The 57,671-nt window shown below is 36.6% G+C and carries 59 protein-coding genes, 1 tRNA gene, 1 pseudogene and 1 other annotated feature (1 of these 62 running past the window's edge); of the genes and pseudogenes, 53 read left to right on the forward strand and 8 right to left on the reverse strand.

Annotation, left to right across the window (positions count from 1 at the left end; all coding sequences use genetic code 11):
• From UGRO018_RS01890 to UGRO018_RS01915, 6 genes and pseudogenes are all read left to right on the forward strand, one after another.
• A pseudogene (locus tag UGRO018_RS01890) lies at positions 1 to 301 on the forward strand (UDP-N-acetylglucosamine 2-epimerase (non-hydrolyzing)); the annotation flags it as partial.
• Position 302: 1 nt separating this feature from the next.
• Positions 303 to 1,361 (forward strand): NAD-dependent epimerase/dehydratase family protein, encoded by a 1,059-nt coding sequence (locus UGRO018_RS01895; protein ID WP_416324756.1) that lies wholly within the window; start codon positions 303 to 305, stop codon positions 1,359 to 1,361.
• Positions 1,362 to 1,379: 18 nt separating this feature from the next.
• Positions 1,380 to 2,546: a nucleotide sugar dehydrogenase gene (locus UGRO018_RS01900; protein ID WP_416324757.1), complete on the forward strand. Its 1,167-nt coding sequence runs from the start codon at positions 1,380 to 1,382 to the stop codon at positions 2,544 to 2,546.
• Between the two features lies 1 nt (position 2,547).
• Positions 2,548 to 3,966, forward strand: a complete 1,419-nt coding sequence (locus UGRO018_RS01905) for an LCP family glycopolymer transferase (RefSeq protein WP_416324758.1) — start codon at positions 2,548 to 2,550, stop codon at positions 3,964 to 3,966.
• Between the two features lie 37 nt (positions 3,967 to 4,003).
• Positions 4,004 to 4,591 (forward strand): recombinase family protein, encoded by a 588-nt coding sequence (locus tag UGRO018_RS01910; RefSeq protein ID WP_416324759.1) that lies wholly within the window; start codon positions 4,004 to 4,006, stop codon positions 4,589 to 4,591.
• Between the two features lie 86 nt (positions 4,592 to 4,677).
• A complete protein-coding gene (locus tag UGRO018_RS01915; RefSeq protein WP_416324760.1) occupies positions 4,678 to 5,583 on the forward strand; it encodes a tocopherol cyclase family protein in 906 nt (301 codons plus the stop codon).
• A 177-nt stretch (positions 5,584 to 5,760) separates the two neighbouring features.
• Here the strand turns inward: UGRO018_RS01915 and UGRO018_RS01920 are convergent, their stop codons facing one another.
• From UGRO018_RS01920 to plsY, 3 genes are all read right to left on the reverse strand, one after another.
• Positions 5,761 to 7,407, reverse strand: coding sequence for an AAA family ATPase (locus UGRO018_RS01920; RefSeq protein ID WP_416324761.1), 1,647 nt, complete (start codon positions 7,405 to 7,407; stop codon positions 5,761 to 5,763).
• Positions 7,408 to 7,461: 54 nt separating this feature from the next.
• Complete coding sequence (locus tag UGRO018_RS01925) at positions 7,462 to 8,469, reverse strand: Ltp family lipoprotein (protein WP_416324762.1); 1,008 nt, start codon at positions 8,467 to 8,469, stop codon at positions 7,462 to 7,464.
• Between the two features lie 194 nt (positions 8,470 to 8,663).
• The gene (plsY, locus tag UGRO018_RS01930; RefSeq protein WP_416324763.1) at positions 8,664 to 9,275 is read right to left on the reverse strand and encodes a glycerol-3-phosphate 1-O-acyltransferase PlsY; all 612 of its coding nucleotides are present in this window, start codon (positions 9,273 to 9,275) and stop codon (positions 8,664 to 8,666) included.
• Positions 9,276 to 9,559: 284 nt separating this feature from the next.
• Between plsY and parE the strand changes: the two genes are divergently transcribed.
• From parE to UGRO018_RS01960, 6 genes are all read left to right on the forward strand, one after another.
• Positions 9,560 to 11,491 (forward strand): DNA topoisomerase IV subunit B, encoded by a 1,932-nt coding sequence (gene parE, locus UGRO018_RS01935; protein WP_416324764.1) that lies wholly within the window; start codon positions 9,560 to 9,562, stop codon positions 11,489 to 11,491.
• On the forward strand, positions 11,488 to 13,983 hold the full coding sequence (gene parC / locus UGRO018_RS01940) for a DNA topoisomerase IV subunit A (RefSeq protein ID WP_416324765.1): 2,496 nt from the start codon (positions 11,488 to 11,490) through the stop codon (positions 13,981 to 13,983). The genes parE and parC overlap by 4 nt, the downstream gene beginning before the upstream one ends.
• 65 nt (positions 13,984 to 14,048) lie before the next feature.
• Entirely contained in the window at positions 14,049 to 14,813 is a 765-nt protein-coding gene (locus UGRO018_RS01945) for an EcsC family protein (protein ID WP_416324766.1), read from the forward strand.
• Positions 14,814 to 14,864: 51 nt separating this feature from the next.
• A complete protein-coding gene (locus tag UGRO018_RS01950; RefSeq protein WP_416324767.1) occupies positions 14,865 to 16,643 on the forward strand; it encodes a MutS-related protein in 1,779 nt (592 codons plus the stop codon).
• Between the two features lie 10 nt (positions 16,644 to 16,653).
• Positions 16,654 to 18,834 (forward strand): DNA topoisomerase III, encoded by a 2,181-nt coding sequence (locus UGRO018_RS01955; RefSeq protein ID WP_416324768.1) that lies wholly within the window; start codon positions 16,654 to 16,656, stop codon positions 18,832 to 18,834.
• A gap of 13 nt (positions 18,835 to 18,847) precedes the next feature.
• The gene (locus tag UGRO018_RS01960; RefSeq protein ID WP_416324769.1) at positions 18,848 to 19,444 is read left to right on the forward strand and encodes a GNAT family N-acetyltransferase; all 597 of its coding nucleotides are present in this window, start codon (positions 18,848 to 18,850) and stop codon (positions 19,442 to 19,444) included.
• A gap of 11 nt (positions 19,445 to 19,455) precedes the next feature.
• Here the strand turns inward: UGRO018_RS01960 and UGRO018_RS01965 are convergent, their stop codons facing one another.
• Complete coding sequence (locus tag UGRO018_RS01965) at positions 19,456 to 19,992, reverse strand: NUDIX hydrolase (protein ID WP_416324770.1); 537 nt, start codon at positions 19,990 to 19,992, stop codon at positions 19,456 to 19,458.
• A gap of 25 nt (positions 19,993 to 20,017) precedes the next feature.
• Complete coding sequence (locus UGRO018_RS01970) at positions 20,018 to 20,716, reverse strand: N-acetylmuramoyl-L-alanine amidase family protein (protein WP_416324771.1); 699 nt, start codon at positions 20,714 to 20,716, stop codon at positions 20,018 to 20,020.
• A 125-nt stretch (positions 20,717 to 20,841) separates the two neighbouring features.
• Here UGRO018_RS01970 and UGRO018_RS01975 point away from each other — a divergent pair, with 125 nt between their 5' ends.
• The 26 genes from UGRO018_RS01975 (at position 20,842) to UGRO018_RS02100 (ending at position 41,615) form a co-directional block, all read left to right on the forward strand.
• The gene (locus UGRO018_RS01975) at positions 20,842 to 21,282 is read left to right on the forward strand and encodes a SpoVA/SpoVAEb family sporulation membrane protein (protein ID WP_416324772.1); all 441 of its coding nucleotides are present in this window, start codon (positions 20,842 to 20,844) and stop codon (positions 21,280 to 21,282) included.
• Complete coding sequence (gene spoVAD / locus UGRO018_RS01980) at positions 21,224 to 22,282, forward strand: stage V sporulation protein AD (RefSeq protein WP_463667544.1); 1,059 nt, start codon at positions 21,224 to 21,226, stop codon at positions 22,280 to 22,282. Before UGRO018_RS01975 ends, spoVAD begins: the two co-directional genes overlap by 59 nt.
• Complete coding sequence (gene spoVAE / locus UGRO018_RS01985) at positions 22,279 to 22,632, forward strand: stage V sporulation protein AE (protein ID WP_463667545.1); 354 nt, start codon at positions 22,279 to 22,281, stop codon at positions 22,630 to 22,632. The genes spoVAD and spoVAE overlap by 4 nt, the downstream gene beginning before the upstream one ends.
• Positions 22,629 to 23,981, forward strand: a complete 1,353-nt coding sequence (locus UGRO018_RS01990) for a spore germination protein (RefSeq protein WP_463667546.1) — start codon at positions 22,629 to 22,631, stop codon at positions 23,979 to 23,981. The genes spoVAE and UGRO018_RS01990 overlap by 4 nt, the downstream gene beginning before the upstream one ends.
• Before the next feature lie 78 nt (positions 23,982 to 24,059).
• Positions 24,060 to 24,335 (forward strand): AAA family ATPase, encoded by a 276-nt coding sequence (locus tag UGRO018_RS01995; RefSeq protein ID WP_416324773.1) that lies wholly within the window; start codon positions 24,060 to 24,062, stop codon positions 24,333 to 24,335.
• Positions 24,336 to 24,392: 57 nt separating this feature from the next.
• Positions 24,393 to 24,563 carry a hypothetical protein gene (locus UGRO018_RS02000; RefSeq protein WP_416324774.1) on the forward strand — a complete coding sequence of 57 codons (171 nt, stop codon included), beginning with the start codon at positions 24,393 to 24,395 and terminating at the stop codon, positions 24,561 to 24,563.
• A gap of 113 nt (positions 24,564 to 24,676) precedes the next feature.
• Complete coding sequence (locus UGRO018_RS02005; RefSeq protein ID WP_416324775.1) at positions 24,677 to 25,417, forward strand: segregation and condensation protein A; 741 nt, start codon at positions 24,677 to 24,679, stop codon at positions 25,415 to 25,417.
• Entirely contained in the window at positions 25,404 to 25,964 is a 561-nt protein-coding gene (scpB, locus tag UGRO018_RS02010) for an SMC-Scp complex subunit ScpB (RefSeq protein WP_416324776.1), read from the forward strand. Before UGRO018_RS02005 ends, scpB begins: the two co-directional genes overlap by 14 nt.
• Before the next feature lie 253 nt (positions 25,965 to 26,217).
• Positions 26,218 to 26,415: a hypothetical protein gene (locus UGRO018_RS02015; protein ID WP_416324777.1), complete on the forward strand. Its 198-nt coding sequence runs from the start codon at positions 26,218 to 26,220 to the stop codon at positions 26,413 to 26,415.
• A gap of 156 nt (positions 26,416 to 26,571) precedes the next feature.
• The gene (locus UGRO018_RS02020) at positions 26,572 to 27,138 is read left to right on the forward strand and encodes a GNAT family N-acetyltransferase (RefSeq protein ID WP_416324778.1); all 567 of its coding nucleotides are present in this window, start codon (positions 26,572 to 26,574) and stop codon (positions 27,136 to 27,138) included.
• 61 nt (positions 27,139 to 27,199) lie between these two features.
• Positions 27,200 to 28,177 carry a D-alanyl-D-alanine carboxypeptidase family protein gene (locus tag UGRO018_RS02025; protein WP_416324779.1) on the forward strand — a complete coding sequence of 326 codons (978 nt, stop codon included), beginning with the start codon at positions 27,200 to 27,202 and terminating at the stop codon, positions 28,175 to 28,177.
• Complete coding sequence (locus UGRO018_RS02030; protein WP_416324780.1) at positions 28,174 to 28,746, forward strand: spore maturation protein A; 573 nt, start codon at positions 28,174 to 28,176, stop codon at positions 28,744 to 28,746. Before UGRO018_RS02025 ends, UGRO018_RS02030 begins: the two co-directional genes overlap by 4 nt.
• Entirely contained in the window at positions 28,739 to 29,251 is a 513-nt protein-coding gene (locus UGRO018_RS02035) for a spore maturation protein (protein WP_416324781.1), read from the forward strand. Before UGRO018_RS02030 ends, UGRO018_RS02035 begins: the two co-directional genes overlap by 8 nt.
• A gap of 55 nt (positions 29,252 to 29,306) precedes the next feature.
• The gene (locus UGRO018_RS02040; RefSeq protein ID WP_416324782.1) at positions 29,307 to 30,044 is read left to right on the forward strand and encodes a pseudouridine synthase; all 738 of its coding nucleotides are present in this window, start codon (positions 29,307 to 29,309) and stop codon (positions 30,042 to 30,044) included.
• Between the two features lie 68 nt (positions 30,045 to 30,112).
• Positions 30,113 to 30,850: a 16S rRNA (uracil(1498)-N(3))-methyltransferase gene (locus tag UGRO018_RS02045; RefSeq protein WP_416324783.1), complete on the forward strand. Its 738-nt coding sequence runs from the start codon at positions 30,113 to 30,115 to the stop codon at positions 30,848 to 30,850.
• Position 30,851: 1 nt separating this feature from the next.
• Positions 30,852 to 31,631 (forward strand): RNA polymerase subunit sigma, encoded by a 780-nt coding sequence (locus UGRO018_RS02050; RefSeq protein WP_416324784.1) that lies wholly within the window; start codon positions 30,852 to 30,854, stop codon positions 31,629 to 31,631.
• 54 nt (positions 31,632 to 31,685) lie between these two features.
• Positions 31,686 to 32,975, forward strand: coding sequence for a tRNA (N(6)-L-threonylcarbamoyladenosine(37)-C(2))-methylthiotransferase MtaB (gene mtaB, locus UGRO018_RS02055; RefSeq protein WP_416324785.1), 1,290 nt, complete (start codon positions 31,686 to 31,688; stop codon positions 32,973 to 32,975).
• A gap of 12 nt (positions 32,976 to 32,987) precedes the next feature.
• Positions 32,988 to 34,448 (forward strand): UDP-N-acetylmuramoyl-L-alanyl-D-glutamate--2,6-diaminopimelate ligase, encoded by a 1,461-nt coding sequence (locus UGRO018_RS02060; protein ID WP_416324786.1) that lies wholly within the window; start codon positions 32,988 to 32,990, stop codon positions 34,446 to 34,448.
• Between the two features lie 134 nt (positions 34,449 to 34,582).
• A complete protein-coding gene (gene rpsU / locus UGRO018_RS02065; RefSeq protein WP_416324787.1) occupies positions 34,583 to 34,762 on the forward strand; it encodes a 30S ribosomal protein S21 in 180 nt (59 codons plus the stop codon).
• A 182-nt stretch (positions 34,763 to 34,944) separates the two neighbouring features.
• Positions 34,945 to 35,161: a binding site (T-box leader), on the forward strand.
• Positions 35,162 to 35,205: 44 nt separating this feature from the next.
• Positions 35,206 to 36,726 (forward strand): ABC transporter substrate-binding protein/permease, encoded by a 1,521-nt coding sequence (locus UGRO018_RS02070; RefSeq protein WP_416324788.1) that lies wholly within the window; start codon positions 35,206 to 35,208, stop codon positions 36,724 to 36,726.
• Positions 36,719 to 37,456 (forward strand): amino acid ABC transporter ATP-binding protein, encoded by a 738-nt coding sequence (locus UGRO018_RS02075; RefSeq protein ID WP_416324869.1) that lies wholly within the window; start codon positions 36,719 to 36,721, stop codon positions 37,454 to 37,456. Before UGRO018_RS02070 ends, UGRO018_RS02075 begins: the two co-directional genes overlap by 8 nt.
• Positions 37,457 to 37,631: 175 nt before the next feature.
• Positions 37,632 to 37,832 carry a YabP/YqfC family sporulation protein gene (locus tag UGRO018_RS02080; protein ID WP_416324789.1) on the forward strand — a complete coding sequence of 67 codons (201 nt, stop codon included), beginning with the start codon at positions 37,632 to 37,634 and terminating at the stop codon, positions 37,830 to 37,832.
• A complete protein-coding gene (locus UGRO018_RS02085; protein WP_416324790.1) occupies positions 37,822 to 38,748 on the forward strand; it encodes a sporulation protein YqfD in 927 nt (308 codons plus the stop codon). The genes UGRO018_RS02080 and UGRO018_RS02085 overlap by 11 nt, the downstream gene beginning before the upstream one ends.
• Positions 38,749 to 38,763: 15 nt before the next feature.
• The gene (locus tag UGRO018_RS02090) at positions 38,764 to 39,756 is read left to right on the forward strand and encodes a PhoH family protein (protein WP_416324791.1); all 993 of its coding nucleotides are present in this window, start codon (positions 38,764 to 38,766) and stop codon (positions 39,754 to 39,756) included.
• Entirely contained in the window at positions 39,728 to 40,408 is a 681-nt protein-coding gene (locus tag UGRO018_RS02095; RefSeq protein WP_416324792.1) for a response regulator transcription factor, read from the forward strand. The genes UGRO018_RS02090 and UGRO018_RS02095 overlap by 29 nt, the downstream gene beginning before the upstream one ends.
• The gene (locus UGRO018_RS02100) at positions 40,395 to 41,615 is read left to right on the forward strand and encodes a sensor histidine kinase (protein WP_416324793.1); all 1,221 of its coding nucleotides are present in this window, start codon (positions 40,395 to 40,397) and stop codon (positions 41,613 to 41,615) included. Before UGRO018_RS02095 ends, UGRO018_RS02100 begins: the two co-directional genes overlap by 14 nt.
• A gap of 258 nt (positions 41,616 to 41,873) precedes the next feature.
• Here the strand turns inward: UGRO018_RS02100 and UGRO018_RS02105 are convergent.
• Positions 41,874 to 41,948: transfer RNA gene (locus UGRO018_RS02105), tRNA-Glu, on the reverse strand.
• A 178-nt stretch (positions 41,949 to 42,126) separates the two neighbouring features.
• On the opposite strand from UGRO018_RS02105, the gene UGRO018_RS02110 reads away from it, so the two are divergent.
• From UGRO018_RS02110 to phoU, 6 genes are all read left to right on the forward strand, one after another.
• On the forward strand, positions 42,127 to 42,711 hold the full coding sequence (locus UGRO018_RS02110) for a DUF3267 domain-containing protein (RefSeq protein ID WP_416324794.1): 585 nt from the start codon (positions 42,127 to 42,129) through the stop codon (positions 42,709 to 42,711).
• A gap of 131 nt (positions 42,712 to 42,842) precedes the next feature.
• Entirely contained in the window at positions 42,843 to 43,769 is a 927-nt protein-coding gene (locus UGRO018_RS02115; RefSeq protein ID WP_416324795.1) for a substrate-binding domain-containing protein, read from the forward strand.
• 69 nt (positions 43,770 to 43,838) lie between these two features.
• Positions 43,839 to 44,780 (forward strand): phosphate ABC transporter permease subunit PstC, encoded by a 942-nt coding sequence (gene pstC / locus UGRO018_RS02120; protein WP_416324796.1) that lies wholly within the window; start codon positions 43,839 to 43,841, stop codon positions 44,778 to 44,780.
• A complete protein-coding gene (gene pstA / locus UGRO018_RS02125) occupies positions 44,777 to 46,024 on the forward strand; it encodes a phosphate ABC transporter permease PstA (protein ID WP_416324797.1) in 1,248 nt (415 codons plus the stop codon). Before pstC ends, pstA begins: the two co-directional genes overlap by 4 nt.
• A gap of 14 nt (positions 46,025 to 46,038) precedes the next feature.
• The gene (gene pstB, locus UGRO018_RS02130; RefSeq protein ID WP_416324798.1) at positions 46,039 to 46,800 is read left to right on the forward strand and encodes a phosphate ABC transporter ATP-binding protein PstB; all 762 of its coding nucleotides are present in this window, start codon (positions 46,039 to 46,041) and stop codon (positions 46,798 to 46,800) included.
• A gap of 12 nt (positions 46,801 to 46,812) precedes the next feature.
• Positions 46,813 to 47,451: a phosphate signaling complex protein PhoU gene (gene phoU / locus UGRO018_RS02135; RefSeq protein ID WP_416324799.1), complete on the forward strand. Its 639-nt coding sequence runs from the start codon at positions 46,813 to 46,815 to the stop codon at positions 47,449 to 47,451.
• A gap of 332 nt (positions 47,452 to 47,783) precedes the next feature.
• Here phoU and UGRO018_RS02140 read toward each other — a convergent pair whose 3' ends face one another.
• A complete protein-coding gene (locus tag UGRO018_RS02140; protein WP_416324800.1) occupies positions 47,784 to 49,466 on the reverse strand; it encodes a Na/Pi cotransporter family protein in 1,683 nt (560 codons plus the stop codon).
• Positions 49,467 to 49,633: 167 nt separating this feature from the next.
• Between UGRO018_RS02140 and ybeY the strand changes: the two genes are divergently transcribed.
• The 9 genes from ybeY (at position 49,634) to UGRO018_RS02185 (ending at position 57,649) form a co-directional block, all read left to right on the forward strand.
• Entirely contained in the window at positions 49,634 to 50,101 is a 468-nt protein-coding gene (ybeY, locus tag UGRO018_RS02145) for an rRNA maturation RNase YbeY (RefSeq protein WP_416324801.1), read from the forward strand.
• Entirely contained in the window at positions 50,070 to 50,429 is a 360-nt protein-coding gene (locus UGRO018_RS02150) for a diacylglycerol kinase (protein ID WP_416324802.1), read from the forward strand. Before ybeY ends, UGRO018_RS02150 begins: the two co-directional genes overlap by 32 nt.
• The gene (cdd, locus tag UGRO018_RS02155; RefSeq protein ID WP_416324803.1) at positions 50,426 to 50,830 is read left to right on the forward strand and encodes a cytidine deaminase; all 405 of its coding nucleotides are present in this window, start codon (positions 50,426 to 50,428) and stop codon (positions 50,828 to 50,830) included. The genes UGRO018_RS02150 and cdd overlap by 4 nt, the downstream gene beginning before the upstream one ends.
• On the forward strand, positions 50,827 to 51,729 hold the full coding sequence (era, locus tag UGRO018_RS02160; RefSeq protein ID WP_416324870.1) for a GTPase Era: 903 nt from the start codon (positions 50,827 to 50,829) through the stop codon (positions 51,727 to 51,729). Before cdd ends, era begins: the two co-directional genes overlap by 4 nt.
• Positions 51,722 to 52,453, forward strand: coding sequence for a DNA repair protein RecO (gene recO / locus UGRO018_RS02165; protein WP_416324804.1), 732 nt, complete (start codon positions 51,722 to 51,724; stop codon positions 52,451 to 52,453). Before era ends, recO begins: the two co-directional genes overlap by 8 nt.
• A 161-nt stretch (positions 52,454 to 52,614) precedes the next feature.
• On the forward strand, positions 52,615 to 53,997 hold the full coding sequence (locus UGRO018_RS02170; protein ID WP_416324805.1) for a glycine--tRNA ligase: 1,383 nt from the start codon (positions 52,615 to 52,617) through the stop codon (positions 53,995 to 53,997).
• Between the two features lie 15 nt (positions 53,998 to 54,012).
• A complete protein-coding gene (dnaG, locus tag UGRO018_RS02175; protein ID WP_416324806.1) occupies positions 54,013 to 55,779 on the forward strand; it encodes a DNA primase in 1,767 nt (588 codons plus the stop codon).
• Between the two features lie 5 nt (positions 55,780 to 55,784).
• Positions 55,785 to 56,981 carry an RNA polymerase sigma factor RpoD gene (gene rpoD, locus UGRO018_RS02180; RefSeq protein ID WP_416324807.1) on the forward strand — a complete coding sequence of 399 codons (1,197 nt, stop codon included), beginning with the start codon at positions 55,785 to 55,787 and terminating at the stop codon, positions 56,979 to 56,981.
• 2 nt (positions 56,982 to 56,983) lie between these two features.
• Positions 56,984 to 57,649: a tRNA (adenine(22)-N(1))-methyltransferase gene (locus tag UGRO018_RS02185; protein WP_416324808.1), complete on the forward strand. Its 666-nt coding sequence runs from the start codon at positions 56,984 to 56,986 to the stop codon at positions 57,647 to 57,649.
• A 15-nt stretch (positions 57,650 to 57,664) separates the two neighbouring features.
• Here the strand turns inward: UGRO018_RS02185 and ispH are convergent, their stop codons facing one another.
• A protein-coding gene (gene ispH / locus UGRO018_RS02190; RefSeq protein WP_416324809.1) for a 4-hydroxy-3-methylbut-2-enyl diphosphate reductase crosses the window boundary here: on the reverse strand, positions 57,665 to 57,671 show its 3' end. 902 nt of this gene lie beyond the right edge of the window; only the last 7 of its 909 coding nucleotides appear in the window; the start codon falls outside the window, past its right edge — the gene reads right to left on this strand; the stop codon is at positions 57,665 to 57,667.

Below are 57,671 nucleotides of genomic sequence, written 5' to 3' on the forward strand. Positions count from 1 at the left end.
TGATAGTGGAACACTACCTGAGGAATCTTCTTTCTTCACAAGTATAGGAAAATCATTTCCAGCAATCTGCATCAGAACAAGTACAGAGCGACCTGAAGCATTAGATAAGGGCTGCTTTGTATTAGCAGGAATCAGTGACAATGGAGTAGTGCAGGCAGTAGAGACTGCAGTCACAATGAATGAAAATAATGATTTAGGAATACCGGTACCAAATTATATTGAGGATGTTAGTAATAAAGTAGTAAAGCTGATTCAATCTTATACTGGTGTTGTTAATAAGATGGTATGGAGAAAATCTTAATATGGTATATTTCATTACAGGAGCAGCTGGTTTTATAGGATCAAATTTAGTATTAAAGCTGTTAAAAGAAGAAAGCAATATTCATATCATAGGTATAGATAACATGAATGATTATTATGATGTATCCTTAAAGGAATATCGATTAAATGAAATAAATGAATTAGCAAAGAAGACCAATAACCAATGGTCTTTTTATTATGGAGATATTGCTGATAAAAGTCTAATAGATAAGATTTTTAATAAGCATAAACCAGATGTTGTTATAAATCTAGCGGCACAAGCTGGAGTAAGATATTCTATCACAAATCCTGATGCATATATTAATTCTAATATTATTGGATTTTATAATATATTAGAAGCTTGTAGACATTCTTATGATAACGGAAATAATGGAGTACAACATTTAGTTTACGCATCAAGTTCTTCAGTATATGGATCAAATAAAAAGGTTCCATATTCTACAGATGATCGAGTAGATAATCCAGTATCACTCTATGCTGCAACGAAAAAATCTAATGAATTAATGGCTCATGCCTATAGTAAACTTTATGATATTCCATCTACCGGTCTTAGATTCTTTACGGTGTATGGTCCAGCAGGAAGACCTGATATGGCATATTTTGGGTTTACAGATAAGCTAAGAGCTGGAAAAGACATAGAAATATTTAACTACGGTAATTGTAAAAGAGATTTTACGTATATCGATGATATTGTAGAAGGTATTTATAGGGTGATGAAGAAGCCACCTGAAAGAAAGAATGGTGAAGATGGCTTACCAGTACCTCCATATAAAGTCTACAACATAGGGAACAATAATCCAGAAAACTTATTAGATTTTGTAGATATTTTACAACAAGAATTGATAAGAGCAGAAGTATTACCAGAGGATTATGATTTCGAGTCACATAAGAAGCTAGTGCCAATGCAGGCAGGAGATGTACCAGTTACCTATGCTGATACAACACCATTAGAAAGAGATTTTGGTTTTAAACCAAGTACATCATTAAGGAATGGATTGAGAGCATTTGTTGAATGGTATAAAAAGTTTTATAAAATATAAAAGCAGGGAGATGGAGAAATGAAGATTGCGGTGGCAGGAACAGGTTATGTAGGATTGAGTATCGCAACATTGTTGTCTCAGCATAATGAGGTAATTGCTTTAGATATCATCAAAGAAAAAGTGGATATGATCAATCGTCATATCTCACCGATCAAAGATGATAAGATTGAAGAGTATTTAAAAGATAAAGAATTGAATTTGAAAGCAACCTTGGATAAAGAGGTTGCTTTTCAGAATGCTGATTTTGTTGTTATTAGTACGCCAACAAATTATGATGAAAAGAAAAATTTCTTTGACACATCATCAGTGGAAAATATCATTGAATCAGTAATGACTATCAATCCAGATACTGTTATGGTGATCAAATCTACTGTACCGGTAGGGTATACTAAGAGAATCAAAGAGAAATATGGTATCGATAATATCATGTTTTCACCGGAATTCTTAAGAGAAGGAAAGGCTTTGTATGATAATCTTTATCCTTCTAGAATTGTTGTTGGGGAGAAAAGTGAAAGAGCAAAAGTATTTGCTTCCTTGCTACAAGAGGGAGCAATTAAAAAAAACATCCCAACACTTTTCACAGATAGTACGGAAGCAGAAGCTATTAAGCTATTCGCAAATACTTATTTAGCCTTACGTGTATCTTATTTTAATGAATTAGATACATATGCTGAAATGAAAGGTTTGAATACACAGGATATTATAGAGGGTGTCGGTTTAGATCCTAGAATAGGAAGTCACTATAATAATCCATCTTTTGGTTATGGAGGATATTGTCTTCCAAAAGATACAAAACAATTATTAGCAAATTATGATGAAGTACCACAGAATCTAATCGAAGCAATTGTAAATTCCAATACAACAAGAAAAGATCATATTGCACAAATGATCATAGATAGAGATCCTAAAGTTGTAGGTATTTATCGTTTGACCATGAAAACAGGTTCAGATAACTTCAGAGCAAGTGCGATACAGGGCATCATGAAAAGAATCAAAGCAAAAGGAATAGAAGTAGTGGTATATGAACCAACGCTTAAGGAAGAAGAGTTTTATAGAAGTAGAGTCATCAATGATTTAGATCATTTCAAACAGGAATGTGATGTTATTGTAGTAAACAGAGTTACTGATGAATTGAAAGATGTAGAAGAAAAAGTGTATACAAGAGATTTGTTTAGTAGGGATTGATATGAAGAATTATTTAAGTCAGTTAAAAGAGAAGACGATAATTAAAATCATTTTAGCTTTATCGTTATTATTGGTTTTTGTTGCGTTATACACCACATATTCTCTTTTACAATATAGACAATCTTTTGCCATTCTTTTCTTCATCATTATTCTAGTAATAACTATAGGATTGTTTCTTCTACAATTTAAAAAGCCAAAACTTACTTGTATATTACAAGTAATCTTATGTCTTTTACTTGTAGTATGTAGTCTAGCTTTACATAAGGTAAATACAGTCACAGATAAATTATCCAATACAACAGAATATCAAACCATTCAAATTATCGCAAAGGCAGATAGTAAGATAACATCTTCTTCTGATTTTACATCCTATCAGATGGTATATGATCAAAATGATATCAGTGGATATGATTACGCTAAAGAATTATTAGATGAGAATAAGGTTGTATTAAAGAATATGAAGCCTGTAGAAAGTACAAAGAAAAGCTATGATTTATTGATGAATAATAAAGTAGATCTTATGGTACTTACGAGTGTTGGAAGAAGTGAATTAGAAGAAGAGACAACAGATTTGGATAAAGAAATCAAAGTTATATTTGAAAAGAAAGTAGAAATGAAGCAGGCACAAGCAAAACATGTAGATATCACGAAAGATCCTTTTACTTTGTACATTTGTGGTACTGATTTATCAGGAATCAACGATGTTGGATCTACTGGTAGAGGAGATGTGAATATCCTTTTGACCATCAATCCAACAACAAAAAAGGTGAATCTACAAGTTGTACCTAGAGATTTGTTTGTTTATATTCCGGTTAAAGATGCTAGTAGTAAGCTATCCTATAGTGGATGGTGGGGTGGAGTGGAATCCTCTATAGCAAGTATTGAACAAGCATTAGATATCGAAATCAACTACTATGTGAAGATGAATTTCACAGGATTGATGGATCTTGTGGATGCTTTAGGTGGAGTGAATGTCTATAGTCATTATACATATCAAGCAGGTGGTTATTCATTCCAAGAAGGATACAATCAAGTAGATGGTAAACAAGCCTTGATGTTTGCGAGAGAACGAAAATCATTGCCACTGAATGAGCGAAGCAGAGGCTATCAACAGATGGAGCTAATCAAGGCAATCTTCACGAAGTTTGGCGAAGAGCCAAGCTATGATCATGCGATGAAAGTGATCGACAGTATATCAAATAATTTTACAACGAACCTACCAAAAAGTGATTTCTATGATGCGTGTATGTTGGTAATCGATTTATTGCCACAGTTACAAACGATGGAAGTACACAGTATGGAAGGGGAATACAAATGGCATATGGATGAGGTAAGAACAAAGGATTACCTGTATTACTTTTATCCGAATGAAGGAGAAATCCAAGAAGCAAAACAAAGAATAGAAGCAGTGTTGAAATAAAATGTGGGAAATGAATAGGAAAGGAAACAGGTGATGTATGGAATACTTTTACGCATTGACAGATCAAAATAATGACATCATAAGGATGTGCGAAGAAAAGTTAAAACTAGAAAAGCAACAGGTATACATCGATCATGAGGAAAGTGAAGAATGGAAAGAGTTGATGGCAACCATAAAAGAATTTGATAAGCTATATGTGCCATCGTTTTCGATGTTTTCACCTGATGAAGAAGAATTGAAGATCAGATTATCTGAGTTGAAGGAGCTGCGGGCAAAGCTTTATTTGATGGAAGAGAATCAGGATATTGATATTGATGTATTACTGGATATGTTAGATTATGTAGAAAACGCAAAGAAACGACGCTTAGCGGTGAAACAGCGAGAAGGAATACAGAAGGCGTTAGAGAAGAAACAACAGGGAGAAGGAGCTTATGGGCGACCTAAGCTAAATCTACCGGAAGATTTTGAAGAAGTACAAAAAATGATCATGAGGAAAGAAATGAATCATGAAAGTTATCGGGCGAAAATAGGAATGAAACGATCTACGTATTATAAGTATGTGAAAATGATACGAGATCAGTGGAAGGAAGAAGAAATAGATAAAGCAAACAAGGCAGGATCCTAGTAGGGTTCTGTCTTCTTTGTTTTATTCGATAGGTTTGTATAAAATCATATTTACATCCCATACTTATCATCATAGGAAGTGAATATATGATAAAAAAACTTGATGATGAATTTGCATACCACACACAGGAAAGTGCACCATATTTTGAAGGATGGTATATAAAGGTTGTAAATGATGAATTGTCGTTTGCTGTGATCATAGGAATCTCTATGACCAAGAAAGGAAAAAATGCGTTTATACAAACCAACAGTACCCTATGTCCATCTACCTATACATCTTATGAGGAAGAAGACATTCAGATACAACATGATCCTTTTAAGCTACAGATTGGAAGAACCATCCTGGAACAATATCAACTGAATATGAATTTAGAAAATGGCTTACATTGTCATTTATATTTTGATAAATTAACAAAACTAAAAGGAAATGATTATATGCCAACTATCATGGGGCCTTTTTCTTACTTGAAACATATGGAATGTGTTCATGCGATTATTAGCTTGCACCATTTTGTAAGAGGTAAGATCATGTTTGGTTCTCATGTCTATGAATTACCCAATGCGATAGGATATATGGAAAAGGATAGAGGGAAATCTTTTCCTTCCAGCTATCTTTGGTATCAATCGAATCATTGTGGACTTTCTGACACCAGCTTTTTCCTCTCTATAGCAAGGATTCCTTTGATGGTAGGAAGTTTTCAAGGGAATATTTGTGTATTGATGATAGAAGGAAAACAATATCGTTTTGCTAGTTATTTAGGATGTCGAGTTTCCAAACGCAAGGACGTGTATATCTTAAAACAATATCCTTATAAATTACTTGTGAAGATAACTTGTGTTCATGCTGAAAAATTGAAAGCTCCTAAGATGGGGGATATGAGTAATGAGGTTTTAGAATCATTAGATGGGGAAGCAATTGTGCATTTGTATCGTGGTAATCAAAAGTTGTATCAATTACATTTCATAAAAGGTGGATATGAATTGTTTGAATAGATAGCATTTGAACGTTGTTGAAAAAGGGTTGTAACAGTTAGTCTCACACATAAGACTACTCGTTACAACCTCTTTATGGTTATACGATAGAAGTTCCTCCATTAACAATAACATATTGTTCGGTTACATAAGAGGAAGCTTCATTAGATTACTAATTACAGCCTTCTTATCTTAATTTTAATTATCAATATCTTTTACAGCAGTAATCCAGCATGACTTCTTATAGAAGGCGATTCCATAACCTACAATATCATGATAACCTTTTCTTTGTAATCCTTCTATATATTTCTTTTCTAGAATTTGTTGACATGCTTTTTTTGACAGCTCTTGCGTTTTTTCTTCAGTTTTAGAGATTTTCAATTCAAACAATAAACCTCTTTTTTTCTTGCATGCTGGTAGAATTACAATATCATATCTTCCAACACCCGATTCTTGATTAGAACAAATTTGATGATCGCAAAACAAACCCACCAAGAAACCATGGTAAAATTGTTCATCATAGTCAAAGTAACTAACGGATTGAAATAGAATCTGATTTAAAATATCCTTAGCTTTATCTACATTTTCTTTCATTAATGCATCCACAAAAAATTCTCTTATGTATCCTAACTGTACATTTACCCATGCCTTAAATATGCTTTTATAAATTCTATGTATTTCTTTATTAGGTATTCTTAGACGATAGACATCTAAATATATTCGCTTTTCTACTTTTAGATAACCTGTAAATAATAAGAAACTATAAATGTTATCTATACTATCTATTCGTCGATAGGTTAAATCAGATTTGATAGTTTTATCAAGAGTTCCACCTAATGTTAGAATATCAAATTCTTCCCTTATCTGGGGAGTTATTTTAGAGAGATAATGTTTAATGATATCATTTCCATTCATGTTTGTCCAAAAAGATTCCGAAAGCAATGTTTCGTGCGTTTTATATTTTATAAAACTTAAAACACTACGTGGATTATAAACTTCGCTTTGACCAAACAAATAGCCAGCATACCACTCTTTAACAATTGTTTCATATGATTGCATTTGGTAGCTGTTTAACATCTTATTGACTTCTTGTGTGGTAAAACCAAAACAGGTACTAGATTGATTTTGGAAGATGGAATAGATATTAAACTTTCGCAAACCAGCAAAAAGAGTTCTTTTAGCTATTTGCAAACTTCCTGTCAGAATGCATTTTTCCAAATTTTTATTTGTTTTTAGTGCAGCACTGAATACATTTCTAAGGAAGTCGACCATTTTATCATAATAACCGTTTAAATATGCATATTGCAGAGGTATATCATAATCGTCAATCAATAAGATTACTTTTTTCTGATAATGCTGATGTAAACAGCTTATTATGAAATTTAAAGAAAGTCGTAAGTTTATCTCATCTTTATTCCTATTAAGGTACAATACTAACCACTTACGTGTAAGTAAACTCGTTGTTTCACTTCGCATTACCTCTTTATGATCTAATATAATATTGCTGATAATCGTACTAAAGGCAGAAAGTTGTTTTTTAAAAGTATTATTTTTCAAATCCTTTAATGTAATATGGATAACAGGATATTGATTTTGATATATCATGGTTTCTTCGTCTTCCATGATATTTAATCCATGAAATAAATAGTTGTTTTCTTTTTGATTTATAGAGAAAAAATAATACAACATACTCATATTTAATGTTTTTCCAAAGCCTTGTGGTCTAGTATATAATGCTACTTTTTCTTTACATACGTCTTTAATGAATGTCGTTTTATCAACATAATAGTAGTCATTATCAATCAATTTTTTAAAGTCTTCGATTCCTGTAGGTACTATTTTCATTGTCTTTATCCTCTTTATATCCTATTAAAAAACAAGGCTTATTCATCTGCTGCTTTAATAACCAACAGCTGTAACACCATATTCAGCCTGAGCTTGTGTATAGCCTTCAAACATTAATTGGTCAATCAGGCCTTGTCTAGAAAAATCAGAGAAATGAGTGTAGTTTTTAGCTGATTTTACTGCTTCATCATTCCAGTTTGCGCCACAATGGTTGACACCATAAGAAGCTTGATCTGAAGTATATCCCTCAAATTCTAATTGATTGTACAGACCGCTTTGAGAAAATCCTTGTCCTGAATTCAGATAATTTTTTCCTGATTTCAGTGCTTGTTGATTCCAATCAGCACCACAATGATCAGCCGCATAGGTGGCAACTTCATTTGAATATCCTTCAAATTCTAATTGTTGAATCAGACCTGAATAAGAAAATGGCATATAATTTAGATAATTTGAAGCGGAACCTAAAGCATTTCTTTGCTCCGTGGTCAAAGATGAGCTAGTGTTATTTGAATTTGGTTTAGATGATGAATTGGAATCGGTGTGAGATTTAGATGAGTCTTGTTTATCGGATGTTTGTTTAGAAGCATCGGATTTTTTTGAACTATTTGAGTTACTTGCTGTTTGATCGTTGTTTGAGGTCGTTTCTTTGTCATCCTTTGATTGATCAGTATTCTTAGAAGTTATTTTCTCTGGAAATATTTTTGCCAGTCTATCTTTATCGATGATTTCATCACTCATCAGCATATTTTCTTCTCTTTTTTCATTCATCCAAGCCAAATGCTTGGTAAGTTCATCTTTTGTTAGTGAAGTTGTTGTATAGATTTTTATCGCAATATCCTCAGTTGCTTTATCATCAAAATCTTTTACTAGATCGTTATCATCATTGATGATGTAACATTCTGAATCATCACACATCGATTTCCATCCGTTTTTGTTTAAAAGTTCTTTGATCTCACCATGTAATTTCGGCTTGTCTTTTTCACTTTCTTCTTTCTGATTCCCACATCCAGTGATGGTGAATAATAGTGTGATACATAAAATCGTTTTACATACTTTTTTCATTTCTTTTGCCCTCCATGCAATCTGTAAATAGCTTTTGTGATAATGTAAAGATATAGGAATTGATACCATGTCCCTCAGTATCAAACGATTAACATTATCAAAATCACTATCGATATCTTCATCTTATCACTAATTACATATAACAACAATGTTATATAAAAAAAAGAAATGACATCATGTCACTTCTTCATTCATTATAGCCAAGAAACCTTGTTTTCTGTACCATCTTTGATTTTCTTGATATTCCCACGATGACGATAAACAACTAGAACCGTCAATAGCCAACTGGCAATGATGATCTCTATACTGATATTCATTTGCATGATAGTAATATAAATACTGCTCGCAAGTGCGGCTACCATACTGGCAAGAGATACCATCTTTCCAAGATATAATACCAATAGAAAACATAGTAAGGGTACAACGACATACCATGCATTCGCAAAGGTAAAGATCGAAGTACTTAACAAAAAGCCAAACATTGTCGCAACTGCTTTACCGCCATGAAAACCTGCAAAGACAGGATAACAATGACCGATTGCCGCAGCTAATCCTGCCCAGATACTGGCTTCTTTATCAAACTGTGCAACGATAGCAACTGCCAATACGACTTTTAAAATATCACAGGCAATGACGGAAATACCGGCTTTTTTACCAAGAACTCGGCCGGCATTGGTGCCACCTAAATTTCCGCTCCCAAAATTTCGAACATCTGTTTTATAAAACAATTTTCCTATGACCAAAGCAAAGGAAATTGATCCCAATAGATAACCAAGACCTAGGTACCATATCCAATTCATATCCATACATTTCACCTCAAATATGTTCATTTTTAAAGAACCGTATTTATTTTATCATTATTTTGGGTAATAGGAAAGAAAATCAGCGGAAAACCGAAAAAACTTTCTGAAATTATCTTCCTTTTTTGAAAATCTAGGTTATAATTTATGGGTTGCAATGTCCCTTATCTCGTATAATGGACTGATGATAAATTGCAAAATAAAGTATATATTAGAGGGTATTTGTTTTAACTTGCAATGTACCCTATCTCGTAAAATGAACTAAATACATAGATAAGGAGAGTGATGGTATGGCGGAAAAAGCATATGATGGAAGTAGCATACAGATTCTAGAAGGCCTTGATGCTGTACGGAAAAGACCGGGGATGTATATCGGAAGTACAGATGGTCGAGGACTTCATCATTTGGTTTGGGAAATCGTAGATAATTCGATCGATGAAGCGTTGAATGGACATGGTGACACTATCAAGATCACAATTGAACATGATGGTAGTATCTGTGTTGAGGATGATGGTCGTGGTATGCCTGTAGATATGCATGCAAGTGGGGTGCCTGCGTTACAGGTTATTTTTACGGTATTACATGCCGGAGGTAAATTCAGTGAAGCAGGAGGATATAAGACCAGTGGTGGATTGCATGGTGTAGGTGCCAGTGTGGTCAATGCATTATGTGAATGGGTAGAGGTCAGTGTTTATCGTGACGGTAAGATCTATCGCATGAATTTCACAGATGGCGGAAAGCATGTGAGTGAGTTAAAGGTCATTGGTAAAAGCAATAAGACAGGTAGTATGGTTCGTTTTATGCCGGATAAGCGTATTTTCTCTACAACGAAGTTTTCCTTTTCACAGATTGCAGAGCGAGCAAGAGAAGATGCATTTTTGATCAAAGGCCTAAAGTTGATCGTAAAGGATGAGCGTAAAGATAAGGAACGTGAAGAGGAATATCATTATGAAGAAGGTCTAAGTGCCTTTATGGAGTATCTCCATGAGGATAAACAGGTTTTCCATAAGCCGGTATCTTTTAGCGGGATGTCTAATGAAATCAAAGTGGATTGTTGTTTTCAATATACGGATGAATATCAAGAAAACATCTTTAGTTTTGTAAATATCGTACGAACAAAGGATGGTGGAACACATGAAACTGGCGCAAAAAATGCATTCACCAAAGTATTTAACGATTATGCACGTAGGAATGGATTGTTAAAGGATAAAGACAAGAATTTTGAAGGTAGCGATGTCAGAGAAGGATTGACGATCATTTTATCTGTTGGTATTCCAGAACATTTGTTACAGTTTGAAGGGCAGACCAAGGGGAAACTTGGAACGCCTGAAGCAAAACCTTCAGTGGAAGCTTTGATATCTGAAAAGTTAAATTTCTTTTTAGAGGAAAATAAAGAGCTGGCGACGACCTTGATCAAAAAGATGCAACGTGCCAGTACCGCAAGAGAAGCAGCACGTAAAGCTAGAGAAGATGCTCGTAAAGGTAAAAGTAAAGGTAAGAGTGAGAAAATACTTTCCGGAAAACTTGCCAGTGCGCAATCTAAGGATGCACGCAAGAAAGAGCTTTATCTTGTCGAGGGTGATTCTGCGGGTGGTAGTGCAAAGCAGGGAAGAGATTCTAAATATCAAGCCATTTTACCATTGCGAGGTAAGGTGCTGAATACAGAAAAAGCAAGTATCAATAACATTGAGAAAAACGAAGAATTGAATACCATCATTCATGCATTGGGAGCTGGTGTAGGTGCTAATTTCCATGCTGAGGATTCTAGTTATCATAAAGTCATTATCATGACCGATGCCGATACAGATGGTGCTCATATTCAGATTTTGTTGTTGACGTTCTTTTATCGCTATATGCGAGAGCTGATCGAGCAGGGAATGGTGTATATTGCACTTCCTCCTTTGTATAAACTTCAAAAGGGCAAAGAAATTGCTTATGCATGGACAGATGAAGAGCTAAATGAATTACGTAAGACTTTTCCGAAGGGATTTAATTTACAGCGTTACAAAGGTCTTGGTGAAATGAATGCGGATCAGCTTTGGGATACGACGATGTGTCCTGAAACAAGAACCTTGATTCAAGTAACCATTGATGATGCAGTCATAGCTGAGAAAAGAGTATCGGTATTGATGGGTGATAAGGCAAACCTTCGTCGTGATTGGATCGAAGCAAATGTTTCCTTTACTTTGGAAGATGATTATGATGTGGAGGCGAAGGCATGAAAAAGAAAATAGAAGAACCTGTAGTAACGCATTCTAGCATCATTACTTCACCTTTAGAAGAAATCATGGGTGATCGTTTCGGTAGGTATTCCAAATACATCATTCAAGATCGTGCTTTACCTGATGCAAGAGATGGTTTAAAGCCAGTACAAAGAAGAATTTTATATGCAATGTTTGAGGATGGAAATCTATGGGATAAGGGTTATCGTAAATCCGCTAAGACAGTCGGTCTTGTAATCGGTAATTATCATCCACATGGAGATTCTAGTGTGTATGATGCCATGGTTCGTATGTCTCAGGAATGGAAGATACGTACACCTCAGATCGATATGCAAGGTAATAACGGTTCGATCGATGATGACCCTGCAGCTGCCATGCGTTATACGGAAGCACGCTTAGGGAAGATCAGTGAATATTTATTAAGAGATATCGATAAAGATACGGTATTATGGGCACCTAATTTTGATGATACAGCATGGGAACCTACGGTACTACCGGCTCGTTATCCAAATCTATTGGTAAATGGTATTACAGGGATTGCGGCTGGTTATGCAACCAATATCCCACCACATAATCTAAATGAAGCCATTGATGCATGTATCTATCGTATTCAACATCCTGATTGCAGTTTAGATGAGCTCATGCAGTTTGTAAAAGGACCGGACTTTCCAACCGGTGGTATCGTACAAGGTATTGATGGAATCAAGGAGGCTTTTGAAACAGGTAAAGGTCGTATCATGATTCGAAGTAAGGTTGAAATCGTACAGGAAAAAACTGTTCAACAGATCGTTGTACATGAGATACCTTATGAGGTCATCAAAAGCAACATGGTAAAGAAAATAGATGATATTCGTCTGAATAAGAAAATTGATGGTATCTTAGATGTTCGTGATGAAAGCGATCGAAAAGGGTTGCGTGTCGTTGTGGATATCAAAAAGGATATGGATGCCAATGTCATCTTGAATTATTTATATAAAAACACGGATCTACAAGTTTCTTATAACTATAATGTTGTTGCCATCGTCAACAAGCGACCGGTACAAATGGGACTTGCGGCGATGTTAGATGCTTTTATTGCTCATCGTAATGAAGTGATTTTGAAACGAAGTGCCTATGATTTAGACAAGAAACAACAGCGTTGTCATATATTGGAAGGTTTGATCAAGGCCATTAGTATTCTTGATGAAATCATTGCATTGATACGTGCTTCCAAAGACAAAGCAGATTCAAAACAAAAGATCATTGATGCTTTTGCATTTAGCGAGGCACAAGCAGAAGCAATCGTTACCATGCGTCTATATCGTCTGAGTAATACAGATATTTGTCAACTTCAAGATGAACATGAAACACTTGTAAAGGAAATTGCTCAGTTAGAAAGTATATTACATGATCCTAAGGTGTTACGTAAGGTCATGATCACAGAGCTGAAAGAAGTGAAAAAAGCTTTCCCTGTAGAACGTTTAACCAAGATCGAGGATGAAATCGAAGAGATCGTTATTGATAAGGTTGCGATGATCAACAGTGAACAGGTTATGTTTACTATATCCAGAGATGGTTATTTCAAGCGTGTTTCCATGCGTTCTTATGGTGCTGGAAATGATGCCATGACCGGTTTAAAAGAAGGCGATCAATTGGTTGGTTGGGGTGAGGTCAACACATTAGATCATATCTTGTTCTTTACAAACCAAGGAACCTATGGTTATACACCGGTGTATGAAGTAGAAGAGGCGAAATGGAAGGATATCGGTAGTCATTTAAATAACACATTGAAAATATCCAGTGAAGAAAAGATTACCAATGCCTTTGTGGTTCGTACGTTTAAAACCAACGCTTATATGGTCTCAGTCACTTCAAAAGGCTTGATCAAGCGTACCAGTGTCATAGATTATGAGGTTAGTCGAAACAATAAGACCATGAGCAATATGAAATTGTTAGATTCCGATGAAGTGATCGGCACTTATGTTGCATATGATGGGGATGAAGTTCTTTTGGCAAGTCAGAATGGTTTTGTCAGTCGATATCCGGTTAGCTTGATTCCGATTACTTCACCAAGAAGTAAAGGTGTGAAGGCTATGAATCTGGTGGATGATCGCATTGTCAGTGCCATCATTCATCATGAGGATGGGAAACAGCTTGTTGTGTTAAGTGATACACTTGCGATGAAACGCATCAAACTAAGTGATATCGATGTAACAGGACGTCCGACAAAAGGGGCTATGATTTGTAAAAAGGTCAAATCAAAACCATATCATATCGCATATATCGGAATTTACGATATCAATGATGAGATGATCATCAGTAATGATACCTATCATCGTTTCTTTGTGAAAGATATCGCCTTGATGAGCAAAGATGCGACATTCTCTACACCAATCAAGCATACAGGTGATTTTTATGTTTTATCGCCGCTTACACGTTTAGAACTTGTGGAGATGAGAGAACAACAAGAAGAAAATCAAGAACCGATAGATGAAGTAACCTTATTTGAGTAGAGGAGAAGTTTCTCCTCTTTTTTCAATCATCAAAATATGGTACCATGAGTTTAGGAAGTGATGATATGATCAATAAGAAGCGACAAATCAAAAAACTAGAGAAAAAGGAACAAAAACTATTGTATCGAAAGCCTTTGAGTGAGCCATTACAACAAAAGGTAAGGGAAAGGATTCCTGATAAAGCTATGCAGACTTTAGAATCTGCTTTTCAGACCTCTTTTTCCATTGTTTTCAAAAAGGGAAGTAAATGGATCGAAAAAGTCATAAAGTTAGAGGATCAACAAGCAATAGGAGCTTATTTGAAAAAAGAGTTTCAACAAGAGGAAAGTCGTACCCATTTTAAGGCTTTTGATCAACGGATTCGCTCTACCAAGTTACATCATGTGTCATGGACACAAACAAAAAGTGGTGTGCTTGGGCTTCTTGGTATCGGTATTCCGGATATCCCACTTTATTTGGCTTCTTTGTTGGCTAGTGTATATACCATAGGTGCAACTTATGGATTTCATATCAAGGAAGAACAAGAAAAGGCATATGTGCTTTTGTTGTTATGTGCTGTTTGTGATGAAGAGGAACACAAACAACGATGGAAAACAGAACTAAATGAATTTACAGAAAGAGGTTCTCACTTTACATTACAGGAGTTGATTCCTTATGCGGCGCATGCATTGGCTTATCGAGAATTGCAAGCAAAATTTCTTCAAGGGATACCTTTGATTGGCGTTGTTGGAGCCGTTATGAGCAGTACACTACAAGCAAACATCATTTCATTTGCACATGTATCATATAAAAAGCGATTATTAAAAGAAAAGGGACACATCAAATTTTGACATTTCCTTATGGGTTCTATGATATAATGGACACATTCGAGGAGTGAAACTATGAATCAAACAACCATAGAATTAGAATGTCATGCATTACATAAGGATATCGATCAATTAAAGTTAAAATCTAATAGATATTCGACCATACGTTTTTTTGTGATCATCGGTGTGCTTTTTAGTCTTTATCAAGGCAGTGTGAATCAATCATTTTGGTACTTACTTGCCATCGTTTTGACAGTTGCTTTTTTATATGTTGCAAGACTTCATTATCTTTTAAAAGTAAAATTGGAAGAAACGCAAACCTATCTGAATGTTTATGAGGATATCTTGAAGCGTAAAAGTGATGAATGGAAAAACTTTGAACAAACCGGTAAGGAATTTATGAAGGAATCCATGACACAAGCATATGATTTGGATCTTTTTGGTAAATCCAGCTTATTTCAATACCTCAATGTAGGTGCTACCATAGCCGGGAAAGAGGCTTTGGCGACTTTATTAACATTGAAGTCAACAGATGCCACCTCTATGTTCAGACGACAGGAAGCTGTCAAAGAGGCAATGGAATCCAAACACTTTACCTTGCGAATGAATATGCTTTCTAAGCTGTTTTCAAAGCATGCGAAAAAAATAAAGAAAAAGAAGATGGATTCTTTTTTGGCTTTTATGGAAGAACCGATTCCACCATATGCTTTTTTGATCAAGGTCCTTTCTTTTCTTTTGCCTGTTCTTTCTATACTCGCCAGTATCCTGACAGGCTTTTTCAACTTATCACTCTCTTATGCTTTGGCTGCGTTTACGCTTACTTTATGTTTTGCAATGTTGGGTTTTATGAAAAACAATGCACAGTTATCTTATGTAGAAAGCATGCATGCGTTGATACAGGATTATGAAAAAATGTTTTCTTGTATGTCACAACAAGCATTTGAATCAGCATTTTGGAAGGATTTAAAACATCAATTGCAAGATGCGGATCAAGGCATCCGTGAATTAAACCGCATTCTTGGTTTTGTTCGAATCAGAAGCAATTCTGTGATGTTTATAATTATCAATGGTTTTACTGCAATTGATTATCATTGTGTCAATGCTTTAAGAGATTGGAAAAACACATATGGGACACAAGTACGTCACTGGTTAGATGCGATTGGTGAAGCGGAAGCTATCCTTTCTTTGACTCAGTTATGTTTTGCAAAGGATCAGGTGTGCTTTGCGAGCATCAAAGAAGGTGCTCCCAGTATACAAATGATAGAAGGCAAGCATCCATTGATCAAAGAATCAGATGCTGTCGCAAATAGCATTACGATGGAACATGGCTCATATGTAATTACCGGTAGTAACATGTCAGGAAAAACGACCTTCCTTCGTACCATTGGTGTGAATATGGTTTTGTTTCAGGCAGGAGCACCGGTATGTGCAACAAGCTTTCAGGCGACTCCTGTGTCCATATATACCTCTATGCGAGTACATGATGATGTCAGTGAAGGTATTTCTACGTTCTATGCTGAAATATTACGTATCAAGCAAATGATGGAGGCTAGCAAGCGTCAAGATAACATGTTGGTTCTCATTGATGAAATCTTTAAAGGAACCAATAGCGCAGATCGTATCCTTTGTGCAAAAGAAGCAATCATGAAGCTTCATTTACCACATGTCATCACCGTGGTAAGTACTCATGATTTTGAACTTTGTGATTTAGAAAAAGATGACAAGGTCCATGCCATCAATTACCATTTCTCAGAATATTATGAGGAAGATACCATCTGTTTTGATTATTTATTAAAAGAAGGAAGATGCACTACAACAAATGCAAGACAGTTAATGAAGTTAGCTGGCTTTTAAAGGAGAAGATATGAAATCAATCGTATTAGCAGAAAAACCATCTGTTGGAAAAGAACTAGCGAGAGTACTTGGCTGTAAGAGCTTGAAAGAAGGCTATGCAGAAGGAAATCAATATATTGTAACATGGGCATTGGGGCATTTGGTAGAACTATATGATCCTCAGGATTATGACAAACGATTAGAATCATGGAATATGGAAGATCTTCCTATGTTACCTGAACCAATGAAACTAAAGGTAATGAAGGAAACTTCTCGACAATTTCGTGTAGTAAAAGCACAATTACAACGTCAAGATGTGAAAGAACTTATCATTGCGACAGATGCAGGAAGAGAAGGGGAATTGGTCGCTCGTTGGATCATCAAACTATGTGGCTTTCATAAACCATTGAAACGATTATGGATATCTTCTCAAACAGATAAGGCCATCAAAGAAGGCTTTGCTCATTTAAAAGATGCCAAGGAATATGAAACACTTTATCAAAGTGCAGTATGTAGAGCAGAGGCAGATTGGTTGGTTGGCTTAAATGTTACCAGAGCATTGACTTGTCGCTTTAACGCACAACTCTCTGCAGGACGTGTACAGACACCGACCCTTGCGATGATCGTATCAAGAGAAGAAGAAATAAAAAAATTCAAGCCGGTTGAATATCAGACGATGCGTATAGAAACCGCAGGATTTACGATGCAATATCATGATGAGAAAAAGCAAATGCAAATCTTTGATAAAAACATTGCTCAACAAATTGCGAAAGATTGTAAACAACAAAACATCATCATTCAAGAAGTGAAGAAAAGTAGAAAAAAGGAATTGCCTCCATTACTATATGATTTAACAGAGCTACAAAGAGATGCCAATCAACGATTTGGTTTTAGTCCCAAACAAACATTAAATCTTATGCAAAGTTTGTATGAGACCCATAAATTATTGACCTATCCAAGAACAGACTCCCGTTATATCAGTGATGATATCGTAGCTACCTTAAAAGAACGTATGCAAGCAATTCGTGTAGATGTTTATGAACCCTATGTGAATCAGATTTTAAAAGCAGGTATCAAAGTAAATCATCGTATTGTCGATAATCAAAAGGTATCCGATCATCATGCCATCATTCCTACTGAGGAATATGTAGAATTACATCGTCTATCCAGAGATGAAAAGTGTATTTATGATCTTGTCATACGTCGTTTTCTAGCAGTTTTCATGGCGCCGAGTGAATATGATGTTACCAAGGTTGAAGCAACGTGCCAAACGCATCATTTTAAAACAAGTGGAAAGGTCGTAAAAGAAGCAGGATGGCGTACACTTTATCATATCAAAGATGTATTTGAGGAAGAGGAAGAAGAAACAAGTGATCAAACTTTGCCTGATATCAAAGAGAACCAAAGCTATCCGATCAAACAAATAGTATTATCTACTCACTTTAGCAAACCACCGGCTCGATATAGTGAAGCCACGCTGTTATCGGCAATGGAACATCCCGGTAAATTTATACAAAACGCAAAAATGAAATCCATTTTGGAAGATGCCAATGGTATCGGAACCGTTGCGACCAGAGCTGATATCATAGAAAAGCTTTTAAAAGCGAATTATGTAGAAAAACGAGGGAATTTCATTTATCCATTAAGCAAAGGGATTCAATTGATTTCCTTGGTACCGCAAGATTTGCGTTCTCCTTTATTAACCGCAAAATGGGAAGAACGACTAACAAAGATTGCACAAGGAAAAGACTCGGATGTAGCGTTTAAAAAAGAAGTGAGAAAGTATGCAAGTGCTTTGGTTGAAGCAGTAAAACATAGTGAAGCAAACTATCGTCATGATAATATGACACAGAAAAAATGCCCGATTTGCGGAAAGAACATGTTGGAGATAAATGGAAAACGAGGAAAGTTACTTGTATGTAGTGATCCTTCCTGTAAACATAAACAACAACTTTCCTTTCTCAGCAATGCCCGTTGCCCGAATTGCCATAAAAAGTTAACTGTAGTGGGTGAAAAAGAGAAACGTTTATATACTTGTGGATGTGGTTTCCGTGAGAAATTTGACCGATTCAATGAAACCTTAAAAAAGAAGAGCAACAAAGCCGGTAAACAAGAACTAAGGGCATATATGAAAAAACAGGAACAAGAAGTCAAACAAGAAAAAAGCGCCTTTCAGCTGGCGTGGGAAGAGGCACAAAAGAAACAATCTTAAGGGAGGTGTGGTTTTGGAACAATTAGAAACAAAACGTTTGATCTTACGTCATGTTACGATGAAGGATGCGAATGCGTTTTATGAACTATTGCGTGATGAAGAAGTCAATAGATTTCTTCCAATGTTTCCTTTCAAAGATTTACAGGAAGCCAAAGCATATATACAAACGCATTATTTGGATGCTTATGAGAAAAATGATGGATATTATTATGCGATATGTCTAAAGGAAGAAAATGAAGTGATCGGCTATCTTCATGTTAGTGGTGAGGAAAGTCATGATTTCGGATATGGATTAAAAAAAGCATATTGGCATCAGGGAATCGTTTCTGAAGCAGGAGCTGCCTTTCTTGAAATGTTAAAAACAACAGATATCCCATTTATCACTGCAACACATGATATTCATAACCCACACAGTGGTGCTGTGATGAAAAAACTTGGAATGCGTTATCAATATACTTATGAAGAACAATGGATGCCAAAAGATCAACTTGTACGTTTTCGTATGTATCAAATGAATTTCTCTTGTGATTCTGATTTTGTATATCGAGGTTATTGGAATCGATATCCACATGTGATAGAAACCCTATCAAATGAAGAAAAAAAAGACTAAAATCTTGAAATTTAGTCTTTTTTTGCGGCTTTTCGTGCTGCATATTGTATGGCGATGATGGTTTTGGCATCTATGATCTCATTTCTTTGAATCATATCCATTGCTTCATCTACTCGATACCAGCGAAGCTCAATGTCCTCATCTTCATCCATTGCTTTTGGATGCTCCACCACCTTCAATGCTTCCGCTTCATAAATATACAGTTTCTCATTACAGAAGCCTGGCGTTGAATAAAATTCACAAACCTTATGTAAGCGCTCTGTAGTAAAACCACTTTCTTCTTCCAACTCTCTTAATCCACAAAGATAAGGGTCTTCATCCTTTTCTAACTTCCCGGCAGGAATTTCCAACATCATAGCATCAACAGCAGGTCGATATTGGTACACGAACAGAATTCGATCTTCTTTCATTGCGAGCACACCGACTCCACCATGATGATGAATGATATCACGAGCAAACTGCTTACCGGTTTCATCTTCAATGATATCTTTACTTACTGTGAAAATCCTTGCTTTATATGTTTCTGTAGAGGATACTTTTTTCTGCATATCATCACCTCGTAATCATTATACGTCAAGATGTTGATTTACTCAATCCATATTGTAAATGGATCGCATCTGCGATGGCCTGTGCCATTTGTTGTTGACCTAGTGCACTTGTTAAATAGGCAGCATCTTCACTGTCACTTAAGAATCCAAGCTCTAATAAAAGGGCGCTTACATTGTTTTGATCAATGACATACAAGGAGGAATCCGCTGTAGATTTTAATCCACGTAAATCACTATAACCTAGTGCTTGTAATTGGTTTAATACTTGCGTACCAAGCTGTTTCATTGTTTCATCAGTACCATTATAATAGGCCTCTATACCAAATGCACCATCGTCATAATTCTCACTGGAATTGGTATGGATAGAAAGGAAAAGGTCTGCCTGTGCCATGGTAGCGATGTTGACACGTTCTCTTAGATCTTCTAGATTGTCCTCACTTGAAGATACCTCATCACGATCTCTTGTATAGATGACTTCATATCCATAGTCTTCTAATAATGCTCCTATTTGTAAGGTGACAGATAATGTAATATCTTTTTCATAGATTCCCTGTGCAGAGATACCTCCACTATCATATCCTCCATGTCCTGCATCCAAAACGATGGTAACTTGTGTTTCCTTGGCATAAACAAGGTCTGCATTAGAAGAAGTATGATGAAAGGTATACCAAGCAAGCAAGGAAAGTATCATACAAGGTAATACCATTAATTTATATTTTTTCATGAGCACCTCCTATATTCAGTATCCGTCATGGGCTTGGTCAAAAAATGTCGGTTCTGTGAAGATTTTCTGAATTTGCTTATAAACAAAAGCAAAACGAGCATACTTAAAAGAGAAGGAGGATGTTTATGAATCAGAAACAATTAAAAGAAACAGCGAAAAAGCATGAGCCACAAAAACATGCCGGAAGACATGCGGTAACTGCATTTTTAAGTGGTGGTGCTTTAGGAGCTGTAGGACAGCTCATCATGGTAGCCTACCAACAATTTTTAGGAGTCGATCAAACAACGGCAATGTCTATGTGTGTCGTAACCATCATACTGATTGCAGCAATTTTGACCGGAATCGGTGTATTCGATAAGGCAGCACAGGTTTGTGGTGCCGGGCTATTTGTGCCGATCACAGGCTTTGCAAACTCTTTGACTTCCTGTGCCTTGGAAGGTAAAACAGAGGGCTTTATTTATGGCATTGGTGGCAATATGTTTAAGTTAGCGGGAAGTGTGTTAACGTATGGTATTGCAAGCGCCTTTGTATTTGGCAGTATCCGCTATCTGCTGTTTGGAGCATGATATGACGACCATCAATTTTCAAAATGTTTATGTGACCTCTAGGGGTACAGCAGTGGGACCATTAGAAAAAGATGGACCACTAGGGGATTTGTTTGATAAATCCTATGAAAATCATTATTGTAGCGAAACAAGCTTTGAAAAAGCGGAACGAATGCTTGTTTATGATGCAGTAGATGCTGCTTTGAGAAAAGCAGAACTGAAAGTGGATGATATCGGTTTACTTGTTGGCGGAGATTTGATCAATCAACTTACCAGTTCTCACTATTTTGCTAGAGATTTGGCGGTTCCTTTTATAGGAATGTATGGCGCCTGTTCTAATTCTTCTTTGGTCATTGGACAAGGAGCCATTTGGGTAGAGCATGGTTTGGCAGATCATGTGATCAGCTTTACGAGTTCACATGCAGCAACAGCGGAACGTCAATTTCGATATCCAAATGAATATGGTATACAGAAAAAAGAGACAACTACTTATACGGTAACCGGTGCAGGTGCTGCCATTTTATCTAGAAAGCCATCAGCAATCAAGGTGACGGCATTTACTCCCGGAAAGATCATCGATTGGGATCATAAGGATGCCAATGATATGGGATTAGCCATGGCACCTGCTGCTTTTGATACGTTACAAACACATTTTAAAGATACCAAGCGATCATTTGAAGATTATGATATGATCGTAACCGGTGATCTATCCAAAATCGGATTTTCTTTTTTGACTGATTTACTGGTTCAAGAAAATTATGATATTCAAAATCGTTTGCATGATTGTGGTTTGATGATGTATAACTTCGATGAGCAAGAAGTATTTTGCGGTGGTAGTGGATGTGCGTGCAGTATGTGTGTTTCCATGACGAAGTTATTAAATATGTTAGAAGAAGGAAAAATGAAACGTATCCTAGTGTTGGCAACTGGTGCTTTGTTATCACCGGTTGCAATACAACAAAAAGAATCCATCCCTTGTATTGCACATGGTATCGTGTATGAAAGGAGTGATGCGTCATGATGATGTATGTCAATGCTTTTCTAGTCTGTGGAGCAATCTCTTTGGTAGGTCAATTGATTTATGATCACAGTAAGCTAACTGCAGGACACATCACGAGTTTGTTTGTTGTTATCGGTGCAGCCTTGGACACCTTTGGTTGGTATGACAAACTTTTAGAATTTGCTGGTATGGGCGCATCTCTTCCAATCACAAGTTTTGGACATTCTTTGATTCATGGCGCATTAGCGAAAGCACAAACTGATGGATTAATGGGTATCTTACTTGGGATGTTTGATCTGACAGCTGCCGGTATCACAAGTGCGATCCTATTCGCATTCATCATTGCGTTGATTTGTAAACCGAAATCATGAATCTAGAACAACGCTATAATCTTATCCGATCACAGTTATCTTCCTCTTTTGATATTGTCGAACGACATTTACAAATCGATGGTGTACATGCATGGGTGTTTTTCCTTTCTAGCCTGAGTGATAGCGAATTGATCACCAAGCTAGTTGAAAGTTTTGTGATGACAGCTTCTAAAGATTTACCGATTACGTTTTATCCGGGTGCGGTAGAAGCCGTAAAAGACGATAAAAAGGCAATTACCAATATGCTAAGCGGACAAGCATTGGTTCTTTTGGATCAAAAGGATAGTTACTATTGTATCGAGACCAGGCATTATCCAGCAAGATCTACCGCAGAACCTAATGTAGAGAAAAGTGTAAGAGGAAGTCATGATGGCTTTGTAGAAAACGTAATTTTAAATGTAGGATTGATACGTAGAAGAATACGAGATCCAAGACTGGCGGTCATCATGAACAAGGAAGGTGTTAAAACACGTACCGATATTGCTTATCTTTATATCGATAAATTAGTCGATGTGGATGTTCTTTCCGATTTAGAACATCGTTTGATTGGATTACCGGAAACGGAAATTTTAAGTGAACGCAATTTATGTGAAGCCCTCTATGGGAAAACATGGAATCCATATCCTCATGTGCGATATACCGAACGACCGGATATATGTGCGATACATTTGTTACAGGGCTATGTCATCGTACTTGTTGACAACAGTCCTACCGCAATGATCCTTCCGACTACTTTTTTCGAACAGACAAAGCAGATCGAAGAATATACCCAAACAACGATGGTAGCCTTGTTTACCAGGATCTTACGTTTGATCGGAATTGCGTTTTCTTTGTATCTGCTTCCTTTATGGATCGGATTATTGATCGATGGGATACCAACGCTACTTCATATACCGATGTTGGATATTCAGCCAATCACGTTTGGCTTTCAAGTAATCTTAGCAGATATCGTGGTGGAATGGATCCGTCAATCGCTCATCCATACACCAAGCATCCTTTCCAGCATCATGAGCTTCATTGCGGTATTTGTGTTAGGTGATATGGCGATTGAATTAGGCGCATATACTTCGGAAATATTGATCATGGTAGCCGTATCTAATATCGGAAATCTTTTGACACCAAGTTATGAGCTATCTCTTGCGAATAAGATATTTCGTATTCTAATGGGATTTCTGGCTTTATTTCTAGGGTGCAATGGATTTTGTATTGGTGTATTCTTACATCTTGTTATTCTATTATCAACCAAAACGATCAAATTCCCATATCTTTATCCCTTTATTCCATTTTCCTATAAAGAATGTAAACGTATTTTTGTAGGAGCACCGATTCAAGTGAAAAAGAATGAGTAGGATTCCCAATGTCGGAATCCTTTTTTTTCGTCTTCATCTGTGCTATCATAATAATAAGTATTACATAAAGGAGCGCATATGAAACAACTTATTATGATCAATGGAACCATGGGAGCAGGGAAGTCAACGGTTTGTAAGGCATTAAATCAAAGATTGACGCATAGTGTTTGGTTAGATGGAGATTGGTGTTGGATGGCAGATCCTTTTGTGGTAAATGATGAAACTAAGAACATGGTTCTTGATAACATTACGCATATGCTTCGTAATTTTTTTAAACAGAAGGAATACGAGCATGTGATTTTTTGTTGGGTCATGGATGAAGATGATATCATCAACTCCATTTTAGAACGATGAAAGGATCTTGAGTATCGTTGCCATAAAATAACACTCTGTCTACAAGATGCTACCCTAATGGAACATTTAACAAAGGATATCAAATCCGGCATTCGTTCAAAGGATTGTATCGAAAAAAGTTTGGCACGTCAGAAAAAATACAAAAGCATGTCTACGACAAAGCTTTTCATAGATGGAAAAGAAGTTGAGGAAGTCGTTATAGAGATAGAAAAGATGATAGAAGAATAACATTTCATGTTTCATGTTTGGAAGAAAAATATAACTAAAAACAAAGAGGAAATCAACTAAACCTACAATTTTTCTCTTTTTTTTGTTATAATCTATATTTGTGAGGTGATGACATGGCATTTACAGTAACCATTGATCAGTTTGAAGGTCCATTGGATCTGATGTTGCATCTGGTAAAAGACAATAAACTGGATTTATTTGATTTAGATATGGATGTTTTAACTGAACAATATTTGACCTATTTGAATGCTATGGAATCCATGCATCTAGAGGTCGCAAGTGAATATCTAAGTGAACTTGCCGGTCTATTGGAATATAAAAGTAAAAAGCTTTTACCAAGAGAAAAGGTAGAAGTGGAAGAAAGCTATGAAGAAGATAAACAAAAGTTAGCACAGCGTTTATTGGAATATCAGCGCTTTAAAGAAATTACCGCTGATTTTGAGAAAAAGTATGAGGAACGTCAATTATTGTTTTCAAAGCCATTAAGTGAAGAAGCGAATAAATGGATTCATACAACCAATGAGGGGGAGTTGCATGGTAACCCTTATGATTTGATCAAGGCAATGCAAAAGGTAATCAGACGTCAAGTACTGGCACATCCTTATGAAACAAAGATGACGGTGAAAGAATTGTCATTGGATGAGCGAGTGTTACAAATAAAAAAACGATTAAGAAACTGGAATGGGAAGATGAGCTTTGAAGAACTTTGTAGTGATTGTGATAGTTTACATATGGTCATTGTGACATTTTTGTCCATTCTGGATTTGATTCAACATAAAGAAATGAGTTTTACGATAGATGAAAATGAAATGATTTGGATCATCAAAGGAGATACGATGTATGCTACAGCATAATAAAAAAATGATATTAGAGGGCTTACTGTTCATTGCCGGAGATGAAGGGTTGAATGAAACACAAATCTTAAGTTGTATGGAAGATGAAATGACAAAAGTTGAGCTCAGTGTACTTTTAGATGAGATGATGCAGGACTATTTGAACGATGAACGTGGTTTTGAATTGGTGCGATTTGGCGGAATTTATAAATTTGTATCAAAAGAAGTGGTTCATCCTTATGCAGAGCGTTTGTTCAGTTCTACTAAAATTTCAACGCTATCGCAAGCAGCACTGGAGACGCTTGCAATCATTGCTTATAAACAACCGATTACACGAGCAGAAATCGAAGAGATTCGTGGTGTTGGCTGTGATATGATGATACGTAAGCTGTTAGCAAGAAGCTTGATCAAGGAATGCGGACGTAGTGATGCACCGGGCAGACCGTTTTTATATGAGGTAACATCAGAGTTCATGGATGTATTTAAACTGGAAAGTCTAAAGGAATTGCCAGATCTACCAACCTTTCGTGATGAAGAAGATAATGAATTATTTGATGAAGAATCATAGAAAAAAGGGATAGTTTAAGCATTTCAAAAGAAATTCTACCAACTTTTCCATTATCTTGCATATTATTCCAAATGACTTTACGAATGATGGTTGTAGGATTATAGTATAGGTGTACCAAGGGTACCAAGAACAAGCTTATTAACAGATGGTTCATGAAACTGATAAGAGGTAAGAAGCAAATCATAAAAAGTCTATCTTATCCGACATCAGGACAGTAATGGCCACTGTGAAAAGACTATAGAGAACATCGGATATGGCAAAAACCAGTTACACTTGGAAGTATGCAGAACATACCAGAGCTAAGGACGCTGGGAATCATGTAGTCATGAAGATGAATATCAGGAAAACAAGGAAAGCAAGCGAAAGCCATGAGGAAGAAGCATTAGGAAATGGTGAAGGCTGTGAGGCAGTACTTGAACTGATAAAAAAAGTATCTATAGTAGCTGGGTAGGATGGAATTGAGAAACTTATCTGTATGCAGAACATACAAGAGGTAAGAAAGTCAAATAGATATCAAAACTCAGCGATATAAGAGAAAGGGAAACTGATAAAAAAGGTTTCTCTTTTTTCGTATATAGGATAAAATAAAGGGGATTGGAGGGATAGGATGAAGATTAGAACCGTGCAATTAGAAGATAGTGAAGCTTTGCTTAAGATATATGAGGAGTATATCTTACATACCGAAATTACATTTGAATATGATGTGCCTTTTGTTGAAGCATTTAAAAACAGAATACAAGCCATCTATCGACAATATCCTTTCTTGGTAATAGAAGATCAAGGTGTCATTCTAGGATATGCTTATGCCCATCGCATGTTTGAGCGAAAAGCATATGATTGGGATGTAGAATTATCTATATATTTTCGACATGATGCCACATCTTGTGGGTATGGAACAAAATTGTTGATGACATTATTAGATCTGTTAAAATTACAACAAGTAAGAAATGCCTATAGTTTGATAACGCTTCCTAATGAAAAAAGCGAAGGTCTCCAAAAGAAGTTAGGATTTATTCTATGTGGCGTGTATCATCAAGCAGGTTATAAGCATGGAAAATGGTTGGATGTTGGGGTTTATGAAAAACATCTATTATCACATGATGATGTTCCTTCTATTTGGATTCCGTTTTGTGAACTGAAAGAAGATGCCATCAACAAGATCATACAAGGATAGAAAAGATGACAATGGTTCATCTTTTTCTTTGCTTCGACATATACTTGCTAATGGTGATGGTATGAAAAAATGGATATGTGTGATGCTTTGTTTATTGCTTCAAATGAGTGTGTTACATGCAGAAAGTTATTGTGTGATGAGTGGTGATGATCAAAGTGTCATTGAAGAGAAGAATATGAATGAACCACAAAGCGTTGCCAGTATTTCAAAAATCATGACGGCAATCGTAGCAATCGAATCCAAAGACCTAAAGGATACATGGAAGGTAGGAGAGGAAATCAATCAGGCAGATGGCAGTAGTATTTATCTGAAAGTTGATCAATCGGTAACATTGGAATCTTTGTTGTATGGATTAATGCTACGAAGTGGGAATGATGCGGCAGTTGAAATAGCAATGCATGTCAGCGGAAATATCAATGACTTTGTTAAGTGTATGAATGATAAAGCAAAACAAATCGGAATGTTGAATACGACCTTTCATAATCCCAGTGGATTAGATGAAGAAGATGGAGGTAATATTTCAACAGCATATGATATGGCCTTATTAATGAATTATGCGATGAAAAATGAAACTTTTCGTAAAATTACAGGCACACAATATTATACAAGCGAATGGAATTATCGTTGGAAGAATAAGAATCGTTTGTTGTTTGAATTTCCTTTTACCAATGGAGGAAAAACTGGGTTTACCAAAAAAGCGGGAAGGACACTTGTGACCAGTGCGAGTCATGATGGCGTAAATAGCATTGTCGTAACATTGAAAAGCAGTGATGATTTTGCATTTCATGAAGAAAAGCATAAAGCGGTTTTTGCCAATTATCAAACTAAGGAATTATTAAAAGAAGGAAGCTATCGTATAGGTAAAAAAATGATTACCGTAGAGGAGCCTATCAAGGTATCTTTGAAAAAGGATGGTAAGGATAGCTTGCAGGTAAAAAGTCATGTAGAAAAAAACAACTTTATCGTAGAAATCATCAAAAATAAAGTAAGTAGTGTGTATACGTATCCCATGAAGAAAGCAAAGGGGGAAGTTCAATGAATGTACTTTGGCTGATTATGATCATCGTCAGTATCTTATATGCGCTTTATACAGGCAATGTTGGCATGGTCAATGATGTCTTTGTGGATGTAGGCAAGGATACTTTTGATTTTGTTTTGCCTCTTATTTGTGTCTGTGTCTTTTGGAATGGCCTATTGTATGTCGCAAAAGATGCCGGAATCACACGTTTTTTGGAAAGATTGATGCATCCTCTTTTGAAATGGTTGTTTCCGGATCTAAAACATGATGATGAAACATTGGGATATGTAGCGACCAATGTGGTCGTCAATATGATCGGACTTGGTTCTGCTGCAACGCCGGTTGGTTTAAAAGCGATGGAAGGTATGCAAAAACATAATGATCAAAAGGATACAGCTACACGTTCTATGGTTACCTTTCTTGTATTGAATACCGCCGGTGTTACCTTGTTTTCTACGACACTAGTAGCGATGCGATCCAGCTTTCATTCAATCGATGTGATGGGCTTTCTTCCATATGCAATCTGTTCTACGTTATTTGCATCTATGATCGGTATCATGGTAGACAGGTGGTGGAATTATCGTGGCTAAGACTGCTTATATCATGCCTTTTATCGTGCTAGCGATCTTGATCATCGCTTTGCTTCGCCATGTAAAGGCATATGCCTCTTTTGTAAGTGGCGCAAAGGATGGTTTATCCTTATTCGTGGATGTATATCCTGCATTACTTGCGATGATGTTTGCGATTACGTTATTAAGGGAAAGTGGTTTGATGGATGTGATCTGCGATACCATTGCTGGTGTGGTCAAGGGCATACCATCCGCTATTTGGCCAATGGTATTTTTTCGACCGATTTCCGGAAATGCTTCCCTTGCGGTACTTGCCGATATCTTTCAAACATGTGGAGTCGATTCCTTGGCTGGAAATATGGCAAGTATCATCCAAGGTTCTACGGATACTACCATCTATGTTATTACTTTATACTTTTCCAGTGTCGGAATCAAAAAAATCAAGAATTCATTGTCCATCGGTTTGATTGCGGATGTCGCTGGTATCACCATGGCAATTTTATTAAGCATGCTGTTTTTCGCTTAAATTCTTTTACAAATCCCCTCATTTCGTGTACAATGGACATAAAAGAGGTGTAAGTATGGAACGTTTACAAAAAGTAATTGCGCAAGCGGGCGTTGCTTCAAGAAGAAAAGCAGAAGAGATGATTGCCCAAGGACGTGTGAGTGTCAATGGAGAAATCGTATCTGAAATGGGATATAAAGTAAAAAAAGGAGATTACATCGAAGTGGATGGTAATCCAATCGAGAAAGAAAATAAGGTTTATTACCTAATGAATAAGCCTAAGAAAACGATGTGTACGGCAAATGATGAATTTGGCAGAGCATGCGTAGTGGACTTGATTGCTGGGAAAGAACGTGTGTTTACGGTTGGTCGTTTGGACTATGACACCAGTGGTGTTTTGTTGTTGACCAATGATGGTGATTTTGCGAATGCGATCATCCATCCAAGATACCGTATTCCTAAGATTTATAACCTAACCATCAACGGAATACTCAGTGTAGAAGATATGAAGAAAATCAAAGACGGTATCGTGTTAGATGATGGAATCAAGACGTTACCGGCAAAATTAAAGCTAACAGAGAAAGATAAAGAGAAAAATCAATGTAGTTTTGATCTTACGATCACAGAAGGTAGAAATCGTCAAATCAAACGTATGATGGAAGCTTTGGGCTACGAGGTTCGTCGTCTGCATAGAAAACAGATTGCCTTTCTTCATTGCAGCGATCTTCGCCAAGGAGAGTATCGTATATTAAAACCATTTGAGGTAAAACAGTTACGTTCCCTTGCGGAAAAAGGACAGATGAAAAATAAATAACAGGGGATGCCCTGGTTTTTCTTCTGTCATATTTTTTTTGATGTTAGAAAGAATTGAGGTGTAATGATATGCAACAGTATTTTATTGATACCATGGCGCATATACATGATGAAATTATATTAAATGAAGAACAATCCCATCATATCACGCATGTTTTACGTATGAGAAATGATGATGTGATACGCATAGCGGATGCTTCTGAACAAATGTTTTTTTCTCATATTCGTATAGAAGGAAAAAAAGTGATTGCTTGTATCGATGAGAGCATCGAAGATCATACCAAAAGCAAGATTCATCTTACCTTGGCACAAGGATTGATCAAAAAAGAAAAATGGGATTTTTTACTACAGAAAAGCGCAGAGCTTGGTGTAGATCGTATCGTACCTTTTATTTCCAGTAGAACGATCGTGAAGTCGAAGGATGAGAAGGCAGAGAAGAAAAAACAACGATATGAAAAAATATTATTAGAGGCCTGTGAACAATGTAAACGAAGTACTTTGGTAGAACTAAGTGATGTCATGGCTTATCAAGACTTGATTCATGTGCAAGCAGATCTGAAATTGATAGCCTATGAAGATGCAGATCAAACAAGTGAATATTTAAAAGATATCTTAAAACAGCATCCTTCTATTACATCGGTTATGGTCGTGATCGGTAGTGAAGGTGGTTTTTCTATTGAGGAAGTATCTTATCTGAAACTTCATGGCTTTCAACGTGTTTCTTTAGGCGCTAGGATCTTAAGAGCTGAAACAGCAGCACTTTCCACTTTGGCAAATCTTACCTTCTTCTATGAGGGGGAAGTATGATATGAAAACATTGTTGGCATTGTTAAATAAAACTTATGATAAAAAGTTAGAAGATCATAAGGAATATAAAAAGAAACTTCAGGAGATGAAAAGCTTTTTGAATAAGAATAAGATTTCATGTAAAGAAAGTGATGATCTATCCTGTTTAAGATATGAAATATTAGTAGCATCGATAAAAAATAAACAGCAATTAGAAGAAGTGTTTTTTGATACCTATGTAAAAATGCATGATTATTGGTATGATCTGACTTATTTGGAACGTAAGAAACAAATGAATGTAGATATCGATCGAAAAAAAGCAGAATTGAGTCATTTTGTATATGAGAACGAGGAAATCTATATGCCTTGTTTTGATGAGCGTTTTAATCATTTGTATCATACCGAAATCGTATTGTTAGATTTAAAGCAATACCATGTGTTTATACGAGAATTTGAAAAAGAAATCAAATATGATCTTTATGGAGCACTTCCTTATGTTCATGGTTTTTCCAGTTGTGAGGTGGTTGCGCAAATGGGAGATAGCTATGTGCTTTTTCAACCGGATGTTAAACGATTCTATTATTTTGAACATGGAAGCTACCGTGAACAACTGTCCCTTGATGATAAACTACAGGAAATAGATGGAAAACAACGTAATATGATTGCTATGCTCTTCTTGTTGGGAAGAGATGAGGATATCGCTACAGAGCTTATGAATGGAAGCCTTGTGCAGGATAAAATGAAGAAAAAAATTAAGAAGCTGATGGAAAAACAGCACAAAACAAATAAAAATAATACATAGAAAGCTTTTCAAGAAGTGTGTTTTAGAGTATAATTTTCACTAAGGAGTGAGTGCATGACAACATTTGCAATTGCTACATTGGGATGTAAGGTGAATACTTATGAGTCCCAAGGCTATGAAAGCGCATTGTTAGAAAAAGGATACCAACAGGTATCTTTCAAAGATAAAGCAGATATTTATATTATCAATACCTGTGCTGTTACGAATACGGCAGGGGCGAAAAGCAGACAAAAAATAAATCAAGCACATGCTTTGAATCCGGAAGCCATCATTGCGGTTGTTGGTTGCTATGTGCAAACAGCTGGTGAAAGCATGAAAGATCTAGAGCATATCGATATCTTGATCGGAAGCGATGAGAAAGCTACTTTAGCGGATCGCATCGAATATGCAAAAGATCATCGTCATGAAAAACAAGTGGTTTTACATGATGTAAGAGCTTTGAAGGTATTTGAAGCATTACCGATTCAAAAATTCGAACATCAAACCAGAGCATTTTTGAAGATACAGGATGGCTGTAATCAGTTTTGTAGCTATTGTATCATTCCATATGCAAGAGGGGCAGAGCGTTCCTTGAAAGAAGATGAGGCAATAAAAGTTGCTTCTGATTTGGTGAAAAACGGACATTTGGAAATTGTGTTAAGTGGAATTCATACCGGACGCTATGGTCGTGATCTAAATACAACATTGCTTCATTTGATGAAACGAATGGTCCATGAGGTAGAAGGACTACAAAGAATTCGTATATCCTCTATTGAAATGAATGAGATCAATGATGAACTTTTATTGTTCATGAAAGAGGAAAAGAAAATCGCAAGACACTTACATATTCCGATTCAAAGTGCAAATACTACGGTATTGAAGAAGATGAATCGGCCTTATGATGTTGCATGGTTTAAAGAAAGAGTTGACTATATTCGTTCTTTGATGCCGGATATCAGTATTTCCACAGATGTGATCACTGGATTCCCACAAGAAAGTGAAGAGGAATTTGAAGATACGATGAACAATATAAAAGAAATCAATTTTTCTTTTCTGCATGTATTTCCGTTTAGTAAACGAGATCATACTGTAGCGGCATCGATGAGTGGTCATTTGGATAATAAAGTGAAAAAGCATAGAGCAGCAATGCTTGGTGATATCAGTAATCAGCTGTATGCATCCTATAAGAAAGGCTTTGTGAACAAACAGGTTGAAGTCTTGTTGGAAAAATTAGAAGATGGCTATTTATTTGGACATACCAGTGAATATCTTCCTGTGTATGTTAAAGCAGATATTCAAGAGCTTCATACGATGAAAACCGTAACGATTACATCTTTTGAGAATGATAGGCTTTATGCTAATTAAGGAGGCATCGATATGAAATTATCGCAGATGTTTGATCACGCCCCTGATATCGAAATCAAGGGCTTATGTATAGATTCTAGAAAAGTAAAAAAAGATGATATGTATTTCTGTATGGAAGGCATGGTGCATGATGGTCATGAATTCATAGATGAAGTCATCGATAAGGGTGCTATATGCATCGTACATTCTAAACCAATAGAGAACCCTAGAAAGGGAGTCGCTTATATCAAGGTAGAAAATGTGAATCATACCTTAAATGTACTTGCAAGTAAGTTTTATGGCTATCCCAGCAAACATATGAAAGTATTTGGTGTAACTGGAACGAATGGAAAAAGTACCATTACCAGTATCATCAAAGATGTATACAGTCATTTTGAACCATGTGGGTATATCGGAACGATTTCCATCAGTTATGGAGATGTGGTATTGCCACCAAGTCTGACCACACCAGATGCTATCCTTATTCATAAGACGTTAAAAGAAATGTCGGATGCGGGCATGAAGGCTGTTGCCTTAGAAGTCAGTTCTCATGGATTAGAGCTTGGAAGAGTTCAAAGCGTGGATTTTGATGTAGCTATTTTCTCTAATCTTACTTATGATCATTTGGATTTTCATGGAACGATCGAAAATTATTTTGAAGCGAAAAAGAAACTGTTTACCAATTTGAAACCGGAAGGTGTTGCTGTTTTAAATGTAGATGATCCTTATTTTGATCGTTTAAAGGAAACATGCAAGGCACGTATCGTATCTTATGGTATTCAACATGACGCAGATTATCGAGGAGATGATATTCAAATCGGTACAGATGGTTCCGTGTTCACTTTGTTCCATGATGGAAAACAATACGAAATCAAAACTAATTTGGTTGCGATGTATAACATTTCAAATTTACTTGCGGCGATTGCGGCAATGGCAGAAAGTGGCATTTCCATAGAAGCTATCATACCGTATCTTGACACCCTAACACAGGTTGATGGACGTATGGAGCGAATCGATGAAGGTCAATTGTTCAATGTCATCGTTGACTTCGCACATACACCGGATGGCTTAGAGAAGGTGTTTGAATATGCAGATAGTATTACCGAAGAAGGACATGCGATCATCTCCGTATTTGGTTCTGCCGGAAAGCGGGACACAAAAAAACGTAAGGTATTCGGAGAGATTGCGGATAAATATTGCGAAAGTATTATTTTGACCGAGGATGACCCTCGTGATGAAGATCCTAGAGATATCGCCAATGAAATAAAAAGCGGTATCAAGGATACCAACAACATCTTTATTGAAGATCGCTATGCGGCTATTCGTCAGGCTATCGAGAGCGCCAATGTAGGCGATACGGTACTGATCCTTGGAAAGGGAGATGAAGTATTTATGTATCGTGAATTTGGTCGAGAGCCTTGGATGGGAGACAATCACGTAGCCCGCCATTGTATTCGTAAATACTGTTTAGGAATCGAAGAAGACGGGAAATAGTCGAAAGGGATAGAAAAAGTAACGCTTTTAGGTGAAAAAACATTGAAAAATCTTATCAAATATCGGATTTTAGTTGCATTTTTCCAATGTTTTCAGTATAATAGTGTTGCTTGCATCAGAAGGGAGGGTAAATCATGCCGAAAGTAGTATTAAAAGAAAACGAAGTTCTTGATGATGCTTTACGAAGATTCAAACGTCAAGTGTCAAGAAATGGAACCCTTGCTGAAGCTCGCAAAAGAGAGTTTTATGTAAAACCAGGCGTACGCCGTAAATTGAAATCAGAAGCTGCACGTAAAGCACGTCGTAGTAAATAAGAGGAAGGAAACTTCTTCTTTTTTTTTCCAGCACTTGTTACTACGATATGATATTATCGACCATATCATGCATAAAAATATCATTCTTCTAGATCATTTGGTATAACTTCGGTTAGAACGCAGGAATTTATGCATCATGGGTTGACAAATAAAAAAAGATACAGTAAGATAAAAACGCTTATAAAAAAATGTGGATCAGAAGAAGTATAAAGAACTTCGCCATCAGCGAGCTGATACAGAGTGGAAGGTCAGCGGTAAGAAGTCTTTAGAAACGCATCTGGGAGTGTTCCTTTGAATGAAATAGGAGGAATCGGTCGTCTTACGTTACAAGGCTTGAGATTTCTAATTCATATGAATTAGAAATGAAACAGAGTGGTACCGCGATACGTCGCCTCTAGTGTGAGGTGACGTTTTGTTTTTATAAGGAGAAAGGACAGAACACGATGAAAAAATTGAAAAAGCTCTTAGCTGTACTTGGTGTTTGTATGATGTTTACGGCAAACATGCCATGGATACATGCACAAGAGGAAACCACAACACAACAAGGTGAAGGGGATTTGCTTCAACAAATCCTAGATCGAGGGGAATTGATCGTAGGGACATCACCGGATTTCCCACCTATGGAATTTATTGATACGACCAAGGAGGGACAAGATCAATATGTTGGCTGTGATATTGAGATGGCAAAATATATTGCAGACAAACTTGGGGTGAAGCTGACCATCAAGGCAATGGACTTTGATGCTGTACTTGCCAGTGTTACAACTCAACAAATCGATATGGCGATTACCGGAATCACAAAGACACCTGCACGAGAATCTTCCATGGAAATGACGGATTCCTATTTTGATGAAGAAGGTGAATCCGGTTGGCAAGGCATTTTGATCAAGAAGGATAAAAAAGATGTTTATACTTCATTGGATACCTTAAAGGGGAAAAAGATTGCAGTACAATCCGGTAGTCTACAAGACTTTTATGTAAAAGACCAATTACCGGATGCGAAAATTCAATATATAACACAACTAAATGATGCAATCGAATTATTGAACAATGGAACTGTAGATGCAGTCGCAACTGCTTATGGTACCGGTAAAGATTTTGTAGAACAAAAAGATGGACTTTATATTGGCGAAGAACTATTGTTCACCTTAAATGCAAATTATACAGGTAATCGTATTGGGATACCTAAGGGTGAAACTGCATTATTATATCGTGTCAATGATATCGTCAAAGAAATCAAGGACCAGCATTTATATGAAGAATGGTATCAGGAAGCTTTGAACTATGGTAAGACAAAAATCGAAGGGAATTATGTAGAACGAGTGCTTCAGATTGCGCAAATCTATTGGCCAAAGTTTTTACAAGGATTAGGGGCAACATTAGGCTTGGCTTTGATTACGGTATTGGGTGGAACTTTATTGGGACTTGTCTTGGCACTGGTAAAACTTTCTAAGAATAAGTTTGTGAAATTCCTATCTGCTGCCTATGTTGAAATCATTCGAGGAACACCGCTTTTGCTTCAGTTATGGTTATTTGTTACGATCTTCGCATTGTTCAAAGCAGAAATGATCGTAAGTGTGATCGTGGCTTTGATCGTTAACAGTAGTGCGTATGTTGCGGAAATCATTCGTGGTGGTATCATGGCTGTAGATAAGGGACAATGGGAAGCCGCAAAGAGCTTGGGTATGAGCAATCAGCATATGATGACAAAGATTATATTCCCACAAGCATTTAAAACCATTCTTCCATCTCTTGGCAATGAATTTATCATGATGGTCAAAGAAACTTCGTTGGCTTCTACTTTCTATATCGGGGAATTGATGACTGCCAATAATGTCATTAAAACAGCAACGTATTTTACATTGGAAACCTTGACCATTACAGCCATCATCTATTTTGTGGTTACATTCAGTTTAAGTAAATTAGTAAATTATATGGAAAGGAGGATGGGTGTCAGTGACTAAGCAGGCATTGATCCGAGTTGAGGGTCTGAAAAAACATTTTGGAGATCTAGAAGTATTAAAAGGTATCACAGAAGAAATCCACGAAGGGGAAGTAGTCAGTATCATCGGACCAAGTGGTTCAGGAAAAAGTACCTTTCTTCGCTGTTTGAATTTATTAGAGGAACCAACGGATGGTAAGGTCATCTTTGAAGGTGTGAATATTGCGGATAAATCAGTTGATATCGATAAGCATCGTCAAAAGATCGGTATGGTATTCCAGCATTTCAACGTATTTCCTCATTTAAGCGTGTTAGAAAACATTACCATTACACCTATATTGGAATTAAAGATGCCAAAAGAGGAAGCAAATCAATTGGGTTGTGAGCTTCTTTCTAAGGTAGGACTCTTGGATAAGAAAGACGAATACCCAAGAAAGCTTTCTGGTGGTCAGAAGCAACGTTTGGCTATCGTACGTGCACTTGCGATGAAACCGGATGTAATTTTATTTGATGAACCAACCAGTGCCTTAGATCCTGAAATGGTGAAGGATGTATTAGATGTTATCAAAAGTCTTGCGGATCAAGGTATGACCATTGTCATTGTCACACATGAAATGGCATTTGCGAAACAGATCAGTGATCGTGTCTTGTTTATGGATGGTGGATATATCCAAGAACAAGGAACCCCGGATCAAATCTTCAATCATCCAAAAAACGAAAGAACCATCGAGTTTTTAAGTAAGGTATTATAAAAAAAATCAAAGCATAGGTTCAAGCCATGCTTTGATTTTTTTTCGTTTCATTGATTTAACAAAAAAATTACATTTCATATTCTGATTTTATTTTATAATGATATAAGTAAAGGAAGGTGAGAAAATGATAGCATAACTTGGCACATTCTTTCATAGTTTGTAAAGAGGTGAGAGTATGCTTTCCATTGAAAACAATCAAATCATGATGGAACATTATACTGATGTTGTATCGGTGTCATCCACCAAGGTGCAGGTCAAATTTAAAGGTTATCAGATATGCATACAAGGCGATGATCTAAAGATTTTAGCTTTGGCAGCAAGCGAGATTTATATGGCCGGGAAGCTGGAAAGCATAGAGTTCCTATATGAAAAATAAAAAAACCGTAGGCTTAGACAAATGGAAGCTATATGATAACCTATTACATGTATTGCAGATCGCCGCAAAAGCAGATATTGAATTATATGATGTCGAGGAGCACAATGGTTATACCTTATGTTATGTGCCTGTTTATCAACGTAATAAAGTGTATCGTTATTTCGAACGAAACGAAAAACTGGAAACAACGGGAATGTTGGGTTATTTGTTTCGCTCTTTGAAAAAGCCATCAAGGGTAGCCGGTGTATTATGTGCTATTTTATTGTGGTATGGCATGTCACATATGATCTATGTGATCGATATCAAGGGAGAAGACGATGAAAGTAAACAGCTGATTCAAAAGACGCTACAAGATATGAAAGTGGTGCCACCTTTCTATGATAAAGATATCATGAGCGTAAAAAAGGATTTAAAGAAACAGTTGGAGCATAAGATTGCTTGGTTAGAAATAGAAAAGCGAGGCAGTAAATATCGCATTTCTTATACACCAAAAGAATTTGCTCATATCGAAGAATTGGGTCACGATGAATTGATTGCGAAAGAAGATGGCGTTATTCAACGCTTTGATGTCTTACATGGAAACAAACTGCATAAGGTGAATGAATTTGTGCATAAGGGAGATGTGCTAGTTAGTAATGTGATTGATACATCAAGCAATTCCAAGGAAGAATTATATGTAAAGGGAAGAGTATTTGCTTATACATGGAAAGATATTAGCGTTGAAATGAAGGATGATAAGATGCCAAAAGCATTCCAATACTTTACGCTATTATTTCAGGCTAGAAATGAAATCAGTGATCGTATGCGGAAGGACGATCGTATTTATGCAGAAAATATTTTGCAATTCTCTAAAGAAGTGGGTAAAATAAAGATGGTGATTCATTATACATTGATACAGGATATCACCACACCTTAATGTAAAGGAGAATGTATGAATACGAAATATACGATTGATTTGAACCATAAGGATATGAATCAAGTAGTAAGACTATGTGGTCCAAATGATAAACATTTAGAAATCATTCGCAAGGCATTTCATTGTGAACTGGTCATGCGAGATAATTGCTTACATGTATTGTGTGAAGAAGAAGCACTGTTTTTGAAAATACAGAAAATCATCACTGCGTTGTTTGATATGATTGCCAATCATATCGATATCAATGAACGTGATGTCAGTTATTGTTGTCGCTTAGCTGAAGCAGGCAATATCGATGATATGAAGATAACTTATCAACAGGCTATCGGTAAAACGGTCAATGGGAAATTGATCTATCCCAAAACGATGGGACAACGTGTGTTATTTCATGCGATGAAACATAATGAGATCGTATTTGCCACCGGTGTGGCAGGAACAGGCAAAACCTATCTTGCTGTTGTATATGCCGCAAATCTATTGAAAAAAGGAGAAATCAAGAAAATCATTTTGACAAGACCTGCAGTTGAGGCCGGTGAAAACCTTGGGTTTTTGCCGGGGGATCTAAAGGAAAAGGTAGACCCTTATCTGCGTCCTTTGTATGATGCATTATATGATACATTAGGCAATGAGGCAGTGGAAAAGCTCTTAGAAAAAGAGGTTATTGAAATTGCGCCGCTTGCTTATATGCGAGGAAGGACCTTGGATAATGCATTTATCATATTGGATGAAGCGCAGAATACGACCAGAGCACAAATGAAGATGTTTTTGACCCGTATGGGATTTCAATCTAGAATCGTTATTACCGGTGATGTAACGCAGATCGATTTGATTCGAAAGAAAGACAGTGGGTTATTGAACGCAAAGCATTTGTTGTATGGAATTGATGGTATCTCCTTTGTGGAATTGACAAGTCTTGATGTAGTACGTAATCCACTCGTTCAAAAAATCATTGAACGATACGAGAAGGAGGAAGAATATAATGGCGAGGATATTATTGATCGAAGATGAGGAAAACATAAGAAAGATCATAGCTTATGATTTAAATAAAGCAGGTAATGAAATCGTTGAATGCGCTGATGGACAACAAGCGATTGATATCGCATTAAAAGAAGATTTTGATGTTTTGATCATTGATTGGATGTTGCCACATGTCAGTGGAATCGAAATCGTAAAAAAATTAAGAAGTGAAGATAAAGACAGCATCATGATCATGTTGACCGCAAGAGATGATGAATCGGATATTCTTAATGCGTTTGAACAAGGGGTGGATGATTACATTACCAAACCGTTTTCACCAAGAGAACTGTTGGCAAGAGTGAATGCGCATTTAAAAAGACAAAGCAAAAAGCAAGGAAAACAATTGGAAATTGCGGATCTGCATATGGATATGAAGCGTAGAGAAGCCTTCGTCAAGGATACTTTATTGGTTTTAACAAAGAAAGAATTTGACTTATTAGAGTATTTTATCCAAAATCGTAATATCGTATTATCCAGAGATAGCATTTTAAATGACATCTGGGGCTTTGATTATGATGGTGATACCCGAATTGTTGATGTACATGTTTTCAAGCTCAGAAGCAAATTAAATGGCTCTCATGTGCATATTAAGTCCAGTCGTGGTGTTGGATATCTATTAGAGGAAACAAATGAAACAGAATAAGTTTATCGTGATGTTCTATTTTTTGTTATTTGCTTGTTTGGTCGAATATTTTCTTGATTTGAATGCCTATGCAATGATCGTATTGATGATCCTGGCATTCACTGTTCTTTGGTATTATCTAGAAAAAGAAGAAATGAATGTCAAATTAAAGGAAAACATTGAACTTCAACAAGAGGTACAATCGACCGCAAAAGATGCGCATCTGAAAAACAAACAGCTATTGACCATAGTTGGTAGCATTCCTTTTCCGATGATCCTCATTGATCAATTCGGAAACATCGTCATGCATAACTCATTATCTGAAATATCGTTAGATATGGCATTTCAAGAAGACATGAATTATCTTAACAACAACTTTGTACCACCCGTACAAGAATTTATCAAAGATGCTTTTATTCTAGAAAAACAATTAGATAAAATACTTAAGATCGATGGCATAGAATATCAAGGAATCAGCGTACCGGTCACAGCGAAATCAAAATACAGCGGATGCTTGGTGCTATTTCAAGATATCAGTAAGACCTTAGAAGGGGAAAAAATGCAGAAGCGATTTATCGCAGATGCTTCTCATGAATTAAAGACACCGATTGCGGTCATCAAAGGCATGGTAGAAATCTTGAATCGAGAAGATTTTGATGATGAAGCCACGAGAAAAGAGTTTATGGAACAAATAGATATCGAAATCAATCGTTTGGATATGCTTGTAAAAGATTTGCTTCAATTATCTAGATTATCCATGTCAAACCCTATTCTTGAACGTAAAAAAACAGATGTAAGAAATGTCATAGATAAAGCGATTACTTCACTGGAAAAACAGGCAGCTCAGAAAGGTTTGTCGATAGTAAAGGATTATCAAAATCATGATGAAGTATTTTGTGATCCTATGAAAATGCAACAAGTCGTATTAAATCTGATCAGCAATGCAATCAAATATAGCGATACCGGAACCATTACCATCAGAACCTTAGCACAAGGACATTATTATGTGCTGGAGGTTCAAGATGAAGGGGTAGGGTTATCGCCAGAAGATCAACAAAAGATTTTTGAGCGATTCTATCGAGTAAATGATGACAGAAGTAGAAAAAGTGGTGGTAGCGGTTTAGGTCTACCGATTACCAAAGGTATCATTGAAGCTCATAGTGGAAAGATCGAAGTTATCAGTGAATTAGGTAAGGGAACCACTTTTCGTATTTTGTTGAAGAATTGATTTTTTCATAAACTATTTGAAATTTGGAAATAGAAAGTAATTTATAATAGAAACTTTCATATCATGAATTTGATTTCTGAAAATTTATAATTTAATTGATTTACATTGTAAGTTGATATATGATTATCTTGTCAATGTGATACACGTATTGTTCTAACTTCCCCCACCCAGGCAATGCGTTGTGATCATTGACTTTTTTTATTCTAAACAGGAACTATTGTATACAAAAAAAGCCTTTTGACAAAGGCTTGATTGACATGGTATCGCGTACGGGATTTGAACCCGTGGTACAGCCTTGAGAGGGCTGTGGCTTAACCGCTTGCCGAACGCGACATTTTTACTGCTAAAATATTATAGCATCAAAACAATCTAGGATGCAAGCTTTTCTTGCGAAACTTACATAAAATAAGGATGCTTTGTAATTTGTTTCAGAGAAAAGAAACCTTTCCACCAGAATATATTTATGATATCATTAGAGTCATAGGAAAGAATGGAAAGGAGGGAATTGGTTGTGAATATTCAATGGTGCGGGTTTTTAAACCATCCTGATGATCTTGAAAAGGCAAATGTGGAAGGCTTCGAAAAAATGAAGGATGAAGAAAGTGATATCATTTTTGGCTTGATCCTATTGGCCATTCCTTTGTTTTTTGGTGTCATGCATATGATGAGCATCAAAGGTATGACATTAACTGAGCTTCTGGTGGGAGATATCATTGGACTATTGATCTTAATTCCCATATTTATTCTTCATGAATTGATTCATGCATTATGTTGTCCACGACATGCACAGAAACAAATATATTGGCATAAATTAACCTTGATCACTTATTGTAAAGAACCTATGGATAAAACCCAGATGATGATCGTATTATTAGCTCCTAATGTTTTATTAGGTTGTAGCTCATATATGTTGTGGATGTTAGGTATCGTATCTGCTAATCCATTGCTTGATAAAGTGTTGGGATTGATGATCCTGGTGTTGTTGTTAGGCGCTGTATGGGATCTATCCTTAGCAGTAACGATCATGATTCGTACCCCAAGTAAAGCGGTGGTATGTTTATCAGGGGAACATATATATTATAAAGACGGAAAATAAAAGTCAATCACAATGGATTGGCTTTTTTTAACGATTCCTTAACGAATTGTTTATATTCTATTCATAATCTTCGTTTATGATATACACGTATTCAAGGAAGGATAAAGAAACTTCGAGGAGGAATAGAAAAGATGAAAAAATTATTGGTAAGTGTACTGGCTGTTGCATTATTGGCAGGCTGTAGCAGTAATGGCACTGATTCAGGCAAGGTAAGCGGCGAAATTAAAGTTTATACACGAGACTCTACAAGTGGAACAAGAGAAGCCTTTGAAAAAGGTGTAGGATTTGAAGGCGAATTAACGAAAACAGCAACTGAGGTCAAAAGTAATGACGATATGGCTGCGAAAGTAGGACAAGATAAAAACGGCATTGGATATACATCCTTATCAACAGACTTTGAAAAAAACAACGTCAAGGCACTTTCTTATGAAGGCGTGAATGCATCTAGTGAAACTGTATTAGACGGTAGCTATGGACTACAACGACCATTTATGTTTGTGACAAGAGCAACAGGAGATTTTGGTAGCGAAGATAAAGAAGAATTGGTTCGTGCGTTCTTAGACTTTATGCAAAACTCTAAAGAGGGTATGGAAGTTGTGAAAGCAGCCGGCGGTGAGGTTGATGAAACTAAGGCGAAAGCATGGGAAGAATTGGCAAAGAACTATCCTGTATTAAACAAAGACAATTCAGGAATCACCATCAGAACTTGTGGTTCTACTTCAGTAGAAAAAACGTTAAAAGCAGCTTTGGAAGCATTCTCTCCAATGGCAGGAAATTTCAAATATACAATGAACCAATCAGGTAGTGGGGATGCTGTGAAGTTTACCTTAGGGGCTGAAAAGGACGGTGCTAGTGCAGGAGATATCGGATTTGCTTCACGTGCATTCAAGGATGATGGAACAGAAGATATCAGTAAAGCATTGACAAGTGGTCAATATTGTATTGATGCGGTTGTCGCAGTTGTAAACAAGGATAACGCTGATTACACGAATATGACACAGGCACAACTAAAGGATATTTTCACAGGCACAACAACGAATTGGGAAGATATCAAGTAGAAACATGAATAGCTTCAAACAGCCTGGATAGCCAGGCTGTTCTTTCTAAAGGATAGGATCGGTGATGAAATGAAATCATATGTGCGAAGCTCAATTAGCTCACAGAAAAATCTAACGAAATTAAAGAAGGATCAACGAATGCGCTTTCTCTTCATGCTTGCGGCATTGTTGTCATCCAGTGCCATTGCGATCATCATCATATTTATCGCAATTAAGGGAATCATTCCATTTACTCCAGGATATGAATATGGTAAGGTTGATTTTATAGGTTTTATCACAGGGAGTATGTGGCGTAAAGATCAAGGGATGTATGGGGTCGGCTTTATTATCATCAATACGCTAGTATCTGCATTCGGTGCCCTGTTAGTTTCTTTTCCTTTATCGGTATTGACTGCTTTATTCATTACGAAAATAGCACCCAAAAGAATTGCGGCCCTAATGACGACGGTCGTGGAGCTACTAGCATCGATACCATCTGTTGTTTATGGGGTATTTGCTTCTGGAACGATCACCATTTTAGTTTCGAATCTAGCGAATAATTTCGGCTTTGTTACCGCAGGAGGAAGCTCTTTGCTTGCAGTTATTCTCTTGTTGGCCATTATGATTTTCCCCACCATCACCTCCTTATCCATTACTGCAATCAAATCGGTAGGGAAAGAAATCGAAGAGGGAAGTCTGGCGTTGGGCGCAACACGTACACAAACAAACTTCAAGGTGATCTTAACCAGTGCCAAATCTGGCATTTTTGCAGGAGCGATCCTAGGTATCGGTCGTGCGTTTGGTGAAGCGACGGCCGTTGCAATGGTTGCAGGAAATAAAATGTTTGGACCAACTTTAAACCTGTTTGATACCACAAGAACATTAACAACAACGATGTTGGCAGGTCTTGGAGAAACCACAGGATTAGATTATGACATTCGATTTTCTGCCGGATTGGTCTTAATGGCGGTAATCTTGTTCAGTAATCTCATCTTAAATCTAGTGAAAAAGAAAGTAGGGAACATTCAATGAAGCAACTTCATCTAAAACAAAAGAAGAAAAGAACACTTGTGGATGGTATGTTGAATGGTATCACTTATGTATCCAGTGGATTAAGCGTTTTTGTTTTGATTGCCATCTTCGTCTTTATTTTCTCAAAAGGATATCGTTCTTTAGGAATGGATCTATTAACAGGTAACTATTGGTCTAAAAGCTATTTGTCCAGTGTTCAGGATACATATAATCATCCTTCCTCTTTCCAACGTCCTGAAGACTTAAAAGAAAATGTGTTCTTTTCACAAAAATGGGGCGTAGGCTTTGTAGATGCAAAAGATCAAAATAAAGATGATATCATCTTGATAGAATATATGGATGATCAATCACCCTTCCAATATTTGATCGATGATAGCATCAAACAGAAAACCGTCAATATGAAAGCAGAAACAGGCTTTCAACTAGAAAAGCTTACCTATCGTAATGAAAGTGGCGTTAGCGCAACTGCAGGAAAATTATTATCTCAAAATGCACAACAAGTAAGTGAAATTTTAGATACCAAAGCAACTTCTATTTCTCAAATGTTTTTCAAAACACCGGGTGGAGGGATACGAGGAAGTATCCTATCTACGCTATGGCTTATTTTAATTTCCATGTTGATTGCTCTTCCATTAGGCGTAGCGGCAGCCATTTATTTACATGAATACGCAAGTAAGAATCGCTTTACTGCAATCATTCGTAGCGCAATTGAAATGCTGACAGGAGTTCCTAGTATTATCTTTGGTTTGATGGGCGTTGCAGTATTGTTTCCGGTGACACAACTATTCGGAGCAGAAACGACAAGCATTCTGTTAGGCTCCTTCACAATGGCCATTATTTTACTTCCGACCATCATTCGCTCTACTGAGGAAGCTTTGATCGTGGTTCCTCAATCGTTACGAGATGCAAGTCTATCCGTTGGTGCCAACCAATCACAAACGATATTCAAGGTCGTACTTCCTTGTGCGATTCCCGGGATATTAACAGGTGTCTTATTAAGCATCGGTAGAGTCATCGGAGAAAGTGCAGCTCTTATTTATACGATGGGTACGTATGTCAACGATACGCCAACCTTAACTACACAAGGGACGAGTCTTGCTGTTCATATCTATAATATCATGAGCAGTGAAATGCCGAATTTTGAATTAGCCAGTGCCATTTCAATCGTGATCTTAGTATTTGTATTGATATTGAATATTGCTGTGAAACTGTTAAGCAAACGCTTTAATAAAGCCTGGTATTAGAAAGGATGAGATCTATGAACAAACAAACGATATTCCATGTAGATAAATTGAATCTGTTTTATGGAGAAAAACATGCCTTGATCAATATTCATATGGATATAGAAAGAAATAAAGTAACCGCATTGATCGGACCAAGTGGTTGTGGCAAAAGTACGTTCTTGCGTTGCCTAAACCGCATGAATGACTTGATCGAAGGTTGTCGCATTGATGGTCTGATCGAAATTGACGGAGTGAATATCCATAGTGATAAATTGAATGTGGTTGATTTAAGAACACAAGTCGGTATGGTCTTTCAAAAACCGAATCCATTTCCAATGTCTATTTTTGATAATATTACCTATGGTCCAAGGTGTCAGGGAATCAAAAACAAGAAGGTATTGGAAGACATTGTTGAACAGTCATTGCGAAAAGCTGCGTTATGGGATGAAGTAAAGGATCGTCTTCATGATTCTGCCTTTGGTCTTAGTGGTGGACAACAACAACGTTTGTGTATCGCAAGAGCCATTGCTATGGAACCGGAAGTCATTTTGATGGATGAACCAACCAGTGCATTGGATCCGATTGCTACAAGCAAGATTGAAGATCTGATTGAAGAATTGAAAAAAGATTATACCATCATTATAGTAACACATTCTATGCAACAGGCATCTCGTGTGAGTGACTATACTGCCTTTTTCTTACTAGGGGAAGTGGTAGAGTATGATACGACAAGTAAAATATTCCAACAACCATCAGATAAACGCACCGAAGATTATATTACCGGAAGGTTTGGATAGGAGGTCAAAAACATGGTAAAAATCGATAAAGAATTGGATGGCATGGAACAAAATGTACTTAAAATGGGAAATAAGGTCATTGCCATGCATGAAGCAGTCATTGCTGTTTTAAGTCAACAAGATAAAGAAAAAGAATTAGAGATCGTACAAGCAGATGATCGTATCAATCATCTAGAGGAAGAAATCAATGATCAAGCAATTGCTTCATTGGCATTATTATCTCCGGTAGCAAGTGATCTTCGCAAGGTGATTGCTGCCATCAAAATCGCATGTGAATTGGAGCGTATTGGTGATTATGCCAAAAATATCGCCATCTTTCTGATAAAAAATGAACATTTGGATATGACGATTCTAGAATATGCACAGACGATGGAAAAAGAATTTATCGTCATGCTGGAAGAAACGATGAAATGCTATTTGAATAAAGATGTAGAGAAAGCATTTGAAATTCCCGAAATCGATAAGGAGATCAATTCATTGATGAAGGAAACCAAACATAATCTAACAAAAAAACAGGAAGATGATCTGATTGGTCATATCTTTGAAGTTAGTAGTATGTTAAGAAACATCGAACGAGCAGGGGACCATGTGAAAAACATTTGTGAACACATCATCTATATGATCAAGGGACAGCATTATGATTTTGGTTAGTAAAGATTCCTTTCTGTAAAGAGGGGAATCTTTTCTATAACAAGGATCACTTTATGATGCTAATACATCATGAAATGGCATACCTTTCTTTCATTACGATGCTTTCATTCTATATGCCATGTATACATTCTTCAGTGTATATCAACACATATCAGTTTGCATTTGTATAGTAGAGCTATCCTATATAACATGTCCTAAATGCCATGGCGTAATGATTTAGTATAATTTGATCCTGAAGATTTCCCTTTTTTCTTCGGTTTCCTGCTAAAAGAACTTTTCTATCAAACAAAAAAAGACATCTACACAATGGATAGATGTCCTACTCTTACATATTAAACTTTTTCTTCTAATATTTCATGCATTGGCATTTCTTCATTAGTTTCTTTGACGATATTCCAAATATGATCACCGATTCGCTCCAGTGTACCTAAAATATCTACGTAGATTCCTGCTGCTACACTAGAGTTACAGGAGTTGTCCGTCATACGCTTGAAATGTCGTTGTCTTGCTTTTTCCTCTACAAGATCAAGATAGTTTTCCTTATCTGTGATGACTTGAATGATGTGTTCTTCTCGGCTGGAGAAATATTGAAGTGCCAAGGTGTTCATTTCAATGACGGTTTCATACATTTCATTAACATCATTGATGGCATCTGTTGAGAAGGTTCCTTTATCATCGAAGGTCAATTCATAGAATTCATTTAAGTTCATCGTAAGATCGCCAACACGTTCGATGTTCTTAATGACCTGAAGGTTTCCGATAAACTCATCTGTGTCATGTTCACTTAGACTGTTATGTGCAATGCTCATCAAATAATCTGTGATCTTGCTATCTAAAGAATTGATGGCATCCTCATATTGACGAGAAACCCCTTTGTACTTGCTGTTTTGCTTGTTGAAATAATTTTGACTTGCTTTAATACAATCACTCGCCAGTTCTCCCATCTTGATGGTCACTTGTTTACTGACAACCAAGGCTCCACTTGGAAGGGAACTTGCTAGTTGAGGATCCAAAGCATTGAAATCCACTTCGATACGTTCTTCATTTTCACCAGGCATGATTCGCTTGATCAAACGAACCATCTGATTGATGAATGGATAAGTCAAAATAGAAATCACCAAGGTTCGTACGATATGAGCAATGGCAATTTGCATCATAGGCGAAATGTGGTAAGTATCCGCCAAATATTGAATGAAATCAACATAAGGATTTAACAATAACATAAACAATAATGCACCGATCACATTGAATAAAACGTTGAAGAATGCACTTCGCTTAGCCGCAAGACTTCCTCCAATCGATGCAAAAACAGCTGTTATGGTCGTACCGATATTACTTCCAAACACAAATGGTAATGCGGCCGCAAGTGTCATAGCTCCGGCATCATAAATTTTCTGTATGATACCGATCACAGCACTCGAGGATTGCACGATACCGGTCATGATGGTACCACATAACAATCCAAGCCAAGGCTGATCTGCCATGGTCGTTGCTAGATTTTCGAAGAAATTAAGCTGTCCAAGTTTGCTTAATTCATCTCCCATCAACCTTAATCCGAAAAACAATAAACCAAATCCCAATACGATCTGTCCAAGATAAGTCTGTTTCTTTCTACTTGCAAACATCGTGATCAATACACCGATGAATACAAAATACAGAGCCAGTGTTTCTACCTTTAAACCGATCAAGAAGGCGGTAACCGTTGTACCGATATTCGCCCCGATGATGATACCGATTGATTGCTCCAACGTCATCAAGCCCGCACGTACAAATCCAATGGCGATCGCACTAGTTGCGGAACTGGATTGAATAAATACGGTAATGATAGCACCAACGATGATCCCTTTCCAAGGCTTGTTGGTGTATTTGTCAATGTAATCCCTTAATTTTTCACCTGCGATGCTTTTTAATCCATCTCCCATAAATTCAATACCGAAAAGGAAGAGGGCAAGCCCACCGATGATGAAGTCCCAGCTGATGTCTGCCGACATCGAATTGGCTGCTATATGTAACATAGAAAACCTCCTGTAAAAACTTACATCGCCATAATTTTAACATTTTCTTTACAATCTGTATACATTTGAAAAACAAATTCATTCTAAAATTACAGAAATTAGCAGGAAGAATGACTTTTTCTATTCGCATATGTTATACTATATGCGAACAAAAACCGAGGTGGATTATGGAAATAAATATAACAAATCAAAGTGAATCAAAAAAATGGTCAAGGTATAAAAAAGACTTTATAAGCATTGCGAATCGTACGCAAAGCGTCCTTCGATTAGACAAAGAATATAGCCTTTCTGTTATCTTTGTGGATCCGGATCAGATTCATGAAATCAATAAAAGCTATCGTGGAATCGATCGTGCAACAGATGTAATCAGCTTTGCTTTGCAAGATAGCGAAGATGACTATGAAGTAATGGAAGGCGATAATGAACTGGGTGATATTTTCATCAATGTGCAAGCTATTATCGATCAGGCAAGTGAATATGGGCACAGTATGAGAAGAGAAGTATGCTTCCTCTTTACACATGGCTTATTACATTTGCTAGGGTATGACCATATGAATGAGAATGATGAAAAAGAAATGTTTTCTCTTCAGGATGTGATTTTAGATGATATCGTTCCTAAAAAAGTACGTTCGTAAATTCCGCTATGCCTTTCAAGGGTTATTTCATGGCATAACACATGATCGCAGTATTCTATTACAATGCTTGATCGGTATTGCAGTCATAGGCGTATTTGCATTACTTGGTCTTAATACGATAGAATGGTGCATCGTGATCATGTTGATCGGCATCATCATTACATTGGAATTTGTGAATAGCTCGATTGAAACTATTGTGGATTTTATTTCGCCTCAATATAATGAAAAAGCAAAGATCATCAAAGATTATGCTGCAGCAGCTGTACTTGTTATGTCTATTGCGGCTGCGATGGTTGCTTTGTTGATACTGAAAGGAAAATTAGGATGAAAGAAGAATATAATGAACTGATCAAACGTGCGTTTTCTGCAATGGAACACGCATATGCACCATATAGTAACTACCATGTCGGGGCATGTATCAAAACGAAAGATGGGAATTATATCCCAGGTGTTAATATAGAAAATGCTTCCTTCGGTTTGACCAATTGTGCCGAACGAAGTGCTGTTTTTGCCGCTTATTCTTATGGATATCGCAAAGAAGATATTGAAATGATCGCCATTGTAAGTGATGGGGATCGTTTGGCAGCACCATGTGGAGCATGTCGTCAAGTATTGGTAGAGCTTTTAGAACAAGATACCCCGATCATATTAAGCAATGGATCTGAAGAAATGGTTACGACCATCAAGGAACTGTTGCCGATGTCATTTACAAGTGAGGATGTGTTATAATGTATAAATCAGGATTTATTTCAATCATTGGGAGACCGAATGCAGGAAAAAGTACCTTGTTAAATGCTATATTGAAAGAAAAAATAGCAATCACCAGTGATAAACCCCAAACAACGAGAAATAATATATCGGGAATATTAACCAGGGAGGATGCTCAATTCGTTTTCATTGATACTCCAGGCATCCATAAGCCAAAGCATGAGCTAGGAAAAACATTAAATAAAAATGCCTACACTGCCATTGCAGAAGCAGATATCAACTTTTGGATGGTAGATGCTACACAAAGTTTTGGTAGTGGGGATGAGTTTATTTTAGAAAAGATGAAAACAAGTCACATTCCATGTTTTCTTATTTTAAATAAAATTGATTTATTAGATAAAGAAAAGCTGATCAAGGTTTTGAAATCTTGGCAAGATCGTTTTGCATTCGCAGAAATCTTTCCGATCAGCGCATTAAAAAAAGAGAATATCGATCATCTTTTAGAAGTCACCAAAGAGTATCTTGAAGAAGGACCGAAGTATTTTCCGGATGATATGATTTCAGATCATGGAGAACAGTTTCAAATAGCAGAGATCATACGTGAAAAAGTATTATATAAAACAAAAGAAGAAGTACCTCATTCGGTTGCGGTGGTAATCGAGAAAAAAGAGGAAACGGATACCAAAGTGTTTTTACAAGCCATGATCGTGGTAGAACGTACTTCACAAAAATCTATTTTGATTGGAAAACAAGGAGCGATGATCCGTGGTATTCGATTGGCGGCACAAAAAGAATTGAAAGAGAAGTTTCATAAAAAAGTAGAATTAGAACTTTTTGTTCGTGTAGAAAAAAACTGGCGTAATCGTTCTAGTAAGCTTCAGCAATTAGGCTATTTGGAAATGGAAACGAACAATGAATGATGTAATGGAAGGTATCGTGATCGATGTGTTAGAATATCGTGATCACGATGCCTTGCTTTCGATATTACGTAAAGATGGTGCTTTGATTCGTGTTTCGGCAAAAGGAATACAGAAGGTGAAAAGTAAAAACGCACCAGCTTGTCAACTGTTTACCAAGAGTAGATTCTATTTAAATTATAAGGAAACAGCAACATTACAGAGCTTGAAAACAGCAGAAATCATCGAGACTTTTTATCGGTTACGAGAAGATCTGATGAAACAAAGCATTGCGACTTTTTTCTGTGAAATCCTGCTTCGTAGCCAATTTGATATGGAAGAAGGGTATGCATTATTAGAAGAATCCTTATATCATCTACAAGAGGATAACGATCCTATGACGATCTTATGTCTATTTCAAGCCATGATCAATCGTATGCATGGGATCGAAATGCAATGTGATTGCTGTGTACGCTGTGGCAGTCAACAACGTATTTATGCGATTTCCTTAAAGGATGGTGGCTTTGTATGCCAAACTTGTGCGAAAACGTATGATAAGGTGTATGTCAGTCAAGATTTAAAACGGTTTCGCTTATTGAATAAAGCGATGCTGATGCATTATCCGATCCTAAAACAACAAGGAGGCTTTACCTTTCAGCATTTTGAACAACTGTATGCGTTTTTTGAGGAATATGCAGGCATCTCTATCAAAAGTATTCAGTTTTTGCGGTTATTAAAAAATATCTAAAACGAATTTTAAATCAAAATTCGTTTTTTCGTTTACATGTCCTGAAAAGATTGACATTTCCAAGAAAAAAGTGTTATATTATAGTGTATTCTTGTAACTATTTTATAGTTTGATAGCATTCGATACCTAGGAATGCGTTTTTTATTGAAAGGGGCATAACAATGAACGAAAAACTATTTGATACTGTCGTAGCCCATGCGAAAAACAGTGGCTTCGTATACCAAGGTTCAGAAATCTATGGTGGATTAAGCAATACATGGGATTTTGGTCCTTTAGGTGTAGAATTAAAAGAAAACATCAAAAAAGCTTGGTGGCGTAAATTCATTCAAGAGTCACCTTATAATGTGGGTCTTCAATCAGCGATACTGATGAACCCTAATGTATGGGTAGCAAGTGGTCATGTCGGAGGATTTTCTGATCCATTGATGGATTGTAAAGAATGTAAATCAAGATTTCGTGCTGATCAATTGATCGAAGAAGCAACCGATGGAGAAGTGAGTGTTGAAGGTTGGAGCAATGAAGCAATGGCTGAATTTATCAAAGAACACAACATTGCTTGTCCAAAATGCGGAGCACATAACTTTACAGATATCCGTCAATTCAACTTGATGTTCAAAACATTTCAGGGGGTTGTAGAGGATGCGAAGAACACGATTTATCTTCGTCCGGAAACGGCTCAGGGTATGTTTGTGAATTTCAAAAACGTACAAAGAAGCATGCGTAAAAAATTACCTTTCGGTATTGGTCAGATAGGAAAGAGTTTCCGTAATGAGATCACACCTGGTAACTTCATCTTCCGTACACGTGAATTTGAGCAGATGGAACTGGAATTTTTCTGTAAACCGGATACTGATTTAGAATGGTATGCTTATTATAAAGAGTACTGCATGAATTTTTTGACAAATCTTGGCATTGATAAAGATCATATTCGTTTCCGTGATCACACACCTGAGGAACTTGCGTTTTATTCTAAAGGAACTTGTGATATCGAATACAACTTCCATTCTCAGATCGGATGGGGCGAAGTATGGGGTATTGCGGATCGTACTGATTATGATTTACGTCAACATCAGGAAGCTAGCAAGAAATCTTTAGAATATTTAGATCCTGAAACAAATGAAAAATATCTTGCTTATTGTATTGAACCAAGTGTTGGTGTAGAACGTTTGTTCTTGGCATTCTTATGTGATGCTTATGATGAAGAAAAGCTTGAGAATGACGATATTCGTACCGTATTACATTTACATCCATTCTTGGCACCAGTCAAAGCATGTATTCTGCCATTAAGTAAAAAATTAAGCAATCAGGCAATGGAAGTATTCCAACTTCTTGCACCTGTTGGTTATTGTGATTATGATGAAGCCGGAAGCATTGGAAAACGTTATCGTCGTCAAGATGCAATCGGTACTCCATTCTGTATTACCGTAGATTTTGACACAGCACAAGATCATTGTGTAACCGTCAGAGAACGAGACACAATGAAACAAGAACGTGTCAATATCGATGATCTTGTTTCCTATATTGAAAATCGTATCAAGTTATAAGAGAGGGTGGCGTGATTGGCTCGTTTAAGTGATCAGGAAATCAATCAAATTCGTGCCAAAGCAGATATCGTCGATGTAGTAGGACATTATGTGCAACTACATCGTAAAGGTAAGGATTATCGCTGTATCTGCCCTTTTCATGATGACCATTCTCCCTCTATGAACATTTCCTCTGAAAAACAGATCTATAAATGCTTTGTCTGTGGAGCAGGTGGAAATGTATTCACCTTTGTAAAGGATTATGAAAAGATTTCCTTTATTGAAGCAGTGAAAAAAGTGGCAGACTATGCAGGGGTAAGCATTTCCCTTGATTTGGATCTGCCAGAAAAAAAAGTCGACCCACATCTGGAAGCTTTATATAAAGTGTGTAAGGATACGATAGAATTTACCCATTACCAACTGAATACTTTAGATGCTAAGCGGGTAAAGGAATATTTGTATAAACGTAACATTACAGATGATATCATCAAAAAGTTTGAGTTGGGATTTAATCCTGCTGATGATGCGTTATATCAGTTCTTACATAAGAAAAAGCATGACGATGAAAATCTGATTGGCGCCGGTGTAGCTCGTCTTACCAGTATTGGGTATCGAGATGTGTTTGCGAATCGTATTCTGATTCCCATCCATGATGCAATGGGAAATCCGGTAGGCTTTACAGCAAGAAGACTATTGGAAAATGAAGAAGCAAAATATATCAATACTACAGAAACGGATATTTATAAAAAAGGGCAGTTGATATTCAATTATCATCGAGCTAAGCCACTTGCAAGAAAAGCTGCCAATGTATATTTAGTAGAAGGTGCAATGGATGTGCTGGCTTTTGAAAAAGTACAGATCAGTAATGTTGTGGCAACCCTTGGAACCGCATGCACCAAAGAGCAAATACAATTATTAAAAATGATGCGAGCCAGAGTTATTGTCTGTTATGATGGAGATACAGCCGGTAAAAATGCAACTTATAAGTTTGGAAAGCTTGCAAAGGAACAAAAGCTGCCATTTGAAATTGTTGATAATAAAACAGGGTTAGACCCTGATGAAATTATTGATGCTTATGGTAAAGAAGAATTAAAAAGCATGGTGAATAAAACTATTTCATGGATCGATTTTCTGTTTGTGTTCTTGATGGGTCGATATGATTTGGAAAACTATTCGCAAAAGAAAGAATTTGCCATGGAAATGGCACAGGAAATCAGTCAATTGGAAAATGATTTCGAACAAACCAATTATTATGTTCGTCTAAGAGAGCTAACTGAATTTGATATGCAGGTAAAAAAGAATGAACCGATAAAAAAGCATGTCAATCAGGAATATGAGAAACGTATGTTTCTTACTTATCCTAAGACGAAGCGGCATCATGCTGAATATGAAATATTATCACAAATGCTCAATGGCATTGCTGCTTGTAACCGATTCAAAGAAGATTTAGGATTTTTAAAAGATGATACAAGCAATAAGCTAGCTATTTATATTATTGATTTCTATCGTACCCATGATCATATCATGGTAGCTGATTTGCTGGATGTGATCAAAGAACAAAATGTGAAGACATTATTGCTTGAGATTGCAAGTTGGGAATTGGCACGTAATGAGGTCAACATGGAAGTGCTAAAGGAAGCAATTGCAAACGAAAAAGCTAGTTTGATCGAAGATCAAATACAAATGATGAACAGCAAGATCAAAGAGATGCATGATCCATTGGAAAAGGCGAAACTTGCTGTTGAACGAAATAAACTGATTGTAGAAAAAGAAACATGGATACACGCTAGTGGAAGGAAGTAGATACTATGGCAAAAAAGAAAAAAACAACTGCATTACCTGAATACAAAACACTGGATGCAATCAAAGAGGAATTGAAAGAAACCTATGAACTAACACATACTTTGGAACAGAAAGATGTGTTAGATGCTGTTGAGCATTTAGATATGACAGATAAGGAATATGATGAACTATTGGAATGGTTCAAAGAAAATGATATCGAGATTACCGATGAAGATGAGGTAGATCTTTTAGATGAATCCATGGTTGCTGCTGTGGATGATGATGAGGATTTGGATTTTCTAGAAGATGCAGAAGAAGATGAAGATGATACTCTTGCAAGTGACATCGAATCATTAGAACAATCTTTTGCGAATTCTTCTCATACAAAAATCAATGATCCTGTCAAAATGTATTTAAAAGAAATTGGTCGTGTAGAATTGCTAGATCCAAAAGAAGAACCGGAAATTGCCAGACGTATTCAGGCAGGTGATGAAGAAGCCAAAAAGAAATTGATTGCTGCCAACCTTCGTTTAGTTGTATCTATTGCGAAAAAATATGTTGGACGTGGAATGCTGTTTTTGGATTTGATTCAAGAAGGCAACATGGGTCTTGTGAAGGCAGTAGAAAAGTTTGATTATACCAAAGGTTTTAAATTTTCTACGTATGCTACTTGGTGGATTCGCCAGGCTATTACAAGAGCAATCGCTGATCAGGCAAGAACCATTCGTATTCCTGTTCACATGGTAGAAACCATCAATAAATTAACAAGAATTCAGCGTCAATTAGTACAGGACCTTGGTCGAGATCCATCTGCTGAAGAAATCGCACAAAAAATGGAAAACATTTCACCTGAAAAGGTGCGTGAAATTCAAAAAATCGCTTTAGAGCCTGTATCTTTGGAAACGCCAATTGGTGAAGAGGATGATTCTCATTTAGGTGATTTTATTGAAGATAAAGAGGCATTGTCTCCTGATGAATATGCAAATAACCAATTATTAAAAGACGAAATCAATAATGTACTTCAAGGTTTGACGGAACGTGAGGAAAAAGTGCTACGTCTTCGTTTTGGGCTTTATGATGGTAGAACACGTACATTAGAGGAAGTTGGAAAAGAATTCAATGTTACTCGTGAACGTATTCGACAAATTGAGGCAAAAGCATTACGTAAATTGAAACATCCAACTAGAAGCAAACGTTTGAAGGATTTCGTTGATAAGCCATAATCATGATGAGAAGCAAGATTCGATTACAAGCCATTTTTGATATGGTAAAAGCTCCTTGTATCTTAGCTGATATTGGATGTGATCATGGATTACTACCAATCGCTTTGATCAAACAGGAAAAGTGTATCAAAGCCTATGCATGTGATATAAGAAAAGGTCCTTTATCTCGTGCGGAAGAGGCAATCATTGAAGCGGGACTAGCAGGTAGGGTCATACCTGTGCTGTGTGATGGATTATCTGGCATCAAAGAAGATGTGGATGCAATTGTGATTGCCGGTATGGGCTATGATACCATTATACATATTCTGGAACAAGACTTGGATAAAACACCTCAATTCAAACAGATCATTATTCAATGTAACGGACGTGTGGATGAACTTAGACAATGGCTAAGCGAACATGAATTTACCATTGATGAGGAACGTATTGTGAAAGATCGTCACTTTTATCAATTGCTTTCGATTCATCGTGAAAAAAGTCGTCCATTAACAAAAAGGGAATGTATGTTCGGTATCCATATGAAGGATGATCCTTTGTTTCAAGAATATTGGTTAACCATCTTACAAAAAAAGAAAGCTATTCTGGATAAGCTTCAGGAAAACCATAAAAATTATACCATCACAAAAGAATGGATCGATATGATAACAAACGAGCTGAACCTCTCATAGTGTTCAGCTCGTTTATTAAATG

Origin of the sequence: Hoskinsella mucinilytica (genome assembly GCF_045223415.1) — a bacterium.
GTDB lineage: Bacteria > Bacillota_I > Bacilli_A > Erysipelotrichales > Erysipelotrichaceae > Hoskinsella > Hoskinsella mucinilytica.

Bases quoted from the DNA above. Each gene is read 5' to 3' on its own strand.
- UGRO018_RS01895 (WP_416324756.1), top strand. From the start codon at position 303: ATGGTATATTTCATTACAGGAGCAGCTGGTTTTATAGGATCAAATTTA.
- UGRO018_RS01900 (WP_416324757.1), top strand. From the start codon at position 1,380: ATGAAGATTGCGGTGGCAGGAACAGGTTATGTAGGATTGAGTATCGCA.
- UGRO018_RS01905 (WP_416324758.1), top strand. From the start codon at position 2,548: ATGAAGAATTATTTAAGTCAGTTAAAAGAGAAGACGATAATTAAAATC.
- UGRO018_RS01910 (WP_416324759.1), top strand. From the start codon at position 4,004: ATGGAATACTTTTACGCATTGACAGATCAAAATAATGACATCATAAGG.
- UGRO018_RS01915 (WP_416324760.1), top strand. From the start codon at position 4,678: ATGATAAAAAAACTTGATGATGAATTTGCATACCACACACAGGAAAGT.
- UGRO018_RS01920 (WP_416324761.1), bottom strand. From the start codon at position 7,407: ATGAAAATAGTACCTACAGGAATCGAAGACTTTAAAAAATTGATTGAT.
- UGRO018_RS01925 (WP_416324762.1), bottom strand. From the start codon at position 8,469: ATGAAAAAAGTATGTAAAACGATTTTATGTATCACACTATTATTCACC.
- plsY (WP_416324763.1), bottom strand. From the start codon at position 9,275: ATGGATATGAATTGGATATGGTACCTAGGTCTTGGTTATCTATTGGGA.
- parE (WP_416324764.1), top strand. From the start codon at position 9,560: ATGGCGGAAAAAGCATATGATGGAAGTAGCATACAGATTCTAGAAGGC.
- parC (WP_416324765.1), top strand. From the start codon at position 11,488: ATGAAAAAGAAAATAGAAGAACCTGTAGTAACGCATTCTAGCATCATT.
- UGRO018_RS01945 (WP_416324766.1), top strand. From the start codon at position 14,049: ATGATCAATAAGAAGCGACAAATCAAAAAACTAGAGAAAAAGGAACAA.
- UGRO018_RS01950 (WP_416324767.1), top strand. From the start codon at position 14,865: ATGAATCAAACAACCATAGAATTAGAATGTCATGCATTACATAAGGAT.
- UGRO018_RS01955 (WP_416324768.1), top strand. From the start codon at position 16,654: ATGAAATCAATCGTATTAGCAGAAAAACCATCTGTTGGAAAAGAACTA.
- UGRO018_RS01965 (WP_416324770.1), bottom strand. From the start codon at position 19,992: ATGCAGAAAAAAGTATCCTCTACAGAAACATATAAAGCAAGGATTTTC.
- UGRO018_RS01970 (WP_416324771.1), bottom strand. From the start codon at position 20,716: ATGAAAAAATATAAATTAATGGTATTACCTTGTATGATACTTTCCTTG.
- UGRO018_RS01975 (WP_416324772.1), top strand. From the start codon at position 20,842: ATGAATCAGAAACAATTAAAAGAAACAGCGAAAAAGCATGAGCCACAA.
- spoVAD (WP_463667544.1), top strand. From the start codon at position 21,224: ATGGTATTGCAAGCGCCTTTGTATTTGGCAGTATCCGCTATCTGCTGT.
- spoVAE (WP_463667545.1), top strand. From the start codon at position 22,279: ATGATGATGTATGTCAATGCTTTTCTAGTCTGTGGAGCAATCTCTTTG.
- UGRO018_RS01990 (WP_463667546.1), top strand. From the start codon at position 22,629: ATGAATCTAGAACAACGCTATAATCTTATCCGATCACAGTTATCTTCC.
- UGRO018_RS01995 (WP_416324773.1), top strand. From the start codon at position 24,060: ATGAAACAACTTATTATGATCAATGGAACCATGGGAGCAGGGAAGTCA.
- UGRO018_RS02000 (WP_416324774.1), top strand. From the start codon at position 24,393: ATGGAACATTTAACAAAGGATATCAAATCCGGCATTCGTTCAAAGGAT.
- UGRO018_RS02005 (WP_416324775.1), top strand. From the start codon at position 24,677: ATGGCATTTACAGTAACCATTGATCAGTTTGAAGGTCCATTGGATCTG.
- scpB (WP_416324776.1), top strand. From the start codon at position 25,404: ATGCTACAGCATAATAAAAAAATGATATTAGAGGGCTTACTGTTCATT.
- UGRO018_RS02015 (WP_416324777.1), top strand. From the start codon at position 26,218: ATGGCAAAAACCAGTTACACTTGGAAGTATGCAGAACATACCAGAGCT.
- UGRO018_RS02020 (WP_416324778.1), top strand. From the start codon at position 26,572: ATGAAGATTAGAACCGTGCAATTAGAAGATAGTGAAGCTTTGCTTAAG.
- UGRO018_RS02025 (WP_416324779.1), top strand. From the start codon at position 27,200: ATGAAAAAATGGATATGTGTGATGCTTTGTTTATTGCTTCAAATGAGT.
- UGRO018_RS02030 (WP_416324780.1), top strand. From the start codon at position 28,174: ATGAATGTACTTTGGCTGATTATGATCATCGTCAGTATCTTATATGCG.
- UGRO018_RS02040 (WP_416324782.1), top strand. From the start codon at position 29,307: ATGGAACGTTTACAAAAAGTAATTGCGCAAGCGGGCGTTGCTTCAAGA.
- UGRO018_RS02045 (WP_416324783.1), top strand. From the start codon at position 30,113: ATGCAACAGTATTTTATTGATACCATGGCGCATATACATGATGAAATT.
- UGRO018_RS02050 (WP_416324784.1), top strand. From the start codon at position 30,852: ATGAAAACATTGTTGGCATTGTTAAATAAAACTTATGATAAAAAGTTA.
- mtaB (WP_416324785.1), top strand. From the start codon at position 31,686: ATGACAACATTTGCAATTGCTACATTGGGATGTAAGGTGAATACTTAT.
- UGRO018_RS02060 (WP_416324786.1), top strand. From the start codon at position 32,988: ATGAAATTATCGCAGATGTTTGATCACGCCCCTGATATCGAAATCAAG.
- rpsU (WP_416324787.1), top strand. From the start codon at position 34,583: ATGCCGAAAGTAGTATTAAAAGAAAACGAAGTTCTTGATGATGCTTTA.
- UGRO018_RS02070 (WP_416324788.1), top strand. From the start codon at position 35,206: ATGAAAAAATTGAAAAAGCTCTTAGCTGTACTTGGTGTTTGTATGATG.
- UGRO018_RS02080 (WP_416324789.1), top strand. From the start codon at position 37,632: ATGCTTTCCATTGAAAACAATCAAATCATGATGGAACATTATACTGAT.
- UGRO018_RS02085 (WP_416324790.1), top strand. From the start codon at position 37,822: ATGAAAAATAAAAAAACCGTAGGCTTAGACAAATGGAAGCTATATGAT.
- UGRO018_RS02090 (WP_416324791.1), top strand. From the start codon at position 38,764: ATGAATACGAAATATACGATTGATTTGAACCATAAGGATATGAATCAA.
- UGRO018_RS02095 (WP_416324792.1), top strand. From the start codon at position 39,728: ATGGCGAGGATATTATTGATCGAAGATGAGGAAAACATAAGAAAGATC.
- UGRO018_RS02100 (WP_416324793.1), top strand. From the start codon at position 40,395: ATGAAACAGAATAAGTTTATCGTGATGTTCTATTTTTTGTTATTTGCT.
- UGRO018_RS02115 (WP_416324795.1), top strand. From the start codon at position 42,843: ATGAAAAAATTATTGGTAAGTGTACTGGCTGTTGCATTATTGGCAGGC.
- pstC (WP_416324796.1), top strand. From the start codon at position 43,839: ATGAAATCATATGTGCGAAGCTCAATTAGCTCACAGAAAAATCTAACG.
- pstA (WP_416324797.1), top strand. From the start codon at position 44,777: ATGAAGCAACTTCATCTAAAACAAAAGAAGAAAAGAACACTTGTGGAT.
- pstB (WP_416324798.1), top strand. From the start codon at position 46,039: ATGAACAAACAAACGATATTCCATGTAGATAAATTGAATCTGTTTTAT.
- phoU (WP_416324799.1), top strand. From the start codon at position 46,813: ATGGTAAAAATCGATAAAGAATTGGATGGCATGGAACAAAATGTACTT.
- UGRO018_RS02140 (WP_416324800.1), bottom strand. From the start codon at position 49,466: ATGTTACATATAGCAGCCAATTCGATGTCGGCAGACATCAGCTGGGAC.
- ybeY (WP_416324801.1), top strand. From the start codon at position 49,634: ATGGAAATAAATATAACAAATCAAAGTGAATCAAAAAAATGGTCAAGG.
- UGRO018_RS02150 (WP_416324802.1), top strand. From the start codon at position 50,070: ATGATATCGTTCCTAAAAAAGTACGTTCGTAAATTCCGCTATGCCTTT.
- cdd (WP_416324803.1), top strand. From the start codon at position 50,426: ATGAAAGAAGAATATAATGAACTGATCAAACGTGCGTTTTCTGCAATG.
- recO (WP_416324804.1), top strand. From the start codon at position 51,722: ATGAATGATGTAATGGAAGGTATCGTGATCGATGTGTTAGAATATCGT.
- UGRO018_RS02170 (WP_416324805.1), top strand. From the start codon at position 52,615: ATGAACGAAAAACTATTTGATACTGTCGTAGCCCATGCGAAAAACAGT.
- rpoD (WP_416324807.1), top strand. From the start codon at position 55,785: ATGGCAAAAAAGAAAAAAACAACTGCATTACCTGAATACAAAACACTG.
- UGRO018_RS02185 (WP_416324808.1), top strand. From the start codon at position 56,984: ATGATGAGAAGCAAGATTCGATTACAAGCCATTTTTGATATGGTAAAA.